Origin of the sequence: Pseudomonas frederiksbergensis (assembly GCF_017114915.1) — a bacterium.
Taxonomy (GTDB): domain Bacteria; phylum Pseudomonadota; class Gammaproteobacteria; order Pseudomonadales; family Pseudomonadaceae; genus Aquipseudomonas; species Aquipseudomonas frederiksbergensis_I.
Genome location: NZ_JAAUOE010000035.1, coordinates 1 through 57,671, shown reverse-complemented (window position 1 = coordinate 57,671; position 57,671 = coordinate 1). Strand labels below are relative to the sequence as shown.

The window sequence follows — 57,671 nt, the reverse complement described above, 5'->3', positions numbered from 1 at the left end:
AGGAACGAGCCTTGCCAGCGACGGCAATCTGGTCGAAGAACGCGCTTTCCAGAAAAATATCGCGCGTTGTCGCAGTGTTGACGCCGCTGTGCTCGCCACCCATGACGCCGGCGATAGCCAAGGCGCGGGTGTGGTCGGCGATCACCAGCGTATCGCTACGCAGGCTGACTTCCTGACCGTCGAGCAGCACCAGCTTCTCGCCATCTTCGGCCATGCGCACGCGGATGCCGCCATTGATTTCGGCGAGATCGAAGGCGTGCAGCGGTTGACCCAGTTCCAGCATCACGTAGTTGGTGATGTCGACGGCGGCGTCGATGCTGCGCACGTCGGCGCGACGCAGGCGCTCAACCATCCACAGTGGCGTAGGCTTGGACAGGTCAACGTTACGGATCACACGACCCAGGTAACGCGGGCAAGCGTTTGGCGCCAGCACTTCGATCGAACGCACTTCGTCGTGCACGGCAGGAACGCTGGCAATTGCCGGGCGCACCACCGGGGCGGCGTAAAGCGCACCGACTTCGCGGGCCAGACCGGCCAGGGACAGGCAGTCGCCGCGGTTCGGGGTCAGGTCGACCTCGATGCTGGCGTCTTCCAGATTCAGGTACTCACGAATGTCCTGACCAACCGGCGCATCGGCCGGCAATTCCATCAAGCCGTCGTTACCTTCGCCGATTTGCAACTCGGCCTGGGAACACAGCATGCCGTTGGATTCAACGCCACGCAGTTTGGCTTTCTTGATTTTGAAGTCGCCTGGCAGTTCGGCACCGATCATGGCGAACGGGATCTTCAGGCCCGGGCGCACGTTTGGCGCACCGCACACCACCTGAAAGGTCTCCGAGCCACTGCTGACCTGGCAAACGCGCAGCTTGTCGGCATCAGGGTGTTGCTCGGTGCTCAGCACCTCGCCCACCACCACGCCACTGAATTCACCGGCGGCCGGCGTAACGCTATCGACCTCAAGACCGGCCATCGACAGACGAGCAACCAGCTCGTCGCGATTTACCTGCGGGCTTACCCAGCCACGCAGCCATTGTTCACTGAATTTCATCCTGCTCTCCTAAGAATTCGTTACGACTAGCGAAATTGCGCGAGGAACCGCAAGTCGTTGTCGAAGAACAGACGCAAGTCGTTCACGCCGTAACGCAGCATGGCCAGACGCTCAACGCCCATGCCGAAGGCAAAGCCCGAAAACTCTTCCGGGTCGATCCCGGACATACGCAGCACGTTCGGGTGAACCATGCCGCAGCCCATCACTTCCAGCCAGCCAGTCTGCTTGCAGACACGGCAGCCTTTACCGCTGCACATCACGCATTCCATGTCGACTTCAGCGGATGGCTCGGTGAACGGGAAGTACGAAGGGCGGAAACGCACCGCCAGTTCTTTTTCGAAGAACACGCGCAGGAACTCTTCGATGGTGCCTTTCAGGTCGGCGAAATTGATATCGCGGTCGACCAGCAGGCCTTCGACCTGGTGGAACATCGGCGAGTGGGTGATATCGGAGTCGCTACGGTACACACGGCCTGGGCAGACGATGCGGATCGGCGGCTGTTTCGATTCCATGGTGCGGACCTGTACCGGCGAGGTATGGGTGCGCAGCAACATGTTGGCATTGAAATAGAAGGTGTCATGCATCGACCGGGCCGGGTGATGGCCAGGGATGTTGAGCGCTTCGAAGTTGTGGTAGTCGTCTTCGACCTCAGGGCCTTCGGCAATGCCGTAGCCGATGCGGGTGAAGAACTGTTCGATACGTTCCAGAGTGCGAGTAACCGGATGCAGACCACCCGAGGTCTGGCCACGGCCAGGCAGGGTCACGTCAATGGACTCGGCGGACAGTTTGGCGGCCAGATCAGCCTCCTCAAACAGTGCCTTGCGCGCATTGAGAACCTCTGTGACACGCTCCTTGGCAACGTTGATCAGCGCACCGACTTGCGGACGCTCTTCTGCCGGCAAATTCCCCAGGGTCTTCATCACCTGAGTCAATTCGCCCTTTTTGCCAAGGTAGTGAACCCGGATTTGCTCCAGGGCATTGATATCTTCAGCGCTTTGCACAGCCTCTAGTGCTTGAGAGACGAGCGCATCCAGGTTTTCCATGTACAGACTCCAGATACAAAATAGGGGAAGAGCTTGAAGGCTCTTCCCCTATTTATGACGTTTAACACCTGGCCCCACAGAGGTGAGACCGGGTGACTGTCGGGGGTACTTAAGCCAAGGTGGCTTTAGCTTTCTCGACAATCGCAGCAAACGCCGCTTTTTCGTTCACTGCCAGATCAGCCAGAACCTTACGGTCGATCTCGATGGACGCTTTTTTCAGGCCGGCGATGAAACGGCTGTAGGACAGACCGTTGATACGTGCACCAGCGTTGATACGAGCGATCCACAGAGCGCGGAACTGACGTTTTTTCTGACGACGGTCACGGTAGGCGTATTGGCCTGCCTTGATTACCGCTTGCTTGGCAACACGGAATACGCGCGAGCGAGCGCCGTAGTAGCCTTTAGCAAGTTTCAGAATTTTTTTGTGACGTTTACGGGCAATGACGCCACGCTTTACACGAGCCATGAGTTACTTCCTCTATTCTTGATCCAAAAATTAACGAAGGCGCAGCATGCGCTCGACTTTTGCCACGTCAGACGGATGCAGCAAGCTGCTACCGCGCAGTTGACGCTTACGCTTGGTCGACATTTTGGTCAGGATGTGGCTCTTGAAAGCGTGCTTGTGCTTGATACCGTTAGCAGTTTTCAGAAACCGCTTAGCAGCACCACTTTTGGTTTTCATCTTTGGCATGTTCGGATACTCCGCATTCAGTTGATAAACATAATCAGAAGGCCTGCCGTGCCCTGTTGATTACTTCTTCTTTTTCGGGGCGATGACCATGATCAGCTGGCGTCCTTCCATCTTAGGATGCTGTTCGACCGAACCGTACTCGAGCAAGTCACCTTCAACTCGCTTGAGGAGTTCCATCCCCAGCTCCTGGTGGGCCATCTCACGGCCGCGGAATCGCAAGGATACCTTGGCCCTGTCCCCGTCACTCAGGAAACGTACCAGGTTGCGCAGTTTTACCTGGTAATCCCCTTCCTCCGTCCCTGGACGAAACTTGATTTCTTTTACCTGAATCTGCTTCTGGTTCTTCTTCGCCGCGGCAATCTGCTTCTTTTTCTCGAAGATCGATTTGCCGTAGTCCATCACACGGCAAACCGGTGGGACTGCGTCGGCGGAAATTTCCACCAGATCAAGCTTGGCTTCTTCAGCAATACGAAGCGCTTCATCAATCGAGACGATGCCAATCTGCTCGCCGTCAGCGCCAATTAACCGAACCTCGCGTGCCGAGATATTCTCGTTGATCGGGGCTTTCGGTGCAGTTCGTTTATCTTGTCTCATTTCACGCTTAATAATAATTACTCCGAATCTGGGCGACCACGCCGGGAAACCGCTTGCGCGAGAAACTCAGCGAACTGGGCGACGGGCATCGAGCCCAGGTCAGCACCTTCACGAGTACGCACAGCGACAGTCTGCATCTCGACTTCCTTATCTCCGATAACCAAAAGATAGGGAACCTTGAGCAAAGTATGCTCGCGGATTTTAAAGCCGATCTTTTCATTTCTCAAGTCAGACTTGGCACGAAATCCGCTTTCGTTGAGAGTTTTTTCCACCTGGGCGACAAAATCTGCCTGTTTATCAGTGATATTCATGATCACTGCCTGGGTTGGCGCCAGCCACGCAGGGAATGCACCTTCATAGTGCTCGATCAAAATCCCGACGAAACGCTCGAAGGAACCGAGGATCGCCCGGTGCAACATTACCGGGTGCTTGCGGCTGTTGTCTTCGGAGACGTATTCGGCACCGAGACGTACAGGCAGGTTGAAATCGAGCTGCAAGGTACCACACTGCCAAACGCGGCCGAGACAATCTTTCAGCGAGAACTCGATCTTCGGACCGTAGAACGCCCCCTCGCCCGGCTGCAGATCGTACGGCAGGCCCGCGCTATCAAGGGCTGCGGCCAACGCCGCTTCGGCGCGATCCCACAGCTCGTCGGAACCGACGCGCTTTTCCGGACGAGTGGACAGCTTCATTTCGACTTCTTTAAAGCCGAAGTCGGCATAGACGTCCATGGTCAGCTTGATAAACGCGGCGGATTCGGCCTGCATCTGCTCTTCAGTGCAGAAGATGTGAGCATCGTCCTGCGTGAAGGCGCGAACGCGCATAATGCCGTGCAGCGCACCCGACGGCTCGTTACGGTGGCAGGCACCGAACTCGGCCAGACGCATCGGCAATTCGCGGTAGCTTTTCAGGCCCTGATTGAACACCTGCACGTGGCACGGGCAGTTCATCGGCTTGATGGCGTAGTCGCGGTTTTCCGACTGAGTGGTGAACATATTGTCGGCGTAGTTGGCCCAGTGCCCGGATTTCTCCCACAGGCTGCGATCAACGACTTGCGGAGTTTTGATCTCCAGGTAGCCATTGTCACGCTGAACCTTGCGCATGTACTGCTCGAGCACCTGGTACAGAGTCCAGCCATTCGGGTGCCAGAACACCATGCCCGGCGACTCTTCCTGGGTATGGAACAGGCCCAGACGCTTGCCGATCTTGCGGTGATCGCGCTTTTCAGCTTCTTCGATGCGCTGGACGTAAGCCGCCAGCTGCTTCTTGTCCGCCCATGCGGTGCCGTAAACGCGCTGCAACTGCTCGTTCTTGGCATCACCACGCCAGTAGGCGCCGGACAGCTTGGTCAGCTTGAAAGATTTCAGGAAGCGGGTGTTCGGCACATGTGGACCGCGGCACATGTCGACGTATTCTTCGTGATAGTACAGGCCCATGGCTTGCTCGTTCGGCATGTCCTCGACCAGACGCAGCTTGTAGTCTTCGCCGCGAGCCTTGAACACTTCGATCACTTCGGCGCGCGGAGTGACTTTCTTGATCACGTCGTAATCTTTCTCGATCAGCTGTTGCATGCGCTGTTCGATGGCGGCCAGGTCGTCCGGCGTGAAAGGACGTTCGAAGGCGATATCGTAATAGAAACCTTCGTCAATGACCGGGCCGATGACCATCTTGGCCGTCGGGTACAGCTGCTTGACCGCGTGGCCAACCAGGTGGGCGCAAGAGTGGCGAATGATCTCCAGCCCCTCTTCATCCTTTGGCGTAATGATTTGCAGCGAAGCATCGCTGTCGATGATGTCGCTGGCGTCGACCAGCTTGCCATTGACCTTGCCGGCCACGGTGGCCTTGGCCAGGCCTGCACCGATGGATGCGGCGACCTCGGCTACGGAAACCGGGTGATCGAATGAACGTTGACTGCCGTCGGGAAGAGTAATAGTTGGCATGGCGCCTCCTCTCCTAGTGGTGACCCCTACCAAAGGTCACGTGGGTTGGGATGAGCCAGTACAAGATCCGATCCAGGCCATTCAATGACGAACGCCTGCCTTACAGCGGCAGGAGCCTTGCGGCCAACCGGAAAACCGAACCAGAGTGACTGGGATTCAAATCAGGATTATTCGCGCCTCTGCCGCTGCCGGGACTGAAGGTCATCCGGAGCCTGCAAACGCCCGAGCGAGGCATGCTAGCACAGATGAACGGTCGCCGATGCACCGAGGTTTTCTGCTGGGGCAAATCAGGCATTTTTATGCCAGAGTGCTGAACTTGAAGCCCGCTTTCCCTCTCAGATAACAAGACATTGACCCAAAAGGAGCATCCCAGCATGCGTCTGAATCGTTTATTCGCCGTCGTCGCACCCGTCGTCCTGTTACTGCCGCTGGCTGCCCATGCCGATTGGCCAAAGGGCGAGCGCGAGAAGTACATGGCTCAGTGCACTCAGGCGGCCTCTCCGCAGATCGGCGCTGCGGCTGCGAAGTCACACTGCGCATGTGGGGCCGACGCGATCAAATCCTACCCGGCCAGCGATATTCAGTCGTTGATGGACAACAAGGCCAGCCCCGAACTGCAACAGAAGGCACTGGGCCAGATCGCCAAATGCAAGGCCAATCCACCGGCGAAAAAGTGAGGAAAAAGTCCTTTTGACTCGGCCCAACGCTGATAAAAAGTGATGGATTTCAGCTTTTTCGTACGATTTATGCAGGTTTTACAGCTTTTTTTATTGTCCTTACTTTCGGCTGAAAGCCTTTTAAAACGGGGCTTTCAGCCATACAGAGCAACAAAGAGAACGCGACTGTAGGGCAAACAGCACGTCCGGGGGGCTCCCAAAGCGAACATTTCGACTATGATACTCCGGTGTGCCCAGTTGGCCTGAGCAGCACAGTACTACTGAAAATATATGTTTCTTGGAGATACACCATGTCTAATCGCCAAACCGGCACCGTTAAATGGTTCAACGATGAAAAAGGCTTCGGCTTCATCACTCCTCAAGGTGGCGGTGACGACCTGTTCGTACACTTCAAAGCTATCGAAAGCGACGGTTTCAAAAGCCTGAAAGAAGGCCAGACCGTTTCCTTCGTGGCTGAGAAAGGCCAAAAGGGTATGCAAGCTGCACAAGTTCGCCCAGAGTAATTTCCCGGCGCGCTAAAAAAACCCCGTCCATGTGACGGGGTTTTTTATGGGTGAAACAAACGCCTGGGGCAATCAGCCGCAGTTGACGCGTGTGATCACCAGGTTGTTATCGGTGTTCAGGTTCAGGCGATCGGAGCGGTATTCCAGGGTCACCATGTCATTAGGCTCGAGGAACCGGGCATTCTGCGCGCCTGCGCGGGCACGTGCCTGCTCCAGCAGTTCGGGCGAAGCTTTTTTGCCAATGGTGAATTCGGCAGCCTTTGCTTCACAACGGCTGTGGCCGGTATCGGTCGCCACAGGGTCCTTTGCCGACTCGGTGGGTGTATTGCTGCAACCGACCAACAGAGTGGCGGCCAACAAAGTACCCAATGACGCGAGCTTCCAAGGCATGAAGCCTCCTTTTTTCCAAATAGTTAAGCTGAGATCGTGCGACAGCCATTTTGGCATTAGGTTTCCAGACAGAAACTATCGCCCCGCCCTCGATCCTGACAGCGGCGAGTGTGCCTGAGCATTACCTGCCGTTCATCCCTCAATCGTGACTGAATATGAACAGCGTTCAATAGACGTCGATGTAATCGAAAGGCGGCTTTGGCCAGTTCTGCTTGAGCGCATTGAAGATCTGCATGACCCAGACTTCGTCACTGGCCGCGACCCGTCCGACATAACCCGAACCCTTGGCCCATGTTTCCAGGCGAAACAGCAGCCCGTCGATATCAGTACCGCCCACGACGCCCGACGAAATATAGGCGATGCCGCCCTTGGTGACCCGCAACTGGGTGTGCTCATCGTCGCTGGCAGAGGCCAGTAGCTGACGCACTGCTTCGAGGGTCAAGCCGTCAGGAGTGTTCAAATCGATCTGCACAGCACAATCCTTGAAAGTTCGTCAAAGACCAAGTGTCGCATAGCCCTCTCCTGATGCCTAAGTCGGAGTGTCAAATGCCCTGCAAAATGGTTAACTCGACCACTCAGACTTTCCCGACTTCACGAGCGCCATCATGACCACCGTAAGCATCGACGCCAATATCACCATCAAGTGGCCACAAGGCCACAGCTCTTACAGCCCGGGCAGTCCGGAAGAGCTGGCAATCATTGGTATCGACTTGCTGGTCAAGGAGTTGGGGACGCAGGCCGCCCACACCTTCATCACTCAGGTTCTCGAGAGGTACCCTGCCGATTACATGGGCGCGGATACCGAGTAGCGGAAAACCCCGCAGGCTGGCACCTGCGGGTCCATGGCTTACTTCAAGCGAGCCAGGCGCTGGGTCAGCAGGTCGAAGAAGCCCTGAGCGTCGCCATTTTCAACCCAGAAGGCATTTTTCGGCGCCTTCAGGCCGTCATACCAGTCGACGATGGTTTGGCCGAAGGTCGGCCCTTCACGACTGTCGACCACCACGTTTACCGACCGACCGGTAAACAGTTCCGGCTTGAGCAGGTAAGCGATGACCGTGGCGTCATGCACCGGGCCACCCGGAATGCCGTAGTGCTCCATGTCGCCTTTGACGTACTCGTTGAGAATATCGCCTACCAGCTTGCTGGCATTGTTGTTCAGTGCGGCGATCTGTTTCAGGCGCGCGTCACTGGTGAGGATCTTGTGGGTCACGTCCAGCGGCAGATAAGTCAGCTTGACGCCACTTTTGAGCACCACTTCCGCCGCCTGTGGGTCGGCAAACAGGTTGAACTCGGCCACCGGGGTAATGTTGCCGCCATTGAAATGCGCACCGCCCATGATCACCACTTCCTTGATGCCCTGAACGATTTCAGGTTCCTGGATCAGCGCCAGGGCCAGATTGGTCTGCGGGCCGAGCATGGCGATGGTGATGCTGTGGGGTTTGGCGGCCTTCAGGGTATCGATCAGGTAATTGACCGCATTGCCTTCGGCCAGGCCTTTCTTCGGCTCATGCACGGTGACACCCGACAGACCTTCCTTGCCGTGGATGTTTTCGGCATAGATCGGCGTGCGCATCATCGGTTTCGGTGCGCCTGCGTAAACCGGCACCTCTTCGCGGCCCGCCCATTCGCGGGCCAGACGCGCATTACGCGAGGTCTTGTCCAGACGCACGTTGCCAGCGACGGTGGTCAGCGCACGAATGTTCAGTTCTTCCGGCGAGGCCAGGGCAAACAGCAAGGCGACCACGTCATCGGCGCCCGGATCGGTGTCGATGATCAAGTCGATCTTTTCCGCCGCGTGGGCGCTTGTTGCGGTAATCAGGGACAAAAGCAGCAGACTCCGAAGCAAGTGGTGCAGTTTCTGAGCATAGCGGTGCATAGGGCACTCCTTGTGCGTGGGAAGAACGGAAAGCTAGAACGTTACGCCAGCGACCAAAACAATGTTGCAGTACGGCTGACATTCGCCTGTACGAACAATCGCCCGTGCCTGTCGGCTAAGCACTTTGAATTGGTCATGGCTGAGCAATTCGCGCCGACCCAGCGCACCCTCGGCATTCAGCTCATCCAGCGCGCTCAAGGCAGACGGTTTTTTGTCCAGAATCTCATGGGCCAGCACATGGCTTTCGACCTGCATTTCGCTGAGCACGACCTTCAAGGTACTGATGAAATCCGGAATGCCGTGGGTCAAGGCCAGGTCGATCAGTTCGACGCCGGGTGGTACCGGCAAGCCAGCATCGCCGATCACGACCCTGTCGCCATGGCCCAGGGACGCAATCAGCCGCGACAGCGCGACGTTGAGCAAAGGAGTCTTTTTCATGGTGCTTTAAAGGCCTGTACGTCGGACAAGGTAGGAATCGAAGGTTGCGCGCCGGCCCGGGTGACCGACAGCGCAGCGGCGACCTGACCGAAACGAATCGCCTCGGCCTCGCTTTTGCCGGCCGCCAGGGCTGCGGCGAAACCACCGACGAAAGTGTCGCCAGCCGCGGTGGTATCGACCGCCTTCACTTTCGGTGCCGGGAAATGTTCAAAGCGTGTGCCATCGGCGAACAGTGATCCCTGCGCGCCAAGGGTGATGATCACTTTGCCAGCGCCCATGGCGATCAGCTGGGTCGCGGCGGCTTCGGCAGTGTTCAGGGAATCCACCGGCAAACCGCTCAAGGCCGTGGCCTCGCTTTCGTTGGGGATCAGGTAATCGATGGCCGCATACCAATCCGCCGGCAACGGGCGACTGGCCGGTGCCGGATTGAGGATCACTTTTTTGCCCAGTTCACGTCCGCGTTTCAGAGCATGGCCGACCGTGGCATCCGGCACTTCCAGCTGACAGATGATGACATCCGCCGTCTGCAATACATTGTCGAAACGGTCGACCACCTCGGGGGTCAGCGCGCCGTTGGCACCCGCGACAATCACGATCGCGTTCTGACTGTTGTCATCGACCACGATCAGCGCCACACCGCTGGAATCTTCGACGGTGCTGACCGCCTGGCAATCGATCCGCTCGGCCAACAGCGCCCCGCGCAGCGCTCCGCCATAAGCGTCGTTGCCCACGCAACCGACCATCGACACCTGCGCTCCCAGGCGCGCCGCGGCCACGGCCTGGTTCGCCCCCTTGCCGCCGGAAACCGTGGCAAATGACTTGCCGATCAGCGTTTCACCACCACGGGGCAGCCGTGGTGCCCGGGTTACCAGGTCCATGTTGAGGCTGCCTATTACCACTACTTTTGCTGGCATACATCTTTACTCATCAATTCGATTTCAGCGGTATTGGGCAAACACACCGGTCAGCGGCGCAGTCGATTCCCGCAAGACAATACTGGGCGTCACGATGCGCTGATCGGTCGCCAGATGCGGCGCGGCAATCCGGCGCAACAACACCTCGGCCGCCATCTCGCCAAGTTGCAGGATCGACTGGCCCACGGTCGTCAGCGCCGGATAGACGTAACGGCTCATCTGGATATCGTCGAAGCCGATTACCGACAACTCGGTGGGTACACGAATATTGCGCTCGGCAGCGGCGCGCAACACACCGATGCCGATCATGTCGTTGCCGGCAAAGATTGCGCTGGGCGGGTTCTTTTCCAGCAGGATCGCGGCGGCGTTGTAACCGCCGGTGCTGGTGAAGTCGCTTTCCAGCATGCGCTCGCGCGGCACTTCGACGCCCGCCTCTTTCAAGGCGCGGCAATAACCGGCCAGACGCATCTGCGCCACGCTGGTACTCGCCGGCCCGCCAATCGTGGCGATGTCCCGGTGCCCCAACTCCAGCAAGTGCCGGGTCGCCAGATAGGCACCGTATTCGTGATCGATGCGTACCAGGTCGGCATCGACGCCTTCCAGGTCTCGGTCGACGATCACCATCGGCGTACGCACGCCCGTTAAGCCTTCGGCCAGGCTGCTGTCACCACCGGCAGACGCAACGATCAAACCGTCGATGCGCTTTTCCAGTAGCACGCGAAGGTAGCTGCGCTGCTTGTCCGGGTTGTCGTCGGAATTGCAGAGAATGACGCAATAGCCGTTGCGCTCGCAGTAATCCTCGATGCCACGGGCCAACTCGGCGAAGTACGGGTTGAGGCTGTTGGGCACCAGCAGGCCGATGGTCGCGGTGGTTTTCGCTTTCAGCGAGCGGGCCACGGCACTGGGCACGTAGTCGAGACTTTTGATCGCCGCCTCGACCTTGATCCGCACTTCTTCACTCACCGGCCGCGTCTTGTTCACCACGTGGGAAACCGTGGTGTAGGAAATGCCCGCGAGTGCCGCTACATCCTTGATGGTTGCCATGACTCAGGTCCGCCGACTTGCGCGCTGACTGCGATAAGTATCGAGCACCACCGCCACCACGATCACCGCACCGGTGATGATGCGTTTGGTGGGCTCGGTCGCGCCGATCTGCGCCAGACCGGCCGCCAGTACCGAGATGATCAGCACACCGAAGAAGGTGCTGATGACCGAACCGCGCCCGCCCATCAGACTGGTGCCGCCGATCACCACCGCGGCGATCACTTGCAGCTCCAGACCGGAACCGGCATTCGGGTCCGCCGCTTCCAGGCGAGAAATCTGAAACAACGCAGCGATGCCAGCCAACAGCCCCATCAGGCTGAACACCAGGATCTTGTAGGGCTTCGGATTGATCCCTGCCAGACGCACCGCTTCTTCGTTGGTGCCAATACCGATCAGGTAACGACCGAAGACGGTGCGCGTCAGCACGGCCTGGGCGATGAAGATAATCAGCAAGGCAATGATGAACGACGGCGAAATGCCGAACGCGATCGGGTTGGACAGCCAGGCGAAGGCATCACCGATGTAAGCGGTGCGCGAACCGGTCATCTGATACGCCAGGCCCCGCGCCATTTCCAGCACTCCGAGGGACACGATGAACGACGGAATCCGCCACGCCACGGTAATCGAACCGGTGATGGTGCCCGCCAGTGCCGCGGTGCCCATTCCCAGCAACGCCGCCGGCAGCACACTCCAGCCCCAGCCCAGAATCGCCACGCTGACCGTCGACGCCGCGAGCGCCAGCACCGACCCCACCGACAAATCGATACCGCCGATGATCAACACAAACGTCATGCCGACCGCCAGCACCATCAAATCGGGGATCTGGTTGGCCAGGGTACTGAAGGTGTCGTAAGACAGGAAATGGCTGCTCAACACCGAGAACAACGCGACCATCGCCAGCAAGGCACCCGCCAGGCCCAGGTAAGTGCCGAGGCCGTAAAAATTGCCACTACGTTTGCCGACCAGAGTTGCAGTATTCATGGAAGATCCCTAGGCGCCGCTTCATTGAGCAACGCATCACGTTTTTGGTAGCCGGCGAACGCGGCCGCAAGCAAATCATCCTGGGTCCAGCTGTCACGCTCGAAGGTGTCGATCAGACGCCCTGCCGACAGCACGCCGATGCGGTCACAGATCAGCATCAATTCGCGCAGGTCGCTGGACACCACCACCAGCGCCTTGCCCTGACGGGTCAACTCACCGAGCAAGGTATAGATGTCGAACTTGGCGCCAACGTCGATGCCACGGGTCGGCTCATCGAACAGCATCACCGTGCAGTCGCGCTCAAGCCATCGGCCGATCACGACTTTCTGCTGATTGCCGCCGGACAGTTCCGAGACCCGTTGCGTCGGGCTGGAACTGCGAATGCGCATGGCGTTGATCTGACGCTGGGCCAGCGACATTTCATCAGCGTTGTTGACGAAGCCGCCGCTGGAAATCACCGGCATATTGCCCAAGGCAATGTTGGCACTGATCGATTGCGTCAGCAGCAGGCCTTCGCCCTTGCGATCTTCGGTGATCAGGGCGATGCCATGACCGACCGCATCGGCCGGCGAACGAATATTCACCACCTGAGCCGGCGCCCCCAGCGCGACGGTGCCGCTGTCGGCGGTATCGGCGCCGAAGATCAGGCGCAGCAACTCGGTACGCCCTGCCCCGATCAAACCGGAGATCCCAAAAATCTCGCCGGCGCGCACTTCGAAGGACACATCGCGAACCTTATCGGAGCGAGTCAGCCCTTTGACCGTCAAGGCCGGAGCACCGATATTGCGCGGGCCCATGTCGATGTGTTCGCCCAGTTCACGGCCGACCATCAGGGTGACCAGTTGCTCGCTGTTGTAATTGGCCATCGGCTCGACACAGACCAGGTTGCCGTCGCGCAATACCGCGATGCGCTGAGCCACCCGCGCCAGTTCTTCGAGGCGGTGGGAAATGTAGATGATCGACACGCCGCGCGCCTGCAGACGCGTGATCTGCTCGAAGAGCATTTCGACTTCACGGGCCGTGAGCATCGCTGTCGGCTCGTCGAGGATCAGTACATGGCAATCGCCAATCAGGTTACGGGCGATCTCCACCATTTGCTGGTGACCGATCCCCAACTCGCCGACCAGGGTGTCCGGGTCAATGGCGTCGAGACCGACCTGAGCCATGGCCTCGATCGCCGCCCTGCGCAGTTGCTTGCGGCTGATCCAGCCACCGAGGCTGGGCAGATTGTCGAGAAACAGGTTTTCCGCCACCGACAATGTCGGCAACAGATTGAGTTCTTGCATGACCATGCGGATGCCCAGCGCTTCGGCCTGGCTGCGGCTGCCAGGGCGGTAATCCTGACCCTGGAATTGCATCTGGCCGGTGGTCGGCGCGACCAGTCCGCCAATGATTTTCGACAGCGTGCTTTTGCCGGCACCATTCTCGCCGGTCAGCGCCAGCACTTCGCCGCGCATCAGCGTCAGGTCGATGCCGGTCAGGACAGGTTGGGCGTAGGTCTTACCGATACCGCTGACCGAGAGGACAGCGTTCGGGGCGGAAACTGACATAAAAACTCTCCATGTGCTCGCCCCAAGAGGCGAGCACCATTGTGTCGCCAGAAAACTACTGGGTAACCAGCTCTACTGGAGTTTCGATGACGCCGTTGGCGCCGCTATCGACTGTTTCGCCTTTGATGATTTTCAGCGCGGTCTCGATGCCGAACACCGCTTGCCGGGCAGCAAACTGGTCGGCGGTGGCCAGGACGCGGCCATCCTTGAGCATTGGCTTGATCGCATTGATGTTGTCGTAACCGACCACTTGCACCTTGCCGGCCTTGCCCGCGGCACGCACGGCAGAGACCGCGCCGACCGCCATGCTGTCGTTGCCGGCCAGCAGGGCCTTGATATTGGGGTATTCGCTGAGCATCGACGAGGCCACCTTGCCGCCCTTGTCGATTTCCCAATCGCCGGACTGCAGGGACACGACTTTGATCTGCGCCGCTTCCATCGCATCCTTGAAGCCTGCAGTGCGCTGCTGGGCGTTGGTGGTGGTGGACACGCCTTCGATGATGCCGACTTCGTCACCGGCCTTCAGCTGTTTGGCCAGGTATTCACCCACCAGACGCGCGCCTTTGCGGTTGTCCGGACCTACGAATGGAACGGTGATGTTTTTGCTTTTGACGACAGTCGGGTCCAGCTGGTTATCGATGTTGATCACGGTGATGCCGGCATCGACGGCTTTCTTGATGACCGGGACCATGGCCTTGGAATCTGCCGGAGCGATGACCAGTGCGTTGACCTTGGACAGGATCATTTGCTCGACGATGCGCGTCTGGCCGGCCGTGTCCGTTTCGTCCTTGATGCCGTTGGAGATCAGTTCGAAGTCGCCGGAGTGGTCTTTCTGGTAGGCCTTGGCGCCGTCTTCCATGGTCAGGAAGAACTCGTTGGCCAGGGATTTCATGACCAGTGCGACTTTAGGTTTTTCAGGGGTTTCGGCGAACGCCGAAGAGACAGGCAGCGCGGCGGATGCGGCAGCCAGCATAGCGACAGCGAAAAGACGTCCAGCGAATGGCAGCTTCATGGGTTCACTCCGATCTTATGATTATTCTGAGCAACGATTGCGCTGGATCTTCAATGGATCAACCTCAATGGATTAACCATCGACGGCGACCGCGCAAACGTTTGCGTAGACCGAACTATGCGAACCCTGTCGAGATTTGTCAACGGCCCGTTCTGTATCTCGGCTGGCAAAAACCAACCCGTCTCGCATCACGCAGTGGTGTTGACCAGGCTGCCGCTGCTGGAGCCCTTGGCCAGCTCCTTGACCAGATTGCCTGTCACTTGCGCGAGCGCGGCACTGGTATCGGCAATTTGCCCCTGGATCGTCATGACAGCGGTGGCCTTGGCTTGCGGGGTCGGATAATTCGCTGCCTGAGCGGCCGCCAGTTGTTGCTGCTGTTCGCGCAGTTGCTGCTGCAGTTCCTGCATGCGCTTGAGCAACACCTGCACCGCAATACTTTGACTGCTGGTTTTCTCGGATTTGCTTTCGCCCTGAGCCGCTGCACCGCCACCGGTTCTGACCTGGTTGTCGCTACCCTGCTCTTCACCCAGCGCTTGGGCGTCGGATGTTGCTTCACTCAAGTCGCTGATGGTCGCCGGGGACTTACCCCCGATAGTAATTGCGCCTGCATTTGCGAAACCGACACTAAACGACATGTGAACTCCTGAAAAAAGATCCCTTGCAAGGGAGCATCGACCTGCACGCGGGTTTCTTTAGCACCGATTTTCGATTTCCAAATTCCCCGCCGTCCTACACCAAAAAGAAAAAAAAACTGTCAGAGGATTTTCTTGAATTTTAAGCAGTTGCGAAAATGCCTACAGTTAAATACTGTATGCACGTACAGCTTAATAAGGATAACTCCGTGGCCACTACCTCTGCCTCTCCTGACGCTTACGAACGCCTGGGTATGCGCGTTCAGAAAATCATCAATTCCCCCACTGCCCAGAAAGCCAAAGCTGCACTGATCTTCCGTCTTCCGGACGAACCCGTGGATGAGTGGGAGCGCTTGCTCGAAGAAATCGACGAGAACGACAACGTCACCCTCGCCCATCGCGACGATGGCGGCGTGCAGATTTTCTGGGTTGTGCCGAAGGAAGATTGAGTCGATGAGTGTCCGCTGGTTTGCTTTACTGCTTCTGTGCATCACCCTTGGCGCCCAGGCTGGCGCCCCACGCACCTTCGACGAAGCCAAGAAAGTCGCCTGGAAGTTGTATGCCCCGCAATCGACCGAGTTTTATTGTGGCTGCAAATACACCGGCAACCGTGTGGACCTCGCCGCCTGTGGTTATGTGCCGCGCAAAAACGCCAAGCGCGCATCCCGCATCGAGTGGGAGCACATTGTCCCGGCGTGGCAGATCGGCCATCAGCGCCAGTGCTGGCAAGAAGGAGGTCGCAAGAACTGCACGCGCTACGATCCAACCTATCAAAAAGCCGAGGCCGACCTGCACAACCTGGTGCCAAGCATCGGTGAGGTGAATGGTGATCGCAGCAACTTCAGTTTCGGTTGGCTGCCCGTGCAGTCGGGCCAATACGGCTCGTGCCTGACCCAGGTCGACTTCAAGGCGAAAAAGGTCATGCCCCGCCCTTCCATTCGCGGCATGATCGCCCGGACGTATTTCTACATGAGCAAGCAGTACGGCTTGCGCCTGTCGAAACAGGATCGCCAATTGTACGAAGCCTGGGACAAAACCTACCCGGTTCAGACCTGGGAACGTCAGCGCAACCAGAGCGTGGCGTGCGTAATGGGCCGCGGCAACGAGTTTGTCGGCCCTGTAGATATGAAGGCTTGCGGCTAACCGGCTGCCGGGATTTTCTTCCAAGGGATTGGCGCCACAAACGAAAACGCCCCGACCAAGGTCGGGGCGTTTTCATGTGCAGCTAAGGCTTAGCGCGGGAATGCTGGCGGGTTTACACCGGCCATGTCTTCCATCACGCGGACTACCTGGCAGCTGTAACCGAACTCGTTGTCGTACCAGACGTACAGAACAACGCGGTTGTCGTTGCAGATGGTCGCTTCAGCGTCCACCACGCCTGCGTGGCGCGAGCCCACGAAGTCGGTGGAAACCACTTCCTGCGAGTTGACGAAGTCGATTTGCTTGTGCAGATCGGAGTGCAGCGCCATGTAGCGCAGGTACTCGTTCATCTCTTCACGGGTGGTGGCTTTCTCAAGGTTCAGGTTGAGAATGGCCATCGACACGTTTGGCGTCGGAACGCGGATCGCGTTACCGGTCAGCTTGCCGGCCAGTTCAGGCAGCGCCTTGGCGGCGGCAGTGGCAGCACCGGTCTCGGTGATGACCATGTTCAACGCGGCGCTACGACCACGACGATTGCCTTTGTGGAAGTTGTCGATCAGGTTCTGGTCGTTGGTGTACGAGTGAACCGTTTCAACGTGACCGTTGACAATGCCGAACTTGTCGTTGACAGCTTTGAGCACCGGCACGATGGCGTTGGTGGTGCAGGAAGCGGCGGAAACGATCTTGTCGTCAGCGGTGATTTCACCGTGGTTGATGCCGTGAACGATGTTCTTCAGCTTGCCTTTGCCAGGCGCGGTCAGAACAACGCGGTCGATACCCGGGCAGGCCAGATGCTGGCCCAGGCCATCGGCGTCACGCCATACACCGGTGTTGTCCACCAGCAGCGCGTCTTTGATGCCGTACTGGGTGTAGTCCACTTCAGTCGGGTTCTTCGCGTAGATAACCTGGATCAGGTTGCCGTTGGCGGTGATGGTGTTGTTGGCTTCATCAATGGTGATGGTGCCGTTGAACGAACCGTGCACCGAGTCGCGACGCAGCAGGCTGGCACGCTTGACCAGATCGTTCTCGGCGCCCTTGCGGACAACGATGGCGCGCAGACGCAGGCCGTCGCCACCACCGGTTTTCTCGATCAGGATGCGCGCCAGCAGGCGACCGATACGACCGAAGCCATACAGGACAACGTCGGTGCCGGTACGGCCGGAACCATTCTGCTTGCCGACCACATCAGCCAGTTCGTCACGGACGAACGCTTCGGCGGTGCGGCCATTGCCTTCGGCCTTGAACTTGACGGCCAGCTTGCCCAGGTCTACCGAAGCAGCGCCGAGCTTGAGCTCGCTCATTGCCTTGAGCAGCGGGAATGTTTCGTGGACGGACAATTCGCTGTCATCGGACTGGCGATGGCGAGCAAAGCGGTGGGCTTTGAGGATCGCGATGACAGACTGGTTGATCAGACTGCGGCCATAGATCGAGCTCACCACGTTGTTGTTGCGGTAGAGCTGACCGATAAGCGGAATCATCGCTTCTGCGAGTGCTTCACGGTCGATCCATTCACCAAGACACTGGTCGGGCTTCTGAGTCACGGTAACCTTCCACATGTAGGGGCAGAAAAAAGGGGCTACATTATGCCGCCGAGTCCCTCCCGTAGCAATGCGCGCCTGTCGCACAAGCGGTAACAAAATCCCGTTCAAAAAAATCACGCCCCGCGCCAGCCCAGTAAATACGGGGCTTTCAGCACAGTCAATTTTTCGACGATGATGCTACTGTGTCCGTAACCCTCCGTAACACTGAGCGATTTTGGCACTACATTTCCCGTAATGAACCACCAGTTTTTGTCATAACCACTACATTTCGCCCAACCTGTGTATATAGACACAGTCTGCAACTGACAGCCGGCACCCGAGACCGTTACAATTGTCGACTTTGTCGCAACGCTTGGAGCTCAACCTTCCGTGCCCGTTCTGCGTCTACCGCTTCTCCCTGCCGCGGCAGGTAAACAGCACTGGGGCAACCTGCCCGGTGCCGCCCTGAGCCTGGCCATCGCCGAGGCCGCCAGCGCTGCCAAGCGCTTTACCCTGCTACTGACCGCCGACAGCCAGAGTGCCGAACGGCTGGAACAGGAGCTGAGTTTCTTCGCCCCGGATTTGCCTGTTCTGCATTTCCCCGACTGGGAAACCCTGCCCTACGACCTGTTTTCGCCACACCAGGACATCATCTCGCAGCGCATCGCCAGCCTGTATCGGCTGCCGGAGCTGGTACATGGCGTTCTGGTCGTGCCGATCACCACAGCCCTGCACCGCCTGGCGCCGACCAAATTCCTGCTCGGCAGCAGCCTGGTGCTGGATGTCGGCCAAAAACTCGATGTCGAGCAGATGCGCACCCGGCTTGAAGCCACCGGTTATCGCTACGTCGATACCGTTTATGAGCACGGCGAATTCACCGTGCGCGGCTCGCTGATCGACCTGTTCCCGATGGGCAGCAAATTGCCTTATCGCATCGACCTGTTCGACGACGAAATCGAAACCCTGCGCACTTTCGACCCGGAAAACCAGCGCTCCATCGACAAGGTGGACTCGGTCAAGCTGTTACCGGCCAAGGAATTCCCGCTGCAAAAAGAAGCCGTGACCCGCTTCAAGGCGCGGTTTCGCGAGCGCTTCGATGTCGACTTCCGTCGCTGCCCGATTTTCCAGGACTTGAGCAGCGGGATTACACCGGCGGGCATCGAGTACTACTTGCCGCTGTTCTTCGAGGAAACCTCCACGCTGTTCGATTACCTGCCCCAGGAGACGCAAGTGTTTTCCCTGCCGGGCATCGAACAGGCTGCGGAGAATTTCTGGAATGACGTGCGCAACCGCTATGAAGAGCGCCGCGTCGATCCGTCCCGTCCTTTATTGCCACCGGCCGAGTTGTTCCTGCCGGTGGAAGACTGCTTTGCCCGCCTGAAGAGCTGGCCCCGTGTGGTGGCCAGTCAACAGGACGTCGAAACCGGTGTCGGTCGCGAGCGCTTCCCGGCTCAGCCGTTGCCGAACCTGGCCATCGAAGCCAAGGCCACTCAGCCGTTGGCGGCGCTGGCCGGTTTCCTCGACGAATTCCCCGGCCGCGTGCTGTTTACCGCCGAGTCCGCGGGCCGTCGTGAAGTGCTGCTGGAATTGCTCGAACGCTTGAAGCTGCGACCGAAAACCGTCGACAGCTGGCCGGACTTTGTCGCCAGCAAGGAGCGCCTGGCAATCACCATTGCGCCGCTCGACGAAGGCCTGTTGCTGGACGATCCCGCCCTGGCCCTGGTGGCCGAAAGCCCATTGTTCGGGCAGCGCGTGATGCAGCGCCGTCGCCGCGAGAAACGCGCCGACGCCAACAACGACGCCGTGATCAAAAACCTCACCGAACTGCGCGAAGGCGCGCCGGTGGTGCACATCGATCATGGTGTCGGCCGTTATCTGGGGCTGACGATCCTGGAAATCGACAGCCAGGCCGCCGAGTTCCTGACTCTCGAATACGCCGAAGGCGCCAAGTTGTACGTGCCGGTGGCCAACCTGCACCTGATCGCCCGCTACACCGGCAGCGACGATGCCCTGGCGCCGCTGCACCGCCTGGGCTCAGAGACCTGGCAGAAAGCCAAACGCAAAGCCGCCGAACAGGTGCGCGACGTGGCCGCCGAACTGCTCGACATCTATGCTCGCCGCGCCGCTCGCGAGGGTTATGCCTTCGCCGACCCGAAAGCCGATTACGCAACCTTCAGCGCCGGTTTCCCGTTCGAAGAAACCCCGGACCAACAGACCACCATCGAAGCGGTGCGCGAAGACATGCTCGCGCCCAAACCGATGGATCGACTGGTCTGCGGCGACGTCGGTTTCGGCAAGACCGAAGTGGCCATGCGCGCGGCGTTCATCGCGGTGCATGGCGGTCGTCAGGTAGCCATTCTGGTGCCGACCACCCTGCTCGCCCAGCAACACTACAACAGCTTCCGCGACCGCTTTGCCGACTGGCCGGTGACCGTGGAAGTGATGAGCCGCTTCAAGTCAGCCAAGGAAGTGAACGCCGCGGTTGCGGACCTGGCCGAAGGCAAGATCGACATCGTCATCGGCACGCACAAGCTGCTGCAAGACGACGTAAAAATCAAAAACCTGGGGCTTGTGATCATCGACGAAGAACACCGTTTCGGTGTCCGTCAGAAAGAACAGCTCAAGGCACTGCGCAGTGAAGTCGACATCCTGACGCTGACCGCCACGCCGATTCCGCGCACGCTGAACATGGCGGTGTCGGGCATGCGCGACCTGTCGATCATTGCCACGCCGCCGGCTCGTCGCTTGTCGGTGCGCACCTTCGTCATGGAACAGAACAAGAGCACGGTCAAAGAGGCCCTGCTGCGTGAGTTGCTGCGTGGTGGTCAGGTCTATTACCTGCACAACGACGTGAAGACCATCGAGAAATGCGCCGCTGACCTCGCCGAGCTGGTGCCGGAAGCGCGGATCGGCATCGGCCACGGGCAGATGCGCGAACGTGAACTCGAACAGGTGATGAGCGACTTCTATCACAAACGCTTCAACGTGCTGATCGCCTCGACCATCATCGAGACTGGCATCGACGTGCCGAGCGCCAACACCATCATCATCGAGCGCGCCGACAAATTCGGCCTGGCGCAGTTGCACCAGTTGCGTGGCCGGGTCGGTCGCAGCCACCACCAGGCGTATGCTTACCTGCTGACACCGCCACGCCAGCAAATCACTCCCGACGCGGAAAAGCGTCTGGAAGCGATCGCCAATACCCAGGACCTCGGCGCGGGCTTCGTGCTCGCCACCAACGACCTGGAAATCCGTGGCGCCGGCGAGCTGCTGGGTGATGGCCAAAGCGGGCAGATCCAGGCCGTGGGCTTCACGCTGTACATGGAAATGCTCGAGCGCGCGGTGAAGTCGATCCGCAAGGGCGAACAGCCGAACCTCGATCAGCCGCTCGGTGGCGGCCCGGAAGTCAATCTGCGTGTACCGGCGTTGATTCCCGAAGACTACCTGCCGGACGTTCATGCCCGACTGATTCTCTACAAACGCATTGCCTCGGCCACCGATGAGGAAAGCCTCAAGGACCTGCAAGTGGAGATGATCGACCGTTTCGGTCTGCTGCCGGAGCCGACCAAGAACCTGGTGCGGATCACGGCGCTGAAATTGCAGGCCGAACAGCTGGGCATCAAGAAAGTCGACGGCGGTCCGCAAGGCGGTCGTATCGAGTTCGCGGCACAGACGCCGGTCGATCCGCTGACACTGATCAAACTGATCCAGAGCCAGCCCAAACGCTACAAATTCGAAGGCGCCACGATGTTCAAATTCCTCGTGCCGATGGAGCGCCCGGAAGAACGCTTTAATACTGTAGAGGCGCTGTTCGAGCGCCTCATTCCGACCACTGCTTGAAGGACGCCGCATGCGCCTGTTTCGCTCACTGACCTTGTTGATGACGTTGTTGATGTCGCCTTTCGCCTCGACCGCGTTTGCCGATGATCTGTATCAGGTTGAAATGATTCTGGTGCGGCAAAACGCCGTGCCCGCCATCGTCAGCCGGGCTGCACCGGAAGACTGGGATGCCGGCGCCCAACGCATCAGCCCCGACAGCTTTCGCACACCCAGCCTGAATGCCGAAGTGGAAAAACTCACCGCCAGCAACGAATACACGGTGTTGCTGCACAAGGCCTGGCAACAGAGCCTGGGTGAAGAAGCCAGTAAAGTAGCGATCAGCGAAGGCAAGGAACAGTTTGGCCAGTTCCCGATCGAGGGCACGTTGAACCTGAAACTGGGGCGCTTCACTGACGTCGACGCCGACTTCTGGGTCAACCGGATTGACGCCAATGGCATGGTCATCGCCAGCGAGCGCCTGAAGCAGGAAAGCCACACCAAGAACGGCTTGCTGAACTTCCTCGACAATGGTCACCTGGGCCTGTTGATCAAGATCACCTCGCTGACCGCCCCTGCGCCTCGGCCAGTCCCCGATGAAATTCCGGACTGATTGAAGCCCTTATGTCCTCCGCGACCCTGAGCAAACCCCTGGCAACATCCTGGGTCAGCCGATTCAAGGAACAGAGCCTGGAGCGTGGCCGACGCTACGCACTGGAAAACCGCGTCAGGATCGTCGAAGTCGGCGACGCCACCATCACCGCCAGTTGCGAAGGCTCTGGCGGTAACGTTTACCGTCAGACCATTCGCCTGCGCGAGTCGGCCAAAGGCACCTTGCTGATGATCGACGCGACGTGCACCTGCCCGGTTCACAGCAACTGCAAACATTGCGCGGCAGTGTTGCTGCAAGTGCAGGAAACCCTCGCGTATCCGGCTGCCGCGAAAGACGCCGAACTGCTGGAAAAACTTCAGGCCGTACTGGAAAACCGTAGCCCCAAGGCGCCGCCGCAAGTCTTGGTGGACAACGTGCAACCGGTGCCGCGCCTGTGGCTGGCGAGCATCGAGTTCAGTGCCTTCGAACCGCGCAACGGCAAGATGCAGCGATACATCCAGCATCGCGCGGCGCTGTCCTTCAGTTATCTGGACGAATACGTCAGCGGACAGAAGAACGCTGACATCCTGATTCGTCAGGAAACACAGACGTTGCGGATAAAACGTCACCCGGAAGTCGAACAGGCCTACAGGGAACAGCTGCGAATCCTCGGCTTCAAAGTCGCCACCCGACAAAGCAAGGCCTTGCCGGAAAGTGCCGGCGAACTCTACGAGATGGTCAACGACAGCGCCTGGCTGACCTTTACCCTCAACGAACTGCCGAAGTTGCGCACCCAAGGTTGGGAGTTGCAGATCGACGAGGATTTCGGTTTCGACCTGACGGTCGTGGACGACTGGTACGCCACCGTCGAGCAGGCACCGGAACGCGACTGGTTCGATCTGGAACTGGGGATCATCGTCAACGGCGAACGGCTGAGCCTGCTGCCGATCCTGTTGAACCTGATGCGCTCCCACACCGAGCTCCTCAACCCGGAACGACTCGCCCGACGTCGTGACGACGAACTGATCCTGGTGAACATTCCACAGCGCCGCAGCACCGACCAGGGCCCGCTACAGGTCGCCCTGCCTTTCGGCCGCTTGAAACCGGTACTGGCGACCCTCGGCGAGTTTTATCTGCAGGAGCCAGGCGAAACCACGCTGCGCCTGAGCAAGGCCGACGCCACGCGACTGAACCCGCTGGAAGGCCTGCCGCTGCTCTGGGAAGGTGGCGAGCAGATCCGTACCTTTGCCCAGCGCCTGCGCGACATCAAGGACCACACCGCCGCCGCGCCTGAAGGCTTGAATGCCACCTTGCGCCCGTATCAGCTCGAAGGCCTGAGCTGGATGCAGTCGTTGCGGCAACTGGAAGTCGGCGGGATTCTCGCGGACGACATGGGCCTGGGCAAAACCCTGCAAACCCTGGCGCACATTCTCAGCGAGAAGAATGCCGGGCGCCTCGATCGGCCGTGCATGGTGGTGATGCCCACCAGCCTGATTCCGAACTGGCTCGACGAAGCGGCGCATTTCACGCCGCAGCTCAAAGTGCTGGCGCTGTACGGCGTCAGTCGCAAAAAGCATTTCGACAATCTGGCTGATTGCGATCTGATTCTGACCACCTATGCACTGCTGCCCAAGGACGTCGAACGCCTGGCCGCGCAGCCGTTGCACGTACTGGTGCTGGATGAGGCGCAGTACATCAAGAACCCCAACAGCAAGGCCGCCCATGCCGCCCGTGAACTGAATGCTCGCCAGCGCCTGTGCCTGAGTGGCACACCGCTGGAAAATCACTTGGGCGAGCTGTGGTCACTGTTCCACTTCCTGCTGCCGGGCTGGCTCGGTGACGTGAAAAGCTTCAACCGCGATTACCGCGTGCCGATAGAAAAACGTGCCAGTGAAGTACGACTTCAACACCTGAACGGTCGGATCAAACCGTTCCTGCTGCGTCGGACCAAGGAACAGGTGGCCACCGAACTGCCGCCAAAAACCGAGATCGTCCATTGGGTCGAGCTCAACGAAGCCCAGCGTGATGTGTACGAAACCATGCGTCTGGCCATGGACAAGAAAGTCCGCGACGAAATCACCCGCAAGGGCGTGGCGCGCAGCCAGATCATCATTCTTGAGGCGCTGCTGAAGCTGCGTCAGGTGTGCTGTGATTTGCGCCTGGTCAACGAGGCCACCCTGCCCGCTCGCGGCAGCACCTCCGGCAAACTCGATAGCCTGATGGAAATGCTTGAAGAATTGTTCGAGGAAGGTCGGCGGATTCTGCTGTTCTCGCAGTTCACCTCAATGCTGTCGCTCATCGAGGACGAGCTGAACAAACGCGGCGTGGCGTATGCGATCCTGACCGGTCAGACCCGGGATCGACGCACGCCGGTGAAGGAGTTTCAGAGTGGCAAGCGTCAGATCTTTCTGATCAGCCTGAAGGCCGGTGGTGTGGGTCTGAACTTGACCGAGGCCGATACGGTGATTCACTACGATCCGTGGTGGAACCCTGCAACGGAAAATCAGGCGACGGATCGCGCATATCGCATTGGTCAGGAGAAGCCGGTATTCGTCTACAAGATGATTGCCAGGGGCACGGTGGAAGAGAAGATTCAGCATCTGCAGAAGGAAAAATCCGATCTGGCCGCTGGTGTGCTGGACGGGCGTCAGACCGGGGACTGGAAGCTGCAGAGTGATGATATCGAGGCGTTGTTTGCGCCGCTGCCGGAAAAAATTGATAAGTAGCGTCGATTTATAGATCGCCTTCGCGGGCAAGCCTCGCTCCAACCGGACCGTACAAATCCTGCAGGAGCGAGGCTTGCGCGAAAGAGGCAACTCGGTAATGAACCAGGCTCAGCCCTTGAGCACCCGCGCCAACGTCGACTTCACCTTACCCATCCCATCATGCAGCGCCTGCTCGATCTCGGCCATGGTAATCACCGCCGTCGACTTGCCCGCCGCCGGGTTCACCACCAGCGCCAGACAGGCGTAATCCAGTTCCAGTTCACGCGCCAATGCAGCCTCCGGCATCCCGGTCATGCCGACGATGTCGCAGCCGTCGCGTTCCAGCCTCGCGATTTCAGCGACTGTTTCCAGGCGCGGCCCCTGGGTGCAGGCGTACACGCCATGGCTGCTGTAGCCGACACCTTCAGCCGCCAACGCTGCGATCAATTGCTGACGCAGGGGTTCGCTGTAGGGATAGCTGAAGTCGATGTGTGTGACCTGTTCCAGGTCATCGGCGAAATAGGTGTGTTCGCGACCGCTGGTGTAGTCGATCAATTGATGCGGCACGCAGAAATGCCCGGTGCCCATCGCAGCATGAATCCCGCCTACCGCGTTGACCGCGAGAATCACCTCGGCACCGGCTTGCTTCAAGGCCCACAAATTGGCGCGGTAGTTCACCTGATGCGGCGGGAAACGGTGTGGATGCCCGTGACGCGCGAGAAACAGCACTTCCTTGCCGGCGTATTCACCGATCTGTACCTCGGCCGAAGGTGCGCCATAAGGGGTATCCACCGCCAATGACTGACGAATGCTCAAGCCTTCGAGCTGAGTCAGGCCGGTGCCACCGATAATCGCGTAAACCGTCATAACGAAAAATCCTTAATCAATCAATTGAGCTTCTTTGAGCGCGCCAACGGCCGTCAGCCAGCGCGGATCTTGACGGTATTCGGTGTTGGCATACGCCTGCCCGCGCATTCGCGCAATGCGCGGCGAAGGCTTGACCTTCAATCGCTGGGCAGCACTCAAGGCCAGCTCGGCAGCCGCACGATCGTTGCACACCAGGCCCATGTCGCAGCCGGCGGTCAATGCCGCTTCGATGCGACTGGCGGCATCGCCCACCACGTGCGCACCGGCCATCGACAGGTCATCACTGAAGATCACACCATCGAACTGCAACTCGCCGCGCAGGATGTCCTGCAACCAGCGGCGGGAGAACCCGGCGGGTTGGGAATCAACTTGCGGATAAATAACATGGGCCGGCATGACCGCAGCCAGTTGCTTGCTCAGTCGGGCGAATGGCACCAGGTCGTTGGCGCGGATCTCGTCGAGGCTGCGTTCGTCGTTGGGAATTGCGACATGGGAATCGGCCTCGGCCCAGCCATGACCAGGAAAATGCTTGCCGGTGGCGGCCATTCCGGCGCTGTTCATGCCACGGATGAATGCACCGGCGAGCAAGGCCGCGCGCTCGGGATCACCCTCGAACGAACGGGTGCCGACAACGGCGCTGCGCTGGTAATCCAGGTCCAGCACCGGGGCGAAGCTCAGGTCGAGGCCGACTGCCAGTACTTCGGTCGCCATGATCCAGCCGCACTGCTCGGCCAGGTATTCGGCATTCGGGTTGTCGGCGATGGCGCGCATGGCTGGCAGTCGTACGAAGCCCTGACGCAGTCGCTGAACCCGACCGCCCTCCTGGTCCACCGCCAGCAACAGATCGGGACGAATGGCGCGGATCGCCGCGCTCAACTCACGCACCTGACGCGGGTGTTCGATGTTGCGGGCAAAAATGATCAGGCCGCCCACTTCGGGCTGGCGCAACAATTGGCGATCTTCAGACGTCAGCCAGGTACCGGCGACGTCCACCATCAACGAGCCTTGCAGGCCAGCAGTCATAGAGATTCCTTGATTACGATAAACCCGGCTCGCACAAATTCGCCACCATGGGCTGAGCCCGGCAGGTCGGCGATATCAATGAGGAGCGGGTTCAGAACGAGAGTCGGCATGGGCGGCTAGCTTAGCGGATGTCAGCTGCCGCGCCCACCCGTGTGCGGTTAAACCTTGGCGGCCACCAGGGCCGATTTACTGCGTGGACGCAACTGCGCGGTGGCCATGGCGGTGTCGGTAACGCCGGTTTCAGCACGCATGCCCGCGGCCAGGAACGGCACCATCAGACGCATCACTTGTTCGATGGAAGTGTTGACGCCGAAATCGGTCTCGGCAATCGCGCGCAGAGCCTTGATCCCCGACATGCTGAACGCCGCAGCACCGAGCATGAAGTGCACGCGCCAGAACAGTTCGATCGGTGGAATGCGCGGCGCGGCCTCGTTGACCAGCATCATGTAACGGCGGAACACCTTGCCGTACATGTCTTCCAGATAACGACGCAAGTGCCCTTGGCTCTGACTGAAAGCCAGCCCCAGCAAACGCATGAAGATGGAAAGGTCGTTGCCGCTGCGTGGTTGCACCACCAGGGCTTGCTCGACGAGGATCTCCAGCAACTCTTCAAGGGTCGGTTTGTTCTCGGGCCTGGCCTGACGGCGCTCCAGCTCTCTATCGAGACTGAGGCAGAACGGCCCGAGAAAACGCGAGAAGACTGCCTGGATCAGCGCCTTCTTCGACCCGAAGTGATAGTTCACCGCTGCCAGATTGACACCGGCCTTGCTGGTGATCAGACGCAATGAGGTTTCAGCGAAACCTTTTTCCGCGAACAACTGCTCGGCAGCATCGAGAATGCGTTCAACGGTTTCCGACTGGGCCATGACTACTCCGCCTGACAAACACTTGTTTGAAACATACGTTTCAGCCCAGGCCTTGTCAAGTCTGGCGGTTCGTTTTGGGAATGGTCGGTCAGTTATTTAACCATACAACAGCAGCGCTTCAACCCGCGAGCAGAATGACCGTCCAGCGGCCGACAAAAAAAGGGGCATTGCCAATACCAGTTCACTGTATATAATCCCAGTCACTGTATATAAAGACAGAGCGATCAATATGCTAAAGCTGACGCCACGCCAAGCAGAGATTCTGGCCTTCATCAAACGTTGCCTCGAAGACAACGGCTACCCGCCGACCCGCGCGGAAATCGCTCAGGAACTGGGCTTCAAGTCGCCCAACGCGGCAGAAGAACACCTCAAGGCACTGGCCCGCAAGGGTGCGATCGAGATGACCCCGGGGGCTTCCCGTGGCATTCGCATCCCTGGCTTTGAAGCCAAGGCCGACGAGTCCACTCTGCCGATCATCGGCCGAGTGGCAGCCGGTGCGCCGATCCTCGCCCAGCAGCACATCGAAGAATCATGCAACATCAACCCTTCGTTCTTCCACCCTCGCGCTGACTATCTGCTGCGGGTCCATGGCATGAGCATGAAGGACGTCGGCATTTTCGACGGTGACCTACTGGCCGTCCACACCACCCGTGAAGCCCGTAACGGCCAGATCGTAGTGGCGCGGATCGGCGACGAAGTGACCGTCAAACGCTTCAAGCGCGACGGCAGCAAGGTCTGGTTGATTGCCGAAAACCCTGAATTCGCCCCTATCGAAGTCAACCTGAAAGATCAGGAACTGGTGATCGAAGGCTTGAGTGTCGGCGTGATTCGCCGCTAAAGGAGGCTTTATGCAGTTCCCACATACCTCACAGCAAGCCCAACTGCCGTTGTTCGAGGCGTTCATGGCGCAACCGCTGGCGCCGATCCTGAAAGACGTGGTCGAATCGCCCTGGAGCGCCGAACCCGAAGTCTTCAGCGAATTGTCACTGCGCGGCGCGGCCGGGAACTGCCTGAACCTTCTGGCACCGATCCTCAGGGAGCTGAGCCAGGATCAGGATGCACGCTGGCTGACACTGATCGCTCCGCCTGCCAGCCTGACCCAAGCATGGTTACGGGACGCCGGCCTGAACCGTGAACGCATTCTGCTGCTACAACCACGCGGCACACAGAGCGCTCAGCAGTTGACCTGTGAAGCCTTGCGACTTGGCCGCAGCCATACGGTCGTTAGCTGGTTAAATCCGTTGAGTACATCGTCGCGGCAACAACTGATCAGCGCCGCCCGTATCGGGGATGCGCAAAGTCTGAATATTCGACTGGGTTAACTGGCAGACACTGTGCCCGCTGAACAGCACGGGAGGCTTCTCCAGGGATAGAGAAGCCGATCTGTAGAGGCATTCGCAAAATCCGACAAGCGGGATCAATGAAGAACCCGTGGCCCCTCTTCCTTATCAAATTCGCCTTCAACCAGGCGCCCTGCCATCTGAACACCGACGCTCAACATCGCCTTGGCAACTTCCACATGCTGGCCTTGCAGAAAAGCCTTCGCATCCTCGGAGAAATCCAAAGTAACCAGAGAACCCTCGTCCTCGGCCCTGCGCAGCTCGATTCGGCCGTCTGGTAACTCGACAATTTCTAGAAAGGACGTTGGCATAAAGGTCTGTTCTCCACGAAAGGCGGGGATTATATAGGCATCGGCCAAGCTTCGCTCGGGATCTTGACCAGATGCCATCACGAAGAGAAATTTCTGACAACACGCTTCCTTGAGCGGAGCATTCGTCAAATACTCAATCCCTCAGCACTCGTTCAACCCTTCGCGAAAACGAATCGCCAGGCTTTTCAGGTTCTGGCGCCAACTCTCCAGTTCTTCCCGACTCAATTCTTCAGGCACCTCTTCCTCGTCCAGATTAACGGCCAGAATGAGCGGCTGCGTCACATCGCCCTTGGGTTTGTGCGGCGCGCGAGGCGGCTGAAACAATGCGGCATAAGCCGATAGCAGTTTGGCCAGCCAGGTTTCCGGGTTTTGCGCCAACTCGACCATCTCGGCCATTTCCGGAATAGCGATGGTTTCGAGCACTTCGCGGGTCAGCAGCATCTCTGCCCGCGGCGCATTGGCCTGAGGCAAGCGATAGAAACCGGCGATTTCATGGCACAACCCCAACAGCGCTCCGTACAGGTGAAATAACGTTGATTCGCGCCCGGCCTGAATCAGCGCCAGGGAGTTCATCGCACGCCCCTCTTCGGCTTTGGCGAGCGCTTCCAGCGACAGGCCGGCGAAATAAATCTTCTGGTTGGTACGGGTATAGAGTTCGTGGGCCATGACGGCAGCCTCCACAACGAAATAATTGCTTCACGCAGGTCTGACAGTGTCGTGGATCACCCAAGCTCACCGCAAGCCCAAAACAAAAAGGCCGCATGAAAACCCGAGGGTTGTCATGCGGCCTTTTTATGTACAGCGGCTTTTAAGCCTTGGCTGCTGGACGCTTGTCTTCAACCGTCCACTTGCCGCCGTCGTAATACGCCTTCCAGCCAGTCGGTTTACCGTCGACCTCAGTCTGCACATACTGCTCTTTGGTCTTGCGGCTGTAACGGATCACGGCAGGGAGGCCGTCCGGATCTTTCTTCGGTGCTTCGCAGAGGAAGTGATACTTCGGATCGATCTCATCCTTGTGCGGCACAATTTCCATGACCAGCGGAGCACGGGTCTCGCGGTTTTTCGGGAACTGGCTGGCCGCCAGGAACAGGCCGGAAGCACCGTCGCGCAGGATGTAGGTGTCGTTGACCTTTTCGCATTTGAGCTCAGGCATCTTCACCGGATCCATCTTCGGCGGCGCCGCGTCACCGCTTTTCAGCAATTTGCGGGTGTTCTTGCACGTCGCGTTGGTACAACCGAAGAACTTGCCGAAACGACCAGTCTTGAGTTGCATCTCGCTGCCGCACTTGTCGCATTCCAGGCTCGGACCTTCGTAGCCCTTGATGCGATAGGTGCCCTCTTCGATTTCGTAACCAGAGCAATCCGGGTTGTTACCGCAGATGTGCAACTTGCGTTTTTCGTCGAGCAGATAAGCGTCCATCGCCGTGCTGCAGATCGGGCAGCGATGCTTGCCACGCAATACCAGCGACTCGGACTCACCTTCGTCGTCTGCGGCGATTTCGTCGCCCGGCACCAGATTGACGGTGGCCTTGCAGCGCTCTTTCGGCGGCAGGCTATAGCCCGAGCAACCAAGAAACACGCCGGTTGATGCGGTACGAATCTGCATCTGACGACCGCACACCACGCAAGGAATATCAGTCATCACCGGTTGGTTGGCACGCATACCGCCTTCGGTGCCTTCGGCCACTTCGAGTTTCTTCTTGAAGTCGCCATAGAACTCGTCAAGCACGTTTTTCCAGTCGCGCTCGCCCTGAGCCACATCATCGAGATTCTCCTCCATGCCGGCGGTGAAGCCGTAGTCCATGAGATTGGAGAAGCTCTCGGCCAGACGCTCGGTGACGATGTCGCCCATCTTTTCCGAATAGAAACGACGGTTATGCAGCGCCACGTAGCCGCGGTCCTGGATAGTCGAAATGATCGCCGCGTAGGTCGAAGGACGACCGATGCCGCGCTTTTCCATTTCCTTTACCAGGCTCGCTTCCGAGTAACGCGCCGGCGGCTTGGTGAAGTGCTGGGTCGGATCAAGCTTGATCAGCTTCATCGCGTCGCCCTGGGCCATGTCCGGCAGCACGTCGTCATCGCCAGGCTTGGTGATTTGCGGCATGACGCGGGTGTAGCCGTCGAACTTCAGGATGCGGCCCTTGGCACGCAGTTCGAAGTCCCCGGCACCGACGGTGACCGTGGTCGACAGGTATTGGGCCGGCAGCATCTGGCACGCCAGGAACTGGCGCCAGATCAGCTCGTAAAGCCGCTCGGCATCACGCTCCATGCCCGACAGCTTGCTTGGCTCGGTATTGGCGTCGGACGGACGAATCGCTTCGTGAGCCTCCTGTGCGCCTTCCTTGCTGCTGTAGACGTTTGGGGTTTCCGGCAGGTACTTCTTGCCGAATTCGCCTTCAATATAAGTACGCGCCATCGCCACGGCATCGGCCGAGAGGTTGGTGGAGTCGGTACGCATATAAGTGATGTAGCCGGCTTCGTACAGACGCTGGGCCATCATCATGGTTTTCTTCACACCGAAGCCCAGGCGGTTGCTCGCGGCCTGTTGCAATGTGGAGGTAATGAACGGTGCCGACGGCTTGCTGCTGGTCGGTTTGTCTTCGCGCTTGACGATGCTGTAGCTGGAAGCCTTGAGCTTCTCCAGCGCAGCCATGGCCTGGGCTTCGTTGAGCGGCTTGAAGGCTTCGCCTTTCTCGCGAGCCACGTCGAAGCGCACGGTCGCGCCCTTGGCGGTGCCGAGGTCGGCGTGAACTTCCCAGTACTCTTCCGGATTGAACGCACGGATTTCACGCTCACGCTCGACCACCAGCTTCACGGCAACCGATTGCACGCGACCGGCGGACAGGCCACGGGCGACCTTGGCCCACAGCAACGGCGAAACCATGTAACCGACCACGCGATCAAGGAAGCGACGCGCCTGTTGCGCGTTGACACGATCGATGTCCAGCTCACCCGGCTGGGAGAACGCTTCCTGGATCGCTTTTTTGGTGATCTCGTTGAACACCACACGCTTGTAGCGGCTGTCGTCACCACCGATGGCTTCGCGCAGGTGCCAGGCAATGGCTTCCCCCTCGCGATCCAAGTCGGTTGCGAGATAGATGGTGTCAGCATCTTTGGCGAGCCGGCGCAGCTCTTCGATGACCTTTTCCTTGCCCGGGAGGATCTCGTACTTGGCTTTCCAGCCATGATCGGGATCGACACCCATGCGCGAGACCAGCTGCTTGCGCGCTTTCTCTTTCGGCGTGAGCACCGGACCTTCACCTGCGGCGGCCTTGCCACGCTTGGCGGCAGGCTCTTTGCTGGCGCTAGCCGAACCGCTGGTGGGCAGGTCACGGATATGGCCGATACTCGACTTCACCACGTATTGGTTACCCAGATACTTGTTGATGGTCTTGGCCTTAGCCGGGGATTCCACAATGACCAGCGATTTGCCCATGGATCAGAAAATTCCTGAATTCTAGTAGTGAAAGGCGGTTGGCGCCTGACGCGGCACCGCTATATATAGTGGCTACAAGGTGAGGTCAAGCGCAGGGTTCTGCGCGCACTCCCCTTATGCCTGCGGAAAAATGCTCGGTTCGGCTTGCACCAAAGCAAAGCGTGGCACCTGTTCGCCGTCAACTTCGACTGACTCCAGGAACATGCTCAAGGGGCGTACCCAAAAGCCGTAATCGCCATACAGGGCTTGGTAGAAGACTACTTCCTCTTCGGTTTCCGAATGCCGCGCAACACCGAATACGCGGTACTGCGGGCCCTTGTAATGTTCATAGAGCCCAGGTTGTATCGGCATGCTTTGGCCCTCACTCAAATCTTTTCAAAATAAAAACAAAATAAACCCGGAAAAACAAAAACCGGGGCACTTGGCCCCGGCTTCCATCGACGAAACGCTTAAACGCGTTCGAAGACGGTGGAGATGCCTTGGCCGAGACCAATGCACATGGTAGCTACCCCGAAGGTGCCGCCATTCTGCTTCATCACGTTCAGCAAAGTGCCCGAAATACGTGCACCGGAGCAACCGAACGGGTGACCCAGGGCGATCGCGCCGCCGTGCAGGTTAACCTTCTCGTTCATCTTGTCGAGTACTTTCAAATCTTTCAGCACTGGCAGAGCCTGTGCGGCGAAAGCCTCGTTGAGCTCGAAGAAGTCGATATCGTTGATGCCAAGGCCCGCGCGCTTCAGTGCTTTCTGCGTTGCCGGTACTGGACCATAGCCCATGATCGCCGGATCCACACCTGCCACTGCCATCGAACGAATCACCGCCAGTGGCTGGATGCCCAGATCCTGGGCACGCTGCGCCGACATCACGATCATGCACGAAGCACCGTCGGTGATCTGCGACGAAGTACCGGCGGTCACGGTGCCGCCCTTCGGATTAAACGCTGGCTTCAGAGCCGCCAGGCTTTCCAGGGTGGTTTCCGGACGAATGGTTTCGTCGTAGTCGAACAGTTTCAGGAAACCGTTCTCGTCGTAGCCCTGCATCGGGATGATTTCGTCCTTGAACTTGCCTTCCACGGTCGCCTTGTGGGCGAGTTGGTGGGAGCGCATGCCAAAGGCGTCCTGCTGTTCGCGAGTAATGCCGTGCATTTTGCCGAGCATTTCCGCGGTCAGGCCCATCATGCCCGAGGCTTTCGCCGCGTACAGGGACATGTGCGGGTTGGGATCGACACCGTGCATCATGCTCACATGACCCATATGCTCGACGCCGCCAACGACGAACACGTCACCGTTGCCGGTCATGATTGCTTGCGCGGCAGTGTGCAGCGCACTCATCGACGAGCCACACAGACGGCTGACGGTCTGGCCGGCCGAGGTGTGCGGGATCTGAGTCATCAGGGACGCCATGCGGGCGATGTTCCAGCCCTGCTCCAGAGTCTGGTTCACACAGCCCCAGATCACGTCTTCGACTTCGCTCGGGTCGACCTTGACGTTGCGTTCCAGCAATTTGCTGATCAGGTGTGCCGACATGTCTTCGGCGCGGGTGTTGCGGTGCATGCCGCCCTTGGAGCGGCCCATCGGTGTACGACCGAAGTCGACAATCACGACGTCTCTAGGATTCAAGCTCATATACGTTCACTCTCGCTCTAGTGTGGGCGCTTAACCGAAGAAGCTCTGACCGTTCTTGGCCATTTCACGCAGCTTCGCGGTCGGGTGGTACAGCGCGCCCAAATCAGCGTACTGGTCAGCCAGGGCAACGAACTCTGCAACACCGATCGAGTCGATGTAGCGCAGTGCACCGCCACGGAATGGAGGGAAACCAATACCGTAGACCAGACCCATGTCGGCTTCGGCGGCGGTTTCGACGATACCGTCTTCCAGGCAGCGCACGGTTTCCAGGCACAACGGGATCATCATCCAGTTGATGATGTCTTCGTCAGTGACTTCGCGCTGTTCGAAAACGATTGGCTTGAGCACTTCCAGCACCGACGGGTCGGCGACTTTCTTCTGCTTGCCGCGCTTGTCGGTCTCGTAGGCGTAGAAACCCTTGCCATTCTTCTGACCCAGGCGTTTGGCTTCGTAGAGCACGTCGACGGCCGAGCGGCGATCGTCCTTCATGCGGTCCGGGAAGCCTTCGGCCATGACGTCACGACCATGGTGGCCGGTGTCGATGCCGACCACGTCCATCAGGTACGCCGGGCCCATCGGCCAGCCGAATTTTTCCATGACCTTGTCGATGCGGACGAAGTCCACGCCGGCGCTGACCAGCTTGGCGAAACCGCCGAAGTACGGGAACAGCACGCGGTTGACCAGGAAGCCCGGGCAGTCGTTGACGACGATCGGGTTCTTGCCCATTTTCTTGGCGTAGGCAACGGTGGTGGCAACGGCCACTTCGCTGGACTTCTCGCCACGGATCACTTCAACCAGCGGCATCATGTGCACCGGGTTGAAGAAGTGCATGCCGACGAAGTTTTCCGGACGCTTGAGGGCCTTGGCCAGCAAGGTGATGGAAATGGTCGAAGTGTTGGATGCGAGGATGGTGTCCTCTTTAACCTTGTCTTCGACTTCAGCCAGAACGGCCTGCTTGACCTTCGGGTTTTCGACGACGGCTTCGACCACCAGGTCGACGTGACCGAAATCGCCGTAGGACAGGGTCGGACGAATGCCGTTGAGCACTTCGGCCATCTTCGCCGGGGTCATGCGACCTTTTTCAACGCGGCCAACCAGCAGCTTGGCGGCTTCGGCCAGCCCCTGCTCGATGCCGTGCTCATTGATGTCCTTCATCAGGATCGGCGTGCCTTTGGAGGCCGACTGATAAGCGATACCGCCACCCATGATGCCGGCGCCCAATACGGCGGCCTGCTTCACGTCCTTGGCGATTTCGTCGTAAGCCTTGGCCTTTTTCTTCAGTTCCTGATCGTTCAGGAACAGACCGATCAAGCTCTGCGCGGCAGAGGTCTTGGCCAGTTTGACGAAACCGGCGGCTTCGACTTCCAGTGCCTTGTCGCGACCGAAGTTCGCGGCTTTCTGGATAGTCTTGATCGCTTCTACCGGCGCCGGGTAGTTCGGGCCCGCTTGACCGGCCACGAAACCCTTGGCGGTTTCGAACGACATCATTTGTTCGATGGCGTTGAGCTTGAGTTTTTCGAGCTTCGGCTGACGCTTGGCCTTGTAGTCAAATTTGCCGGAGATGGCGCCCTTGATCAGGTTCAACGCCGCTTCGTGCAACTTCTGCGAGTCGACCACGGCATCAACGGCACCGACTTTCAATGCGTCTTCAGCGCGGTTTTCCTTACCGGCGGCAATCCACTCGATGGCGTTGTCGGCCCCGATGATGCGCGGCAGACGCACGGTACCGCCGAAGCCTGGGTAGATGCCCAGCTTGACTTCCGGCAGACCGATTTTGGCGGTGCTGGCCATGACGCGGAAATCCGCCGCCAAGCACATTTCCAGACCGCCGCCCAGTGCGATGCCATTGATCGCGGCGACAGTCGGGACGTTGAGGTCTTCGAAATCGCTGAAAATCTTGTTGGCTTCGAGGTTGCCAGCAACAAGCTCGGCATCCGGCAGCTTGAAGTTGTCGACAAATTCGGTGATGTCGGCGCCGACGATGAATACGTCCTTGCCACTGCTGACGATCACACCCTTGATCGAAGCATCTGCCTTGATGGTGTCTACAGCCTGACGCAGTTCGTTCAGGGTAAGACGATTGAACTTGTTGACGGACTCACCCTTGAGGTCGAATTTCAATTCGACGATGCCACTTTCAAGAGCCTTAACCGTGATGGCTTTACCTTCGTAAATCATCAACTGATCTCCACGATATGGAAGCTGAACAGTACACGTCGGACACAGGCGGCTGGCTCGGCAGGGACGTTTATCGTCAATGCTAACGCCAACTCACCCGGCACACCCGCCAACGCGATAGTCGGGATTCTGTAGGAGCGATCTGTAATACAAACGCTCAATTCATACGCCCGTTTGATTTGGGTATGTCACCTTCACGGAATTTCCGGCAATTGTCAATCGCCCAAAATACTGGTTGAAACGCGACTTTCCGGTCACTTCCGTACCACGAAGCCCTGCAACACGCTGATGCATGTGCGGCCATTCATAGAATCAATAGTTAGAAAAGTCGCCCTAATTCGCGGCAGCCTGTGTTTAACAAGCTACGCTGGCGTGACCCTGAAGAGAAAATTTGAACGCTTTTGACGAATGTCCAGCGTAAGATCTGTGCCACAAAGAATTACCGGCCTGCCTGGCCAACCCAGCCCGATGATGATGTCGGGCTTTTTATTGCCTGCTTGCCAGGCGCTTGGCGTTTCGTGGGAGCTGGCGTGCCAGCGAAGGTGGCGTGCCAGCCAACATTATCGTTGAATATGAAATTGCCTTCGCTGGCAAGCCAGCTCCTACGGGGGATCGGGTTTTCAGGCGAGTGCTTTGAGCGTAGCGTCGATTTGTTGCAAAACCTCTGCTTCGCCCTTCTCGCCCCAATACAGGGCAATCATTTGCTTGTCCGCCTCGACCTTATAGACGTTGGCCGGCAACTTTTCGAAATGACTCAGCAAGGTGCCATCCTCACAGATTTCCTGCCACTGATTGACCCACAGACCTGGCCCCTTCTGCCAATAGCTCCAGCACGCCGGTTGAGCCCCCCGGCGCGGCCGATGGTACTGGGCGCAAGGGCTTGGCGGCTCCTGGCTCAGCCAGTGCGGCCACTCCTGAGGCGCCAGCTGCATGGCAAGGCCAATGCGCCGTGCCTCCATGCGCAGGGCCATGCGACCGCTCTGAACACGAGACGGCCGCAACCAGGCCAGCGGGCTCAGCACCACCAGCAGGATTGACATCACTATCCAGACCGTCATATCTGTACTCCCGATTCTTGATGAGCCCATTGAGTCACTTTGAAACCAATGCGCTTGAAACCAGCCATACTTACCAATATTGCAATCCCCAGGAGGAGCACCTCATGCCCTACCACCATATTCTGGTCGCTGTAGATCTAACCGAAGAGTGCGATCCTGTCATCCACCGCGCCCGCGAACTTTCGGTGAGCAATGGCGCAAAGCTGTCCCTGGTGCATATCGTCGAGCCGATGGCCATGGCCTTTGGCGGCGACGTGCCGATGGACCTTTCCCAGCTGCAACAGCAACAGTTCGATCAGGCCAAGGAGCGCCTTGAGCGGTTGATCGTGAAATATCCGGAGCTCTCCAAGGAATACAGCCACCTGACTTACGGCCAGCCGCGCCAGGAGATTCACCACCTCGCCAAGGAACAAACATGCGACCTGATCGTGGTGGGCAGTCATGGCCGACATGGTCTGGCACTGCTGCTCGGCTCCACCGCCAATGACGTGCTGCACGGCGCGCCTTGCGATGTACTCGCAGTGCGCCTGCAAAAAAGCTGACAGCACAAAACCTCTTACGAAAAGCCCGACACTCGAGTGGCCGAGGTCGGGCTTTTTTATAGCCGGATCAATCAGGCATCCAGCTCGGCCCAGCGCTCGACCATCACGTCGAGTTCAGCCTGTAACTGCTCAAGCTGAGCGATCACTGCAGCCGTCTCGGCAGGAGGACGCTGATAGAAGCCGGCATCCGCCATCTGTGCTTCAACCACCGCAATCTGCTGCTCCATGGCTTCGATCTGGCCTGGCAAGGCTTCCAGCTCACGCTGCAACTTGTAGCTGAGCTTCTTTTTCGCCACTGGCGCCGGAGCTTCCACCACAGCGACTGGCGCTGGCTCGGCCGTCACAACAGCCGAGTTCAGGTCGGCCTTGCCGGACTTGCTCTCGGTCACGCCCAGCAGACGCGGCGAGCCGCCCTGACGCAGCCAGTCCTGATAACCACCGACGTACTCGCGAACCTTGCCTTCACCTTCGAAGACCAGGGTGCTGGTGACCACGTTGTCGAGGAATGCCCGGTCGTGGCTGACCATCAGCACGGTGCCGTTGAAGGTCAGCAAGACCTCTTCCAGCAGCTCAAGGGTTTCCACGTCCAGGTCGTTGGTCGGTTCGTCGAGCACCAGCAGGTTCGCCGGTTTGCTGAACAGTTTGGCCAGCAACAGACGGGCACGCTCACCACCGGACAGCGCCTTGACCGGCGTGCGGGCACGCTGGGGGCTGAACAGGAAGTCGCCGAGGTAGCTCAGCACGTGACGGCTCTGACCATCGATATCGATGAAGTCGCGACCTTCGGCCACGTTGTCGATTACGGTCTTTTCCAGATCCAACTGATGGCGCAACTGGTCGAAATAGGCGACGTCGATCTTGGTGCCCTCTTCCACCTTGCCGCTGGTCGGTTGCAGACCGCTGAGCATCAGTTTCAACAGGGTGGTCTTGCCGGTGCCGTTGGCGCCCAGCAGACCGATACGGTCACCGCGCTGCAGCACCATGGAGAAATCACGGATCAGGAACGGGCCGCCCGGGTGCGCGAAGCTGACGTTCTCCAGCACCATCACCTGCTTGCCGGATTTTTCCGCGGTATCGAGCTGAATGTTGGCCTTACCGGTGCGCTCACGGCGCTCGCTGCGCTCAACACGCAAGGCTTTCAAGGCACGCACGCGACCTTCGTTACGGGTACGACGGGCCTTGATGCCCTGACGGATCCACACTTCTTCCTGGGCCAGACGCTTGTCGAACAACGCGTTGGCGGTTTCTTCAGCGGCCAGCACGGCTTCTTTATGCACGAGGAAACTGGCGTAATCACCGTTCCAGTCGATCAGGCCGCCGCGATCCAGTTCCAGGATGCGGGTTGCCAGGTTCTGCAGGAATGAACGGTCGTGCGTGATGAACAGCACGGCGCCCTGGAAATCCTTCAGCGCTTCTTCGAGCCAGGCGATGGCACCGATGTCCAGGTGGTTGGTCGGTTCGTCGAGCAGCAGCAGGTCCGGTTCGGAAACCAGGGCCTGGGCCAGCAGGACGCGACGACGCCAGCCGCCGGACAATTCGGCAAGGGTCTTGTCAGCCGGCAGTTGCAAGCGGCTCAAGGTGCTGTCGACCAGTTGCTGCAAACGCCAGCCATCGCGGGCTTCGAGGTCGTGCTGGACGTGCATCAGTTTGTCCAGATCGGCGTCGGTGACGATGTTCTGGCTCAGGTGGTGATATTCGGCCAGCAACGCGCCAACGCCGTCGAGGCCTTCGGCCACCACGTCGAAGACGGTCCGCTCGTCGGCTACCGGCAACTCTTGCGGCAATTCGCCGATTTTCAGACCGGGGGCACGCCACACTGCACCGTCGTCAGGCTTCTGGTCGCCCTTGACCAGTTTCATCATGCTGGACTTGCCAGTGCCGTTGCGGCCGATGATGCACACCCGCTCACCACGGGCGATCTGCCAGGACACCTTGTCCAACAACGGCATAGCGCCGAAAGCAAGGGACACATCGCTGAATTTGAGCAGGGTCATGAGCTTCTCCAAAAACCGGGCGCGCATTCTACCTGACTTGAGGCTGCAGAAGGCCGGCAATTTCAATGTCGAAGCACTCTGCACAACAATTGTTGCGAACTTGTGCCGGCCGCTCGGCAAAGCTTTCGCCCGTTGCTGGCAAAAGGCTAAGCTACAGATAATTCAGTGCCGCCCTTGCTGGCACTTGTCATGATTTCTCTGCCCGGACGTCTCATGCGCAGTCGCCTTTTCAGTCTTTTTACGTGTTTGCTTCTTACCGCCGCTGCCGCTCAAACCGCCCAGGCGGTGGACCTGTCTACCCAACGCCAGTATTACGATGAAGCCAAGCGTGCCTTGGCCAAGGGCGATTCCGGCCCCTACTTCCGTTACAGCCAGGCCCTGCGCGATTATCCGCTGGAGCCCTATCTGGCTTATGACGAACTGACCGCGCGACTGAAAACCGCGAGCAACGCCGAAATCGAGACATTCCTGGCCGAACACGGCGACCTGCCCCAGGCCAACTGGATGAAATTGCGCTGGTTGCGCTGGCTGGCCGAACGCGGCGATTGGGCGACCTTCGTCAAATATTATGACCCCAAGCTCAATTTCACTGAACTGGACTGCCTGAACGCGCAGTATCAGATCAGCCATAACCGCAAGGCCGAAGGCTACGCCAATGCCGAAAAGCTCTGGCTGAGCGGCAAAACCCGGCCCGACGCTTGCGATGCGGTGTTCGGCCTGTGGGCCGCCGACGGTCAACTGACGGAGCAGAAACGCTGGGAACGCACCAAGCTCGCCGCCCAGGCACGCAACTACCCGCTGGCCAACAGCCTGATCAATGGCCTGACGACCCTCGCCCCGCGCGGCCGCTTGCTGGTGGATGTGGCGCAGAAACCCGAGTTGCTCAACCAGCCGTCGCGCTTCATCCCGGCCGATGAGCCGATGTCCGATATCGTCAGCCTCGGCCTGCGCCGTCTGGCCCGTGAGGATCCGGACAAGGCCATGGCCCTGCTCGACGGCTATGCCAGCAGCATGCACTTCTCCCGTGACGAAAAAGTCGCGATTGCCCGGGAAATCGGCCTGACCCTCGCTCGACGTTTCGACAGTCGCGCCCTGGATGTGATGACCAAATACGACCCGGAGCTGCGGGACAACACCGTTTCCGAATGGCGCTTGCGCCTGCTGTTGCGCCTGGCCCGCTGGGACGACGCCTATCAGTTGACCCGCCGCTTGCCCCAGGACCTGGCCACCACCAATCGCTGGCGTTACTGGCAGGCTCGCAGCCTGGAGCTGGCAGAGCCGCAAAATCCGCAAGCGCAGACGCTGTACAAGGGCCTGGCGCGTGAGCGCGACTTCTACGGTTTCCTGGCGGCCGATCGCTCGCAATCCCCCTATTCGCTGAACAACAAGCCGCTGATGCTCAGTCAGGCACTGATCAACAAGGTGCGCAATACCCCGGGCATACGACGCGCCCTGGAATTCCATGCCCGCGGGCAGATCGTCGACGGTCGACGTGAGTGGTACCACGTCAGCCAGCACTTCAGCCGTGACGAAATGGTCGCCCAGGCGAAACTGGCCTACGACCTGAGATGGTATTTCCCGGCGATCCGTACCATCAGTAAGGCGCAATACTGGGACGACCTGGATATCCGCTTCCCGATGGCCCACCGTGAAACCCTGGTACGCGAAGCCAAGGTCCGTGGCCTGCACTCGAGCTGGGTGTTCGCCATCACCCGCCAGGAAAGCGCCTTCATGGCCGACGCACGCTCCGGCGTCGGCGCCAGCGGCCTGATGCAACTGATGCCCGGCACTGCCAAGGAAACCGCGCGCAAATTCAGCATTCCTCTGGCCTCGCCGCAGCAAGTGTTCGATCCGGACAAGAACATCCAGCTCGGTGCCGCTTACCTGAGCCAGGTCCACAGCCAGTTCAACGGCAACCGCGTCCTCGCCTCCGCCGCCTACAACGCCGGCCCCGGTCGCGTACGTCAATGGCTGCGCGGCGCCGATCACCTGAGCTTCGATGTGTGGGTGGAAAGCATCCCGTTCGACGAAACCCGCCAGTACGTGCAAAACGTGCTGTCGTACTCGGTGATCTACGGCCAGAAGCTCAACTCACCGCAACCATTGGTGGATTGGCATGAGCGGTATTTCGACGATCAATAACCGGTAATGTCGGTTATGTAGGAGCTGGCTTGCCAGCGAAGGCGGCCTCAAGCCTTGCCGTGCCCCTGAAAACGCCTTCGCCGGCAAGCCGGCTCCTACGGGTGAAGACCGAATTCGGCCTTGCCATCGTTGAACTGCAACGCCGCCAGCCGTGCATACAGCGCGTTGCTCGCGATCAACTCTTGATGCGTCCCCACCGCCACCAGCTTCCCTTGGTCCATCACTGCGATCCTGTCGGCGTTTTTCACCGTGGCCAGGCGATGGGCGATGACCAGCGTGGTGCGGTTTTTCATCAGGCTGGGCAGGGCTTGCTGGATCAGATGTTCGCTCTGGGCATCGAGGGCGCTGGTGGCTTCGTCCAGCAGCAGGATCGGCGCGTCCACCAGCAGCGCCCGGGCGATGGCCAGACGCTGACGCTGACCGCCAGACAAACCGAGACCCGCGTCGCCGAGGTGAGTCTGGTAGGCGTTGGGCATTTGCTCGATGAAGTCATGGGCGTAGGCGATTTTCGCGGCTTCCTGGACCTGGGCCAGGGTCGCCGTCGGGTGGCCGTAACGAATGTTCTCTTCGATGCTGCCAAAAAACAGCGCCGGGGTTTGCGAGACGAGGGCGAAACAGCGACGCAGGTCCAGAGGATCGAGTTGAGTCAGCGGCACGCCATCCAGCAGGATGCGTCCTTCGGCGGGGTCGTAGAAACGCAACAGCAGGTCATACACCGTCGACTTACCGGCACCGGACGGTCCGACCAATGCAAGGGTTTCACCGGCATTGATCGTCAGACTCAGACCATCGACGGCATAGCTTTCAGGACGCGACGGATAGGAAAAGCGCACATCGTGCAGCTCCAGATCGCCCTTCACCCGTGCAGGCAGCGTCACCAGTCCCTGGGTCGGTGGCTGGATGATGTTTTCCGAACGCAACAGCTCGGCAATCCGTTCCGCCGCCCCCGCCGCTCGCTGCAGTTCGCCGATCACTTCACTCAACGTGCCGAAGGCGCCGCCGACGATCAGGCTGTAAAAGACGAACGCCGCCAGCTCACCCGCTGAAATCCGTCCGGCGATGACATCCATGCCGCCCACCCAGAGCATCACCCCGACCGCGCCCAACACCAGCACGATCACCAGGGTAATCAACCAGGCCCGCTGAAAAATGCGCTTGCGGGCGGTGTTGAAAGCCTCTTCCACGGTTGCGGCAAAACGCTGCTCGTCCTGCACCTGATGGTTGTAGGCCTGCACGGTTTTGATCTGACTCAGGGTTTCGGAGACATAACTGCCGATGTCGGCAACCCGGTCCTGGCTCTGGCGCGACAGGGTGCGCACCCGGCGGCCAAAAATCAGGATCGGTGCGACCACCAGCGGTAACGCGATCACCACGATGCTGGTGAGTTTGGGGTTGGTGATAAACAGCAAGACAATCCCGCCGATCACCATCAACCCGTTGCGCAGGAACAGCGACAGCGAAGAGCCGATCACCGATTGCAGCAGCGTGGTGTCAGCGGTCAGTCGTGACTGGATCTCGGAGCTGCGATTGTCTTCGTAGAAGCCCGGATGCAGGTAGACCAAATGGTTGAACACCCGACGGCGGATGTCCGCAACAACGCGCTCGCCGATCCATGACACCAGGTAAAACCGCGCAAAGGTGCCGATCGCCAGACCGATCACCAGCAGCATGAACAGCCCGATGGATCGATTGAGCAAATGCGGCGACTGGGTCATGAAGCCCTGATCCACCAGCAGGCGAATCCCCTGCCCCATGGACAAGGTAATGCCAGCCGTGACAATCAACGCGAGCAAAGCGCCGAGGGCCGGCCAGCGATAAGGCGCGATGAAACGGCTGGCCAGGCGAATGGCGCGGCGGTGACGGGCAGAGAGCATGAAGATCATCCGATGATGTAACCAATGGCTTTGACCCGATCAAGCCTACACCGGTCAATCGGGTTGAACGCTGTAAAACACAATGAGTCAGGTTAATTATGACCGCCAAGACTAGTGGCTAGAGATTATTGGTCTAAAGTCCGGGTGGAAACGTCAGGGTATTTCTGATGGACTGAAGAGGCCGACCTGAAGAACGCAGGGAGTTGTCACAGCCCGGTCACCTGGCGGTTTTACAGTAAGCACACAACCTGATGAGGAGACAGGCCCATGTCCTTGCAAAACAGCAGCGATGACAAGATTCCAGTGATCCGCACGCAGCCGGACCAGTCTCTGGGGTGCTCGATTATTGATGAGAATGGGCGTGAAGTACCGATCACTGAAAACATGATCCAGGACGCTTGCCGCGAACTGGAGAAGCGATTGGTCAAGCCTGCCGAACAAAAGTGAAATAGCCACCGTCTTCTTGACCCGGCCCCTTGGCCGGGTTTTTTATGGGTGCCTGTTTTAAGTGGCCTTTACAGGGGATCCGATCAGCTTCTTTAGCCCGAGGTTGCACCCAAGGCCGCCACAATCTGCCGCAATGCCGGCGAATCCCCTTCGATCCGCACCTTCAACCCATCGATCTCACGCCGCAGCGGGTAATGCTTGCGCAACGCATCGAACGCCGCACGCTGCTCGTTCACATTGCCTACAAGGCTGCGGCGGAAATCCGCGTCGTCACGGCGCGGGTCGTACACACCACGGCACAACATCGCCAGCGCCCAGGCCGGATCGCTGTCGGCGTTCAACGTCACTGCCGACAACCAAGGGGCTGGCAGCAAGTCGCTCAGGTGGACCTGTTCCGGTTGCCCGAGGAATGCGCAAAACGCCTGATAGATCTGCGCCGTCCCGCGCTGTTTGCCGTCGAGGCTGTATCCGGCAATGTGCGGCGTCGCGATGACACACAACTCCGCCAGCGCTACGTCGACCTCGGGCTCAGCCTCCCAGACATCCAGCACCGCTTGCAGATCTTCACGCTGCAACAGCACTTGGCGCAGGGCGGTGTTGTCGATCACCGGGCCACGGCTGGCGTTGATCAGCCAGGTGCCGGGCTTGAGTTGGTTCAAACGGTTTTTATCGAACAGATGCCAGGTCGACTGAGGACCTTGTTTGCTCAGCGGCGTGTGCAGGCTGATGACGTCGCATTGTTCGATGATCTGCTCGAGACTGACGTAATCGCCCCCTTCAGCCGCTTGCCGGGGTGGATCGCAGACCAGCACCTTCCAGCCCAGGCCTTGCAGAACCTTGATCAGCCGGCCGCCCACTTCGCCGGCACCGACCACGCCATAGGTACGCCGAGTCAGGTCGGCGCCTTCGATTTCAGCCAGGGTCAGCAGGCTGCCCAGCACATAATCGACCACACCCCGGGCATTGCAGCCTGGTGCGCTGGACCAGGTGATGCCGGCCTGCTGAAAGTAATCCAGATCCAGGTGATCGGTGCCGATGGTGCACGTGCCGACAAAACGCACCTTGCTGCCTTCGAGCAATGCGCGGTTGACGTTGGTCACCGAGCGCACCAGCAGCACATCGGCCTGCTCGACGGTGGCGCGGTCGACGGAACGCCCCGACACTCGGCGGACTTCACCGAAACCTTCGAAGAAGGCATCGAGCAGCGGGATATTTTCGTCGGCAACAATCAACATGGCAGGCTCCTTTGGCGGACCGGCAGTTTAGGCGCAGATGACACTCTGCGCCTAGCACACATCTTCTGTGAGCTGCCGGGTTGAGGGATTACAAATCGGTAACACAGGATTTTTCCTGACCATTGCGTCAAGGCGTAGAATGCGCCGCCTCGCGCATCAAAACCCTTTGGACGTTTCGCCTTGAATACCGTGACTGACCGCCCCACCGCTCTTTCCTTCAACCGCCCGGCCCGGGTTCGCCTGGAGCTGAAAAACCTGCTCGGCCTGGCGTTGCCGATCATGATCGCGCAACTGGCCACCACCGCCATGGGCTTCGTCGATGCGGTGATGGCCGGTCGGGTCGGGCCTCGGGATCTGGCGGCCGTCGCGCTGGGTAACTCGATCTGGGTGCCGGTGTTTCTGTTGATGACCGGCACACTGCTGGCCACTACCCCCAAAGTCGCCCAGCGCTTCGGCGCCGGCACTCACAGCGAGATTGGCCCGATTGTGCGTCAGGCCTTGTGGCTGGCGCTGGTGGTGGGGTTGATGGCGACCGGCATGCTGTTCAGCGCCGAACCGATCCTGCACCTCATGAAGGTCGACCCCGAACTGATCAGCCCGTGCATGCAGTACCTGCACGGCATCGCCAGCGGCCTGCCCGCTGTCGCGTTTTATCACGTGTTGCGTTGCTTCAGTGATGGCCTGGGTCGCACCCGCCCGGCCATGGTCCTTGGCTTGTGCGGGCTGGCGCTGAACATTCCGCTCAATTACATCTTCATCTATGGCCACTTCGGTGTGCCGGCCATGGGCGGTGTCGGCTGCGGCTGGGCCACGGCGATCGTGATGTGGGTGATGGCGCTGGGCATGGCCGGGTGGGAGCGTTGGGCGCCGGCCTACCAGTCAAGCCAGCTGTTCAGCCGTTTCGACTGGCCACAGTGGGCGGTGATCAAACGCTTGCTGGGCATTGGCCTGCCTATCGGCATCGCGGTGTTCGCCGAGTCGAGCATCTTCGCCGTAATCGCCCTGCTGATCGGCAGCCTCGGCGCCACTGTGGTCGCCGGGCACCAGATCGCCCTGAATTTCAGCTCGCTGGTGTTCATGATCCCCTACTCCCTGGGCATGGCCGTGACCGTGCGGGTCGGCCAGGCACTGGGCCGTGAAGAACCACGTGAAGCACGCTTCGCCGCCGGGGTCGGTATGGGCACGGCACTGGCTTATGCGTGCATTTCCGCAAGCATGATGCTGTTGCTGCGTGAACCCATCGCCGCAATCTACACCGCCGATCCGACGGTGATTCACGTAGCCGCGATGCTGATTGTGTACTCGGCGCTGTTCCAGTTTTCCGATGCGATTCAGGTGACGGCGGCCGGCGCACTGCGGGGCTATCAGGACACGCGCGTGACGATGATCCTGACGCTGTTCGCTTATTGGGGCATTGGTTTGCCGGTGGGTTACGCCCTGGGCCTGACCGACTGGTTCGGCGCGCCGAGCGGCCCGAGCGGGTTGTGGCAGGGTTTGATTGTCGGCTTGAGTTGCGCGGCGCTGATGCTGTCGATCCGCCTGGCACGCAGTGCACGCAAGCGGATCCGCATCAGCCGTTCGGCGGGTTAAGCGAGTTTCTTGCGGATCCAGTAGAGGTAGGTGCCTGCCTCTTCTTGCTGCGCGACCAGTTCGTGGTCGAGGAACACGCAAAACTTGGGGATGTCGCGACGGGTCGACGGGTCGGTGGCGATCACCTTCAGCAGGCCGCCGGGCGCCAGGTCACGGATGTGCTGGTGCAGCATCATCACCGGCTCCGGGCAATTGAGGCCGGTGGCGTCGAGGGTGCCGTCGACCGGCGTATCGATCATTTCACTCATGGTTTACTCCTGAAACGTGCCGGCATTGTCGCGCATTGCCGGGTGTCTAGTCACTGGCAGCTGATCGTTCCCACGCTCTGCGTGGGAATGCATCCCGTGACGCTCTGCGTCACATCCAAAAGCGGAACGCGGAGCGTCCCCGGCGGCGTTCCCACGCAGAGCGTGGGAACGATCGGAACACAAAGTCAGCGGGACTTGGATTTCTTCACGTCCAATCGGCGCAAATGGCAGGTGACTTCTTCACGGTCGTGATACAGCTGCTTGCAGCCGATCTCGACCCGAATGCCCCGCGCCTTGAACCCGTCGGCGATGCGTTCCAGCAAGCGCTTCACTTCGGCATAACGCTGTTTCATCGGCAGCTTGAGGTTGACCACCGCTTCCCGGCAATGCCCCTCGCCAATCCATTCTTCCAGCATCGCGGCGTTGCGCGCCGGTTTCTCGACGATGTCGCAGACCATCCAGTCCACCGGCTGCTTGGGCTTGAAGGTGAAACCATCAGCCATCAAGTGCTGCACCAGACCGGTGTCCATCAGGCTTTCGGCCATCGGACCGTTGTCGATGGCGGTCACCAGCATGCCACGGTTGACCAGTTGCCAGGTCCAGCCACCAGGGGCGGCGCCGAGGTCGACGCCGGTCATGTCGCTGTGCAGGCGCTCGTCCCACTGGTCGCGTGGAATAAAGTGATGCCAGGCCTCTTCCAGCTTCAGCGTCGAACGGCTCGGTGCCTCACGGGGAAACTTCAAGCGTGGAATGCCCATCGGCCACATCGCCGAGTTGTTCGACTCCGCCAGGCCCATGAACACTTCGCGGCCGCTCTTGAATGTCAGCAGCAGCCGCGGTTTATTGGCGTCTTCCACCAGCTTGCCGGCCGCCATCAGCGCCTTGCGCAGGTGCACTTCGAACTTCTTGCAGAAGTTCGACAGCTCTTTGCCATCGTTGGTGTCGACCATTTCCAGCCACAGGCTGCCGCACACCGGGAAGTCGGCCATGTGCGCGAGGATTACGCTGATGCGGTCGGTTTCCGGCAGATCGATAAAAATCCCCCGGGCCCACTGGCGCGGAAAAATCAGCTCGGCGAAACGCTGACCGCGCATCAGACGCTCGGCGCCGTCTTCTTCGGTGCAGATAAATTCGGCGCAGGCGCTGGCGGTTTTGGCCTTGGCATAACCGGCCACATTCAGCCGCGCGGCGTGTTCGGAAATCTCGGAACAGACTTCGCTTTCGAAGCCCGGCCGGCAATGCATAAAGAGGGTGTTCATTCTTACTCCTGGGCAGTTGGCGGAAAAATTGCGCCACTGCGCGATGCCAAGACTTGCGTTGAAGCAAAGCCTGTCACGAAAACCGGCGCATGATAGCCGAGATCGGAACCCTGGATTTGTCCATTGAGTCCAGTTATTAGCCTTAAGCACCAAACAGGACTAGGTTTAAACCTCTGCCCTTCCCTCCGTCCGTAGCCGTGTGGACTTAAAGGAGTCATTTCAATGCCGTCCCTCGATAGCCTGAAAACCCTTAAAACCTTACAGATCGACGACAAGACCTATCACTATTTCAGCCTGCCCGAAGCCGCCAAAAGCCTGGGTGATCTGGACAAGCTGCCGATGTCGTTGAAAGTGCTGCTGGAAAACCTGTTGCGCTGGGAGGATGGAAAAACCGTCACCGGCGCCGACCTCAAGGCGATTGCCGCCTGGCTCAAGGAGCGCCGCTCCGATCGCGAAATCCAGTACCGTCCGGCGCGGGTATTAATGCAAGACTTCACCGGTGTTCCCGCCGTGGTCGACCTGGCCGCCATGCGCGCCGCCATGGCCAAGGCCGGCGGCGACCCGCAGCGAATCAATCCGCTATCGCCGGTGGACCTGGTGATCGACCACTCGGTGATGGTCGACAAGTTCGCCAGCTCAAGCGCCTTCGAACAGAACGTTGACATCGAAATGCAGCGCAACCACGAGCGGTACGCCTTCCTGCGCTGGGGCCAGAGCGCCTTCGACAACTTCAGCGTGGTGCCACCGGGCACCGGTATCTGCCACCAGGTCAACCTTGAATATCTGGGTCGCACCGTCTGGACCAAAGACGAGGACGGTCGCACCTATGCCTTCCCTGACACCCTGGTCGGCACCGACTCCCACACCACCATGATCAACGGCCTCGGCGTACTCGGCTGGGGCGTCGGCGGGATCGAAGCGGAAGCGGCGATGCTCGGCCAACCGGTGTCGATGCTGATTCCGGAAGTGATCGGCTTCAAACTTACCGGCAAGCTCAAGGAAGGCATCACCGCCACCGACCTGGTGCTGACCGTCACCCAGATGCTGCGCAAGAAAGGCGTGGTCGGCAAATTCGTCGAGTTCTACGGCGACGGCCTCGCCGACTTGCCGCTGGCCGACCGCGCAACCATTGCCAACATGGCCCCGGAATATGGCGCCACCTGCGGCTTCTTCCCGGTGGACGACGTGACCCTGGAGTACTTGCGCCTGTCCGGCCGCACGGCGGAAACCGTAAAACTGGTGGAGGCCTACAGCAAAACCCAGGGCCTGTGGCGCCTGCCCGGCAAGGAGCCGGTGTTCACCGACAGCCTGGCCCTGGACATGGGCAGCGTCGAAGCCAGCCTCGCCGGGCCGAAGCGCCCGCAGGACCGCGTCTCGTTGCCGAATGTCGCACAAGCGTTCACTGACTTTCTCGGCCTGCAAATCAAACCCACCAGCAAGGAAGAAGGTCGCCTGGAAAGCGAGGGCGGCGGTGGCGTTGCGGTGGGCAACGCCGATCTGATCGGCGAAACGGACTACGACCACGAAGGCCGTACTTATCGGCTGAAAAACGGCGCGGTGGTGATTGCCGCGATCACCTCCTGCACCAACACCTCCAACCCCAGCGTGATGATGGCGGCCGGGCTGTTGGCGAAGAAAGCCATAGAGAAAGGCCTCAAGCGCAAACCGTGGGTCAAGAGTTCGCTGGCCCCCGGCTCGAAAGTGGTGACCGACTACTATAAGGCGGCCGGCCTGACTCGCTATCTTGATGAACTCGGTTTCGCGCTGGTCGGGTATGGCTGCACCACCTGCATAGGCAACTCCGGGCCGTTGCCGGAGCCGATCGAAAAAGCTATCCAGAAAGCCGACCTGACCGTCGCCTCGGTGCTCTCGGGCAACCGCAACTTCGAAGGCCGCGTGCATCCGCTGGTGAAAACCAACTGGCTGGCCTCCCCGCCCCTGGTCGTCGCCTATGCGCTGGCCGGCACGGTGCGCATCGACATCAGCAGCGAGCCCTTGGGTCATGACAAGGACGGCCACCCGGTTTATCTGCGAGACATCTGGCCGAGCACCAAGGAAATCGCCGACGCGGTGACTCAGGTGAACACCGCGATGTTCCACAAGGAGTACGCCGAAGTGTTTGCCGGCGACGAACAGTGGCAAGCCATCGAAGTGCCGCAGGCGGCGACTTATGTCTGGAACAACGATTCGACGTATATCCAGCATCCGCCCTTCTTCGATGACATTGGCGGCCCTGCGCCGGTGGTCAAGGATGTCGAAGGGGCGAAAGTCCTCGCGCTGCTCGGAGATTCAGTCACCACCGACCACATCTCCCCGGCCGGTAACATCAAGACCGACAGCCCTGCCGGCCGTTACCTGCGCGAACAAGGGGTGGAACCGCGGGACTTCAACTCCTATGGCTCGCGTCGTGGTAACCACCAAGTGATGATGCGCGGCACCTTCGCCAACATCCGGATTCGCAATGAGATGCTTGGCGGCGAAGAAGGCGGCAACACACTTTATATTCCGACCGGGGAGAAGCTGCCGATCTACGACGCGGCCATGCGCTACCAGGCGTCGGGCACGCCGCTGGTGGTGATTGCCGGGCAAGAATACGGCACCGGTTCGAGCCGCGACTGGGCGGCCAAGGGCACCAACCTGCTGGGGGTCAAAGCGGTCATCGCGGAAAGCTTCGAGCGGATTCACCGTTCCAATCTGGTAGGCATGGGCGTGTTGCCGTTGCAATTCAAGCTCGATCAGAACCGCAAGAGCCTGAACCTCACCGGCAAGGAAACCCTGGATATCCTGGGCCTGACAGGCGTCGAACTGACTCCGCGGATGAACCTGACGCTGGTCATCACCCGTGAAGACGGCGGCCAGGAAAAGATCGAAGTGTTGTGCCGGATCGATACCCTGAACGAGGTGGAATACTTCAAGGCGGGCGGGATTTTGCACTATGTGTTGCGGCAGCTGATTGCGGCGTAATGGCTTGCTGACAACGACACCGCCTTCGGGCGGTGTTTTTTTTGGGGGGGCTTACGTCTCGTTGTGTACGACAACCAACGTAGGAGCGAGCTTGCTCGCGAAAGCGGTGTGTCAGACAACAAAAATGTTGAATGTTAAACCGCTTTCGCGAGCAAGCTCGCTCCTACAGGAATAAGGACTTCAAATGATCGCTCTGCCATGGACCTATCTGGCACTTCTCTCCCTCGGCTACAGCCTGGCGCTGATCTACGGACATCTCGGCTGGCTGGCCGCCCTCTCTTTCGCGTTGCTGCTGTTTGCCGGTTTCGCCGTTCGCCAGCAACAGGTTCCGATTGGCCGCTACCTCGGCCACGGCTTGTTCATCGTTCTGGCAGTGGCACTGGCGGTTCACTGGCTTCCCGGTTTCTACAACGGTCGCGTCATCGCCCCCCAACGTTTCACCGATGATGCCGTGCCATTCGCCCTGTATCTGAATCAGGACAAACCCCTGATCGGTTTCTGGCTGTTGCTGGTTTGCCCATGGATTGTTGGCCGACGCTCCCTGCGACTGTCCGTTTACGCCACCGCCCTCGCCCTGACCGTGAGCGCTGTGCTGGCCTTGGGTGGCGCGCTGTTGTTGGGGGTGATCAGTTGGGCGCCGAAATGGCCGGATCAGGCCTGGCTGTGGCTGCTGAACAATCTGTTGCTGGTAACCCTGGTGGAAGAAGCGCTGTTTCGCGGTTACATCCAGGGCGGACTCAGCCGGCAGTTCAGACATCTGTCTTATGGCGACAACCTTGCCTTGTTGCTCGCCTCGCTGCTGTTCGGTCTCGCTCATCTGGGCGCTGGCTGGCAATGGGTGTTGCTGGCGAGTCTGGCGGGGATCGGCTATGGCCTGGCCTATCGTTTTGGCGGGCTGGGTGCAGCCATCGCCACCCACTTCGGTTTGAATCTGCTGCACTTCGGATTGTTCACTTATCCGATGTTGGCCGGGTAACTAACCACAGACTGAAAACAGAACCGAACCCGGTGCCACCCAGTGTGCCGTGGCACGATTATCGCATTGGTCATTCTGTTGTTCCGATAGACCACGCTATTTTGACGCTGCCCGTGGCAACACCCAATAAACACTGAGGAAATCGCTTTTTTGACGCCCGAACTGCGGGTCATAACCGTTATTTTTTGTCAGTCAGTGCAAGGGAACCAATCGGCTTGACGAGTGTCTTCGCCACCGTTTAACCTCGCGCCCCACGAACGGAAGCCGTCTGTTTTACTTCGACAGACAGTCCTCTGAAAATGAATTCAAGCAACGCGTTTATCGCGCGGCTGTGCTGTGCGGTAATTACTCTTGAAACCTCGTTCGCCCCTCCAAATCAAAAAATCCGTCATCTTTGCTCTGGTATTACGCGAAGCGCGTGCGCGTATCGGTGAAAGCCGCATGGGCGCGGTGTGGATGTTGCTTGAACCGATCTGTCACCTGCTGATTCTGAGCGTGCTGTTCTCGCTGATTCGCGGCCGGAGCGTGGCGGGTCTGGATTTCCCGGTATTCGTGCTGGTGGGCCTCGCCCCCTTCCTGCTGTTTCGTAACATTGCGCTACGCCTGATGGACAGCCCCAGGGAAAACCGCTCGCTGTTTGCCTACAAGCAGATCAAACCTCTCGACACCTATATCGCCCGCGCACTGGTTGAGTTCAGCATCTCTGCCACGGTCTACGCCATTCTGGTGTTCGGCTTCGCCTGGTCCGGCTTCGACATGTCGATCAAGGCCCCCATCCAATGGATGCTGACCATCCTGCTGGGGGTGTTGTTTGCCTTTGGCCTGGGCATGTCGCTCTCACTGATCGCCCATGCCATTCCCGGCAGCAAACTGTTCATTCGCATGATGTTCTTCCCGCTGTACTTCATCTCCGGAGTACTGATCCCGGCAGCCTATCTGCCGCACGCGATGCTGCCGCTGCTACTGCTCAACCCGTTCCTGCATTTGCTGGAACTGATCCGCGCCGAAATCTTTCCGTTCTACGTTCCAGTCGATGGCGTTTCACTCCATTACGTCATCGCCTTCACCCTGGTTTTGCTGTTCGTATCGCTTGGTACTTACCGGGTTCGTCGACTGCATTTGATCTCCACCAAGAACGGCTAACCGCAGGCTTCCCGTGTTCGAGCTCAGAAATATCACCAAGTCGTACCTGACCCCCAAAGGCCGACGCCACGTTTTCCGTGACCTGTCGCTGAAGATCCCCGCCGGAAAAAATATCGGCCTGATCGGTCGAAATGGCGCAGGAAAATCAACCCTGGTACGCCTGCTGGGCGGCGCTGACGTTCCGGACTCCGGCACCATCGCCACCGACCAGAGCATCTCCTGGCCCGTGGGCTTGTCCGGCGGCTTTCAGGGCAGCATGACCGGTCGCGAAAACATCAAGTTCGTCGCCCGCGTCTACGGCGCCGTAGGCGAAGCCATGCGCGAGAAGGTCCGCTACGTCGAAGACTTCGCCGAGATCGGCAGCTGGATCGACGAGCCGGTCAAAACCTACTCATCGGGCATGCGCTCGCGCCTGGCCTTCGGCCTGAGCATGGCATTCGACTTCGACTACTACCTGATCGACGAGGTCATGTCCGTCGGCGACGCACACTTCAAACGCAAGTGCGCCGAAGTTTTTGAAGAGCGACTGCAGAAGTCCAAAGTCGTGCTGGTCTCGCACAACATGAATGAAATTCAAAAGCTCTGTGATGTCGTGCTGTTGGTACGAGATGGCGGAGTGCAGATCTATGACGATGTCGCCGAAGGCATCAAGGCCTACAACACCTGATCGCCCCGACCGTGGCGTAATTGTTTATTTCAAGGATGCGTGTGCATATGAGCAGTACGGGTAAATTCAAGGGCTGGCGCCTGACACTGGGGCTGATCGTGGTACCGCTGGCCCTGGCCATCGTTTACTACAGCTTTTTCGCCGTGGACCGCTATATCAGCTCCGCGCAAGTAGTGGTTCGTCAGGACGGTAATAATTCGGGTGCCCAACTACCAGGATTGAGCCTGCTGCTCAGTGGCACGAACCCCGCCTCCCGGGAAGAGACCCTTTACCTGCGCGAATACATCGTGTCGATGGACATGATGCAACTGCTTGAAGATCGTCTGCACTGGGTCGAGCAATACACCCAACAACGCAGCGACCCCTTCTTCTGGCTGACCAAAGACACCGAGCGCGAAGACTTGCTCAAGTACTACCAGCGCATGGTCTCGGCTCACTATGACGAAACCACCGGTTTGCTCAGGGTTGAAGTACAAGCCTTCAGCCCGGAACTGGCTGAACAAATGGTCAAGACCATCCTTGAAGCCAGCGAGCACTTCGTGAACGAAGTCTCCCACAGCATCGCCCGCGAACAGATGCGCTTTGCCCAAAGCGAACTGGAAGGCGCGAAAAAGAACTACACCAAACGCAAAGAAGAGCTGCTGCGCTTCCAGAACGTGAACAAGGTACTGGACGGTAAAAGTTCGGCCCAGGGCCGCGCCAGCATTATCGACACTCTGGAAGGCGAGTACTCCAAAGAGCGCGCAGTGCTGACCGAAATGCTCTACAAACTTCGCCAGGACTCCCCTCAGGTCAAACAACAGCAGCAACGAGTCAACGCCATTCGTGAACAGCTGACTGCGGAAAAACGCCTGCTGGTGTCGGCTCCCGATGGCGACCAGCTCAACGTCGTCGCTTCGCGCTTCCAACAGTTGACCCTGGACTCCGGCATTGCCGAAGAAACCTACAAGACCGCCGTTGCCGCACTGGACAACGCACGTATCGAAGCCAGCAAAAAGATTCGCACGCTGGTCACCGTGGTCACCCCCAACACACCTCAGATGGCCCTGTATCCAGAGCGCTGGTACAACCTGGCGACCATCTTCCTGGCTCTGTTTCTGCTTTACGGCATTACTCGCTTCCTAATTGCATCGATCGAGGATCATCGTGATTAAATCCATTTCTGGCCTGCCCCTTCGCCCCCTGAACTTGAGCATGCGAAACAGCGCAGTTGCGGGTTTGATGCTGGTGACTCTGACATTGGCAGGCTGCGGTGGCACCCTGTCCGGTGCCGGCCCCTACAAAGGCACCATTGAAGAAAAGAACACCGCTTATGACTTGGTGGATATCAACGCCAATACTATTGCGCCGTTTATGCGTCCAGCCGCCAAGCCTGCGGTAGCGACAATCACCAATCCGACTACGTCAGCCGTACGCCTGATGGGTGGCGACGTGATCAACGTATTGATCACCGACAATGCGCCAGAGGGGACTGCCCTGTTTGCCCCGCTGTCGACTGGCGGCACCCAACTGAAAGTCCGTATCGATTCGCAAGGGATGATCTCCCTTCCCTATGTCGGACGTCAGTTCGTTGCAGGCATGACGCTGATTGAAGTCGAAGACATGATTCGTCAGAAGCTGAAAGGGGTGACATCGGNGCGCTGGACGGTGACCCACTGCTGTCGACAGTGCTGCTGTTTGTGCTGTTCGGCTTCTTCGCCAAGTTCTGGACCTGGTCGGCGATCTATCGGGCTCAGTACTGGTCGCAGGCGCGGTGAAAACTCCGGGCCGTTTCTCCACTCTTCAAGGTCCACTGACCCTTCTCGACGCCGTCAATCAAGCAGGCGGACCGGTAATGGAGCCGCATCTGGTCAATGTGACGGTCCGTAATGGCAGCCAAGTAAGCACCTTCAACTATGAAGAGGTTCTGGCCGGAAGCAACTTCGTTCTGAAGCCAAACTCAGAAGTGATTTTGGACCGAGCTCGCCAGCGCTTCGTAGCAATGGGTGCTGTAGGCGAACCTGGCCTGCATGATCTGCCCGCTCAAAACACCAACTTGCTGGACGCCCTAGGCTCCGTTGGTGGCTTGAAAGAGTCCAACGCGAACCCTCAAGGCGTTTTTGTGTTTCGCATGGGCGACTCCAGCCCAACAGCGCCAGCGAAACCAGTCGTCATGCGTATCGACATGCGTGACCCCGCAGCGATCTTTTATGCACGGCAAGTCATGCTCAAACCAGACGACACGATTTACGTGACTAACGCTGCGGTCTACGAGTGGCAAAAAATTATCGGTCCTATAGTTCAGACGCTCGTACTAGGCCGTGCAGCGGGTGTGACCTCGAACTAAACAGAAGCAACCTTGCTCCTGCGCAACTGTCGCGTTGAAAACTCAAGGCGACAGTNAGCGCTAATAAATTAAAGGACGGGGATTAGCATTCCGGTCTTTCTAAAAGCTGAGAAGGATTGCTCCTAAAAAAACACTCCAGTAGATCTCAAGGAATTGAATTGAACGTCCTTTTCTATCTGGAACCCGCCATTGAGCTGGGTAATCCTGAATTTCGATACGCTACGCTTCGCAGCTCAATCGTTCCACAGGTCACCGCGCTACGCAGCGCTGGCGTCAACGTCCACTGTATTATCAGCCAAGTCATTGCCGAACGAGCACTGCGTGATGGACATATCGCAGCACTCGGTTCGGTATCGACGATAGACCCACTGAACTGGACCGAGGGCGAAAACACCCTTGAGCGCTCGCTTAGACATCACGCCAAATCCTACAAAGAGGGCGAACACGCACGCCT

The 57,671-nt window shown here is 59.0% G+C and carries 53 protein-coding genes and 2 pseudogenes (1 of these 55 running past the window's edge); 23 read left to right on the top strand and 32 right to left on the bottom strand.

Annotation, left to right across the window (positions count from 1 at the left end):
- From pheT to thrS, 6 genes are all read right to left on the bottom strand, one after another.
- Positions 1–1,048: the 5' portion of a phenylalanine--tRNA ligase subunit beta gene (pheT, locus tag HCU66_RS21415; RefSeq protein WP_205890456.1), read on the bottom strand. 1,334 nt of this gene lie to the left of the window's left edge; 1,048 of the gene's 2,382 nt are visible here — the first part of the coding sequence; it begins with the start codon at positions 1,046–1,048; its stop codon lies beyond the left edge, outside the window.
- 26 nt (positions 1,049–1,074) lie between these two features.
- On the bottom strand, positions 1,075–2,091 hold the full coding sequence (pheS, locus tag HCU66_RS21410) for a phenylalanine--tRNA ligase subunit alpha (protein ID WP_095631475.1): 1,017 nt from the start codon (positions 2,089–2,091) through the stop codon (positions 1,075–1,077).
- Positions 2,092–2,200: 109 nt separating this feature from the next.
- Positions 2,201–2,557, bottom strand: a complete 357-nt coding sequence (rplT, locus tag HCU66_RS21405) for a 50S ribosomal protein L20 (protein ID WP_007905879.1) — start codon at positions 2,555–2,557, stop codon at positions 2,201–2,203.
- A 30-nt stretch (positions 2,558–2,587) separates the two neighbouring features.
- Positions 2,588–2,782 (bottom strand): 50S ribosomal protein L35, encoded by a 195-nt coding sequence (gene rpmI / locus HCU66_RS21400; protein WP_002553160.1) that lies wholly within the window; start codon positions 2,780–2,782, stop codon positions 2,588–2,590.
- Between the two features lie 60 nt (positions 2,783–2,842).
- The gene (gene infC, locus HCU66_RS21395; RefSeq protein ID WP_175390795.1) at positions 2,843–3,394 is read right to left on the bottom strand and encodes a translation initiation factor IF-3; all 552 of its coding nucleotides are present in this window, start codon (positions 3,392–3,394) and stop codon (positions 2,843–2,845) included.
- Positions 3,394–5,316 carry a threonine--tRNA ligase gene (thrS, locus tag HCU66_RS21390; protein ID WP_205890455.1) on the bottom strand — a complete coding sequence of 641 codons (1,923 nt, stop codon included), beginning with the start codon at positions 5,314–5,316 and terminating at the stop codon, positions 3,394–3,396. Before thrS ends, infC begins: the two co-directional genes overlap by 1 nt.
- 374 nt (positions 5,317–5,690) lie before the next feature.
- On the opposite strand from thrS, the gene HCU66_RS21385 reads away from it, so the two are divergent.
- Positions 5,691–5,993 carry a hypothetical protein gene (locus tag HCU66_RS21385; RefSeq protein ID WP_205890454.1) on the top strand — a complete coding sequence of 101 codons (303 nt, stop codon included), beginning with the start codon at positions 5,691–5,693 and terminating at the stop codon, positions 5,991–5,993.
- 290 nt (positions 5,994–6,283) lie between these two features.
- Positions 6,284–6,496 carry a cold-shock protein gene (locus tag HCU66_RS21380; RefSeq protein ID WP_003179963.1) on the top strand — a complete coding sequence of 71 codons (213 nt, stop codon included), beginning with the start codon at positions 6,284–6,286 and terminating at the stop codon, positions 6,494–6,496.
- Between the two features lie 72 nt (positions 6,497–6,568).
- Here HCU66_RS21380 and HCU66_RS21375 read toward each other — a convergent pair whose 3' ends face one another.
- Together HCU66_RS21375 and HCU66_RS21370 are read right to left on the bottom strand one after the other, a co-directional pair.
- A complete protein-coding gene (locus tag HCU66_RS21375) occupies positions 6,569–6,886 on the bottom strand; it encodes an I78 family peptidase inhibitor (RefSeq protein WP_205890453.1) in 318 nt (105 codons plus the stop codon).
- A gap of 166 nt (positions 6,887–7,052) precedes the next feature.
- Positions 7,053–7,358, bottom strand: a complete 306-nt coding sequence (locus tag HCU66_RS21370) for a hypothetical protein (protein WP_205890452.1) — start codon at positions 7,356–7,358, stop codon at positions 7,053–7,055.
- Positions 7,359–7,491: 133 nt separating this feature from the next.
- On the opposite strand from HCU66_RS21370, the gene HCU66_RS21365 reads away from it, so the two are divergent.
- Positions 7,492–7,695: a hypothetical protein gene (locus tag HCU66_RS21365; protein ID WP_205890451.1), complete on the top strand. Its 204-nt coding sequence runs from the start codon at positions 7,492–7,494 to the stop codon at positions 7,693–7,695.
- A gap of 38 nt (positions 7,696–7,733) precedes the next feature.
- On the opposite strand, the gene HCU66_RS21360 is transcribed toward HCU66_RS21365, so the two are convergent.
- The 8 genes from HCU66_RS21360 to HCU66_RS21325 form a co-directional block, all read right to left on the bottom strand.
- Entirely contained in the window at positions 7,734–8,762 is a 1,029-nt protein-coding gene (locus HCU66_RS21360) for a nucleoside hydrolase (RefSeq protein WP_205890450.1), read from the bottom strand.
- A 33-nt stretch (positions 8,763–8,795) separates the two neighbouring features.
- Positions 8,796–9,200 (bottom strand): D-ribose pyranase, encoded by a 405-nt coding sequence (gene rbsD, locus HCU66_RS21355; RefSeq protein WP_205890449.1) that lies wholly within the window; start codon positions 9,198–9,200, stop codon positions 8,796–8,798.
- Complete coding sequence (gene rbsK, locus HCU66_RS21350) at positions 9,197–10,114, bottom strand: ribokinase (RefSeq protein ID WP_205890448.1); 918 nt, start codon at positions 10,112–10,114, stop codon at positions 9,197–9,199. Before rbsK ends, rbsD begins: the two co-directional genes overlap by 4 nt.
- Positions 10,115–10,138: 24 nt before the next feature.
- Positions 10,139–11,158: a LacI family DNA-binding transcriptional regulator gene (locus HCU66_RS21345; RefSeq protein WP_205890447.1), complete on the bottom strand. Its 1,020-nt coding sequence runs from the start codon at positions 11,156–11,158 to the stop codon at positions 10,139–10,141.
- 3 nt (positions 11,159–11,161) lie between these two features.
- Positions 11,162–12,139, bottom strand: coding sequence for an ABC transporter permease (locus tag HCU66_RS21340; protein WP_205890446.1), 978 nt, complete (start codon positions 12,137–12,139; stop codon positions 11,162–11,164).
- Complete coding sequence (locus HCU66_RS21335; protein ID WP_205890445.1) at positions 12,136–13,689, bottom strand: sugar ABC transporter ATP-binding protein; 1,554 nt, start codon at positions 13,687–13,689, stop codon at positions 12,136–12,138. Before HCU66_RS21335 ends, HCU66_RS21340 begins: the two co-directional genes overlap by 4 nt.
- A 55-nt stretch (positions 13,690–13,744) precedes the next feature.
- Positions 13,745–14,701: a sugar ABC transporter substrate-binding protein gene (locus tag HCU66_RS21330; protein ID WP_205890444.1), complete on the bottom strand. Its 957-nt coding sequence runs from the start codon at positions 14,699–14,701 to the stop codon at positions 13,745–13,747.
- A gap of 188 nt (positions 14,702–14,889) precedes the next feature.
- Entirely contained in the window at positions 14,890–15,336 is a 447-nt protein-coding gene (locus HCU66_RS21325) for a hypothetical protein (RefSeq protein ID WP_205890443.1), read from the bottom strand.
- Between the two features lie 155 nt (positions 15,337–15,491).
- On the opposite strand from HCU66_RS21325, the gene HCU66_RS21320 reads away from it, so the two are divergent.
- Entirely contained in the window at positions 15,492–15,782 is a 291-nt protein-coding gene (locus HCU66_RS21320) for a DUF1654 domain-containing protein (protein WP_007940214.1), read from the top strand.
- 4 nt (positions 15,783–15,786) lie between these two features.
- Positions 15,787–16,476, top strand: coding sequence for an endonuclease (locus HCU66_RS21315; RefSeq protein WP_205890442.1), 690 nt, complete (start codon positions 15,787–15,789; stop codon positions 16,474–16,476).
- 89 nt (positions 16,477–16,565) lie between these two features.
- Here HCU66_RS21315 and HCU66_RS21310 read toward each other — a convergent pair whose 3' ends face one another.
- A complete protein-coding gene (locus tag HCU66_RS21310; protein WP_205890441.1) occupies positions 16,566–18,029 on the bottom strand; it encodes a glyceraldehyde-3-phosphate dehydrogenase in 1,464 nt (487 codons plus the stop codon).
- A gap of 354 nt (positions 18,030–18,383) precedes the next feature.
- On the opposite strand from HCU66_RS21310, the gene mfd reads away from it, so the two are divergent.
- The 3 genes from mfd to HCU66_RS21295 are packed head-to-tail and all read left to right on the top strand — an operon-like array spanning position 18,384 to position 25,127.
- Positions 18,384–21,833 carry a transcription-repair coupling factor gene (mfd, locus tag HCU66_RS21305; RefSeq protein ID WP_205890440.1) on the top strand — a complete coding sequence of 1,150 codons (3,450 nt, stop codon included), beginning with the start codon at positions 18,384–18,386 and terminating at the stop codon, positions 21,831–21,833.
- A 10-nt stretch (positions 21,834–21,843) separates the two neighbouring features.
- Complete coding sequence (locus tag HCU66_RS21300; protein ID WP_205890439.1) at positions 21,844–22,422, top strand: CsiV family protein; 579 nt, start codon at positions 21,844–21,846, stop codon at positions 22,420–22,422.
- 11 nt (positions 22,423–22,433) lie between these two features.
- Entirely contained in the window at positions 22,434–25,127 is a 2,694-nt protein-coding gene (locus tag HCU66_RS21295; RefSeq protein WP_205890438.1) for a DEAD/DEAH box helicase, read from the top strand.
- Positions 25,128–25,235: 108 nt separating this feature from the next.
- On the opposite strand, the gene HCU66_RS21290 is transcribed toward HCU66_RS21295, so the two are convergent.
- The 3 genes from HCU66_RS21290 to HCU66_RS21280 all read right to left on the bottom strand — a co-directional run bounded on the left by HCU66_RS21290 (position 25,236) and on the right by HCU66_RS21280 (position 27,862).
- Positions 25,236–25,973, bottom strand: a complete 738-nt coding sequence (locus tag HCU66_RS21290) for an S-methyl-5'-thioinosine phosphorylase (RefSeq protein WP_205890437.1) — start codon at positions 25,971–25,973, stop codon at positions 25,236–25,238.
- A gap of 12 nt (positions 25,974–25,985) precedes the next feature.
- Positions 25,986–26,984 carry a beta-N-acetylhexosaminidase gene (gene nagZ, locus HCU66_RS21285; RefSeq protein ID WP_205890458.1) on the bottom strand — a complete coding sequence of 333 codons (999 nt, stop codon included), beginning with the start codon at positions 26,982–26,984 and terminating at the stop codon, positions 25,986–25,988.
- A gap of 170 nt (positions 26,985–27,154) precedes the next feature.
- Positions 27,155–27,862: a TetR/AcrR family transcriptional regulator gene (locus HCU66_RS21280; RefSeq protein ID WP_205890436.1), complete on the bottom strand. Its 708-nt coding sequence runs from the start codon at positions 27,860–27,862 to the stop codon at positions 27,155–27,157.
- Between the two features lie 229 nt (positions 27,863–28,091).
- Here HCU66_RS21280 and lexA point away from each other — a divergent pair, with 229 nt between their 5' ends.
- Both lexA and sulA read left to right on the top strand, forming a co-directional pair.
- Entirely contained in the window at positions 28,092–28,700 is a 609-nt protein-coding gene (gene lexA, locus HCU66_RS21275; protein ID WP_007933171.1) for a transcriptional repressor LexA, read from the top strand.
- A 10-nt stretch (positions 28,701–28,710) separates the two neighbouring features.
- Positions 28,711–29,184 (top strand): SOS-induced cell division inhibitor SulA, encoded by a 474-nt coding sequence (gene sulA / locus HCU66_RS21270; protein WP_008007086.1) that lies wholly within the window; start codon positions 28,711–28,713, stop codon positions 29,182–29,184.
- A gap of 95 nt (positions 29,185–29,279) precedes the next feature.
- Here sulA and HCU66_RS21265 read toward each other — a convergent pair whose 3' ends face one another.
- The 7 genes from HCU66_RS21265 to HCU66_RS21235 all read right to left on the bottom strand — a co-directional run bounded on the left by HCU66_RS21265 (position 29,280) and on the right by HCU66_RS21235 (position 37,810).
- On the bottom strand, positions 29,280–29,513 hold the full coding sequence (locus tag HCU66_RS21265) for a hypothetical protein (protein ID WP_007933173.1): 234 nt from the start codon (positions 29,511–29,513) through the stop codon (positions 29,280–29,282).
- 141 nt (positions 29,514–29,654) lie between these two features.
- Positions 29,655–30,179, bottom strand: coding sequence for a DUF6586 family protein (locus tag HCU66_RS21260; protein ID WP_205890435.1), 525 nt, complete (start codon positions 30,177–30,179; stop codon positions 29,655–29,657).
- 142 nt (positions 30,180–30,321) lie between these two features.
- Entirely contained in the window at positions 30,322–32,949 is a 2,628-nt protein-coding gene (gene topA / locus HCU66_RS21255; protein WP_205890434.1) for a type I DNA topoisomerase, read from the bottom strand.
- 114 nt (positions 32,950–33,063) lie between these two features.
- Positions 33,064–33,300, bottom strand: a complete 237-nt coding sequence (locus tag HCU66_RS21250; RefSeq protein WP_205890433.1) for a DUF1653 domain-containing protein — start codon at positions 33,298–33,300, stop codon at positions 33,064–33,066.
- A 98-nt stretch (positions 33,301–33,398) separates the two neighbouring features.
- Positions 33,399–34,574, bottom strand: coding sequence for an acetyl-CoA C-acyltransferase FadA (fadA, locus tag HCU66_RS21245; RefSeq protein ID WP_205890432.1), 1,176 nt, complete (start codon positions 34,572–34,574; stop codon positions 33,399–33,401).
- 30 nt (positions 34,575–34,604) lie between these two features.
- Positions 34,605–36,752, bottom strand: a complete 2,148-nt coding sequence (fadB, locus tag HCU66_RS21240; RefSeq protein ID WP_205890431.1) for a fatty acid oxidation complex subunit alpha FadB — start codon at positions 36,750–36,752, stop codon at positions 34,605–34,607.
- Between the two features lie 620 nt (positions 36,753–37,372).
- Positions 37,373–37,810: a hypothetical protein gene (locus tag HCU66_RS21235; protein WP_205890430.1), complete on the bottom strand. Its 438-nt coding sequence runs from the start codon at positions 37,808–37,810 to the stop codon at positions 37,373–37,375.
- Positions 37,811–37,914: 104 nt separating this feature from the next.
- Between HCU66_RS21235 and HCU66_RS21230 the strand changes: the two genes are divergently transcribed.
- Positions 37,915–38,352, top strand: coding sequence for a universal stress protein (locus HCU66_RS21230; RefSeq protein WP_105339564.1), 438 nt, complete (start codon positions 37,915–37,917; stop codon positions 38,350–38,352).
- A gap of 71 nt (positions 38,353–38,423) precedes the next feature.
- Here the strand turns inward: HCU66_RS21230 and HCU66_RS21225 are convergent, their stop codons facing one another.
- The gene (locus HCU66_RS21225; RefSeq protein WP_205890429.1) at positions 38,424–40,346 is read right to left on the bottom strand and encodes an ATP-binding cassette domain-containing protein; all 1,923 of its coding nucleotides are present in this window, start codon (positions 40,344–40,346) and stop codon (positions 38,424–38,426) included.
- 213 nt (positions 40,347–40,559) lie between these two features.
- On the opposite strand from HCU66_RS21225, the gene HCU66_RS21220 reads away from it, so the two are divergent.
- Positions 40,560–42,488: a transglycosylase SLT domain-containing protein gene (locus HCU66_RS21220; RefSeq protein ID WP_205890428.1), complete on the top strand. Its 1,929-nt coding sequence runs from the start codon at positions 40,560–40,562 to the stop codon at positions 42,486–42,488.
- A 95-nt stretch (positions 42,489–42,583) separates the two neighbouring features.
- On the opposite strand, the gene HCU66_RS21215 is transcribed toward HCU66_RS21220, so the two are convergent.
- On the bottom strand, positions 42,584–44,362 hold the full coding sequence (locus HCU66_RS21215; RefSeq protein ID WP_420908069.1) for an ABC transporter transmembrane domain-containing protein: 1,779 nt from the start codon (positions 44,360–44,362) through the stop codon (positions 42,584–42,586).
- Between the two features lie 267 nt (positions 44,363–44,629).
- Between HCU66_RS21215 and HCU66_RS21210 the strand changes: the two genes are divergently transcribed.
- On the top strand, positions 44,630–44,809 hold the full coding sequence (locus HCU66_RS21210; RefSeq protein WP_205890426.1) for a PA1571 family protein: 180 nt from the start codon (positions 44,630–44,632) through the stop codon (positions 44,807–44,809).
- 92 nt (positions 44,810–44,901) lie between these two features.
- On the opposite strand, the gene pdxB is transcribed toward HCU66_RS21210, so the two are convergent.
- Entirely contained in the window at positions 44,902–46,044 is a 1,143-nt protein-coding gene (gene pdxB, locus HCU66_RS21205; RefSeq protein WP_205890425.1) for a 4-phosphoerythronate dehydrogenase PdxB, read from the bottom strand.
- Positions 46,045–46,224: 180 nt separating this feature from the next.
- On the opposite strand from pdxB, the gene HCU66_RS21200 reads away from it, so the two are divergent.
- Entirely contained in the window at positions 46,225–47,634 is a 1,410-nt protein-coding gene (locus HCU66_RS21200) for an MATE family efflux transporter (RefSeq protein ID WP_205890424.1), read from the top strand.
- On the opposite strand, the gene tusA is transcribed toward HCU66_RS21200, so the two are convergent.
- The gene (gene tusA / locus HCU66_RS21195) at positions 47,631–47,882 is read right to left on the bottom strand and encodes a sulfurtransferase TusA (protein ID WP_205890423.1); all 252 of its coding nucleotides are present in this window, start codon (positions 47,880–47,882) and stop codon (positions 47,631–47,633) included. The two genes, HCU66_RS21200 and tusA, sit on opposite strands and share 4 nt — an antisense overlap.
- Positions 47,883–48,067: 185 nt before the next feature.
- Positions 48,068–49,141, bottom strand: a complete 1,074-nt coding sequence (rlmM, locus tag HCU66_RS21190) for a 23S rRNA (cytidine(2498)-2'-O)-methyltransferase RlmM (protein ID WP_205890422.1) — start codon at positions 49,139–49,141, stop codon at positions 48,068–48,070.
- Between the two features lie 222 nt (positions 49,142–49,363).
- On the opposite strand from rlmM, the gene acnA reads away from it, so the two are divergent.
- From acnA to HCU66_RS21155, 9 genes and pseudogenes are all read left to right on the top strand, one after another.
- Positions 49,364–52,105, top strand: coding sequence for an aconitate hydratase AcnA (gene acnA, locus HCU66_RS21185; RefSeq protein WP_205890421.1), 2,742 nt, complete (start codon positions 49,364–49,366; stop codon positions 52,103–52,105).
- Between the two features lie 184 nt (positions 52,106–52,289).
- Positions 52,290–53,081, top strand: a complete 792-nt coding sequence (locus HCU66_RS21180; RefSeq protein ID WP_205890420.1) for a CPBP family intramembrane glutamic endopeptidase — start codon at positions 52,290–52,292, stop codon at positions 53,079–53,081.
- A gap of 351 nt (positions 53,082–53,432) precedes the next feature.
- Complete coding sequence (locus tag HCU66_RS21175) at positions 53,433–54,224, top strand: ABC transporter permease (protein WP_205890419.1); 792 nt, start codon at positions 53,433–53,435, stop codon at positions 54,222–54,224.
- A gap of 13 nt (positions 54,225–54,237) precedes the next feature.
- Positions 54,238–54,891 (top strand): ATP-binding cassette domain-containing protein, encoded by a 654-nt coding sequence (locus tag HCU66_RS21170; protein ID WP_205890418.1) that lies wholly within the window; start codon positions 54,238–54,240, stop codon positions 54,889–54,891.
- Between the two features lie 47 nt (positions 54,892–54,938).
- Positions 54,939–56,045 (top strand): KpsE/RkpR family capsule polysaccharide export protein, encoded by a 1,107-nt coding sequence (locus HCU66_RS21165; RefSeq protein ID WP_205890417.1) that lies wholly within the window; start codon positions 54,939–54,941, stop codon positions 56,043–56,045.
- Between the two features lie 40 nt (positions 56,046–56,085).
- Positions 56,086–56,481: pseudogene (locus tag HCU66_RS27395) on the top strand (polysaccharide biosynthesis/export family protein); the annotation flags it as partial.
- Positions 56,482–56,510: 29 nt separating this feature from the next.
- Positions 56,511–56,603: pseudogene (locus HCU66_RS27180) on the top strand (RDD family protein); the annotation flags it as partial.
- A 41-nt stretch (positions 56,604–56,644) separates the two neighbouring features.
- The gene (locus tag HCU66_RS27170) at positions 56,645–57,217 is read left to right on the top strand and encodes an SLBB domain-containing protein (RefSeq protein WP_479561816.1); all 573 of its coding nucleotides are present in this window, start codon (positions 56,645–56,647) and stop codon (positions 57,215–57,217) included.
- A gap of 158 nt (positions 57,218–57,375) precedes the next feature.
- The coding region (locus HCU66_RS21155; protein WP_205890416.1) for a hypothetical protein at positions 57,376–57,671 on the top strand (296 nt) is incomplete at its 3' end.

Bases quoted from the DNA above. Each gene is read 5' to 3' on its own strand.
- thrS (WP_205890455.1), bottom strand. From the start codon at position 5,316: ATGCCAACTATTACTCTTCCCGACGGCAGTCAACGTTCATTCGATCAC.
- HCU66_RS21225 (WP_205890429.1), bottom strand. From the start codon at position 40,346: ATGACCCTGCTCAAATTCAGCGATGTGTCCCTTGCTTTCGGCGCTATG.
- HCU66_RS21165 (WP_205890417.1), top strand. From the start codon at position 54,939: ATGAGCAGTACGGGTAAATTCAAGGGCTGGCGCCTGACACTGGGGCTG.
- HCU66_RS21380 (WP_003179963.1), top strand. From the start codon at position 6,284: ATGTCTAATCGCCAAACCGGCACCGTTAAATGGTTCAACGATGAAAAA.
- rplT (WP_007905879.1), bottom strand. From the start codon at position 2,557: ATGGCTCGTGTAAAGCGTGGCGTCATTGCCCGTAAACGTCACAAAAAA.
- HCU66_RS21260 (WP_205890435.1), bottom strand. From the start codon at position 30,179: ATGGCCCACGAACTCTATACCCGTACCAACCAGAAGATTTATTTCGCC.
- tusA (WP_205890423.1), bottom strand. From the start codon at position 47,882: ATGAGTGAAATGATCGATACGCCGGTCGACGGCACCCTCGACGCCACC.
- rbsK (WP_205890448.1), bottom strand. From the start codon at position 10,114: ATGCCAGCAAAAGTAGTGGTAATAGGCAGCCTCAACATGGACCTGGTA.
- HCU66_RS21300 (WP_205890439.1), top strand. From the start codon at position 21,844: ATGCGCCTGTTTCGCTCACTGACCTTGTTGATGACGTTGTTGATGTCG.
- HCU66_RS21295 (WP_205890438.1), top strand. From the start codon at position 22,434: ATGTCCTCCGCGACCCTGAGCAAACCCCTGGCAACATCCTGGGTCAGC.
- topA (WP_205890434.1), bottom strand. From the start codon at position 32,949: ATGGGCAAATCGCTGGTCATTGTGGAATCCCCGGCTAAGGCCAAGACC.
- HCU66_RS21365 (WP_205890451.1), top strand. From the start codon at position 7,492: ATGACCACCGTAAGCATCGACGCCAATATCACCATCAAGTGGCCACAA.
- HCU66_RS21220 (WP_205890428.1), top strand. From the start codon at position 40,560: ATGCGCAGTCGCCTTTTCAGTCTTTTTACGTGTTTGCTTCTTACCGCC.
- HCU66_RS21235 (WP_205890430.1), bottom strand. From the start codon at position 37,810: ATGACGGTCTGGATAGTGATGTCAATCCTGCTGGTGGTGCTGAGCCCG.
- rbsD (WP_205890449.1), bottom strand. From the start codon at position 9,200: ATGAAAAAGACTCCTTTGCTCAACGTCGCGCTGTCGCGGCTGATTGCG.
- HCU66_RS21230 (WP_105339564.1), top strand. From the start codon at position 37,915: ATGCCCTACCACCATATTCTGGTCGCTGTAGATCTAACCGAAGAGTGC.
- HCU66_RS21345 (WP_205890447.1), bottom strand. From the start codon at position 11,158: ATGGCAACCATCAAGGATGTAGCGGCACTCGCGGGCATTTCCTACACC.
- HCU66_RS21360 (WP_205890450.1), bottom strand. From the start codon at position 8,762: ATGCACCGCTATGCTCAGAAACTGCACCACTTGCTTCGGAGTCTGCTG.
- HCU66_RS21210 (WP_205890426.1), top strand. From the start codon at position 44,630: ATGTCCTTGCAAAACAGCAGCGATGACAAGATTCCAGTGATCCGCACG.
- HCU66_RS21315 (WP_205890442.1), top strand. From the start codon at position 15,787: ATGAGTGTCCGCTGGTTTGCTTTACTGCTTCTGTGCATCACCCTTGGC.
- rpmI (WP_002553160.1), bottom strand. From the start codon at position 2,782: ATGCCAAAGATGAAAACCAAAAGTGGTGCTGCTAAGCGGTTTCTGAAA.
- sulA (WP_008007086.1), top strand. From the start codon at position 28,711: ATGCAGTTCCCACATACCTCACAGCAAGCCCAACTGCCGTTGTTCGAG.
- rlmM (WP_205890422.1), bottom strand. From the start codon at position 49,141: ATGAACACCCTCTTTATGCATTGCCGGCCGGGCTTCGAAAGCGAAGTC.
- HCU66_RS21385 (WP_205890454.1), top strand. From the start codon at position 5,691: ATGCGTCTGAATCGTTTATTCGCCGTCGTCGCACCCGTCGTCCTGTTA.
- HCU66_RS21375 (WP_205890453.1), bottom strand. From the start codon at position 6,886: ATGCCTTGGAAGCTCGCGTCATTGGGTACTTTGTTGGCCGCCACTCTG.
- HCU66_RS21330 (WP_205890444.1), bottom strand. From the start codon at position 14,701: ATGAAGCTGCCATTCGCTGGACGTCTTTTCGCTGTCGCTATGCTGGCT.
- HCU66_RS21335 (WP_205890445.1), bottom strand. From the start codon at position 13,689: ATGTCAGTTTCCGCCCCGAACGCTGTCCTCTCGGTCAGCGGTATCGGT.
- HCU66_RS21280 (WP_205890436.1), bottom strand. From the start codon at position 27,862: ATGGCCCAGTCGGAAACCGTTGAACGCATTCTCGATGCTGCCGAGCAG.
- HCU66_RS21290 (WP_205890437.1), bottom strand. From the start codon at position 25,973: ATGACGGTTTACGCGATTATCGGTGGCACCGGCCTGACTCAGCTCGAA.
- HCU66_RS21215 (WP_420908069.1), bottom strand. From the start codon at position 44,362: ATGCTCTCTGCCCGTCACCGCCGCGCCATTCGCCTGGCCAGCCGTTTC.
- HCU66_RS21325 (WP_205890443.1), bottom strand. From the start codon at position 15,336: ATGTCGTTTAGTGTCGGTTTCGCAAATGCAGGCGCAATTACTATCGGG.
- HCU66_RS21310 (WP_205890441.1), bottom strand. From the start codon at position 18,029: ATGTGGAAGGTTACCGTGACTCAGAAGCCCGACCAGTGTCTTGGTGAA.
- fadA (WP_205890432.1), bottom strand. From the start codon at position 34,574: ATGAGCTTGAATCCTAGAGACGTCGTGATTGTCGACTTCGGTCGTACA.
- HCU66_RS21340 (WP_205890446.1), bottom strand. From the start codon at position 12,139: ATGAATACTGCAACTCTGGTCGGCAAACGTAGTGGCAATTTTTACGGC.
- pdxB (WP_205890425.1), bottom strand. From the start codon at position 46,044: ATGTTGATTGTTGCCGACGAAAATATCCCGCTGCTCGATGCCTTCTTC.
- HCU66_RS21320 (WP_007940214.1), top strand. From the start codon at position 15,492: ATGCCTACAGTTAAATACTGTATGCACGTACAGCTTAATAAGGATAAC.
- HCU66_RS21265 (WP_007933173.1), bottom strand. From the start codon at position 29,513: ATGCCAACGTCCTTTCTAGAAATTGTCGAGTTACCAGACGGCCGAATC.
- pheS (WP_095631475.1), bottom strand. From the start codon at position 2,091: ATGGAAAACCTGGATGCGCTCGTCTCTCAAGCACTAGAGGCTGTGCAA.
- acnA (WP_205890421.1), top strand. From the start codon at position 49,364: ATGCCGTCCCTCGATAGCCTGAAAACCCTTAAAACCTTACAGATCGAC.
- lexA (WP_007933171.1), top strand. From the start codon at position 28,092: ATGCTAAAGCTGACGCCACGCCAAGCAGAGATTCTGGCCTTCATCAAA.
- fadB (WP_205890431.1), bottom strand. From the start codon at position 36,752: ATGATTTACGAAGGTAAAGCCATCACGGTTAAGGCTCTTGAAAGTGGC.
- HCU66_RS21180 (WP_205890420.1), top strand. From the start codon at position 52,290: ATGATCGCTCTGCCATGGACCTATCTGGCACTTCTCTCCCTCGGCTAC.
- HCU66_RS21250 (WP_205890433.1), bottom strand. From the start codon at position 33,300: ATGCCGATACAACCTGGGCTCTATGAACATTACAAGGGCCCGCAGTAC.